Consider the following 57,671-nt stretch of genomic DNA (forward strand, 5'->3'; position numbering starts at 1 on the left):
CAAGATTTAGGCGTAGTCAAAGCCCTACGAAAACCAGTCTTCAAGCTGGATCTATCCCCTTTTCCTGCACCCTCTTGACAAATGTGCAATTACTTTAACCTCTCACGGATGGAAGTTGTCTAGCTTTCTCAAGCTTTTCTTTGATGCGTTCAATCTGAATTGTAATGTTTGTACCTGGAGACCACTGCCAATTGTGCTTACACTGGGGACATGCCAGCCTGAATTCACCTCGATCAATTGGAGTACGTAGTTTTTGAGAGCAGTTTGGACATATAACTATAACCTTTTCTGTATGTGATAACTGTTGTTCACCGGATGATCCTATATTCATCAAGCTCTTACCTAATATCGGAGAACCATAACGTACAGCAGTTTGGCAAGTTGCAACTTTCTGTTATACACCAAGTTTAGCGTGTCAGAAGTATAGGGAAGCGATCGCCAAGGCGCAAGTGAATTGCTTCGGTTCTTGTCAGATTTTGGTGATGATGAAAGCTTACGCACTTTAAGGCAGTCCCAACTGTCTAAGTAATAAGGGGTGGACAAAATGCCCCACCCCACAAAATGAATCATTTAATTTTTGATAACGGAATATCAAGTCAACCATTAAAAGAACAACAATACAAAAACTTTCGAAGCACCTGATGATTAAAAAGCTGAAACTCTGGTAAAAGATTCAACGTTATTGGCGTTTGATATTACCACTTGATGAGAATGATCTGATTGCTGGCTGTCAGCAAAATGCTTATTCATCAGATGAGGAACCTGGTGTGCTTGAATACGGGTATAACGAGTTTTATCTGGCATCACTAAATTAGGCCCGGCCTTGCAGTTTTTCATACAGCCAGTACCTTTAATGGTAACTTGGTCTTCTAAACCGCGATCGCTTAAAGTTGCTTCTAGTGCTTGACAAAGTGCCTTACCGCCGCGTTTCATGCAATCGGACTTCTGACATACCAAAATCGTAGCTTTAGCTTTATCTGGTTTTGGCTTTGTGTTTTCCATTATTGGGAGTTGTTTAACGGCTGGTGATGTCTCTGTTCTAGCCGCCATCACAGCTTCAGCTTTGAGAGTCACCTTGCCAGTTTTAGCATCATACTTTTTTTCACCAACTACTTGTAACAAAGTACCAGTAGGTAAACGCCAGTCAAAAGTAAATCTTAATTGCTTGGATAACTTAACATAACATTCACCATCAGCAGTTAGCAGTAATAAACCTTTAAGCTTATAGCCATCTTTAATAACAAATTCCATAAATCTGCCTTCAAGGCAAAACTCTGATACATCTTTACTGTGGCATACACCCATATTGTTCCACCTTTGTTTAACTAAAGCGAGTTTGAGTAATTAAGTAAAAAAAAATTGTAGCCAGCCATTAGGAATACGGATAACGGCTTTGCCAATTAATTTCAAGAGAGTAAATTAAATCTCGGCGAGAAGATGTGAATTGTCGCATCACACTCCAAAGCTGAACAACTGTCATAGGGGTGACAAGTTCAACCTTCAATGGCTGGTTAGCTTCACACCAACAAGGAATTTCCAATTCCTGTAAGCGCTGATATACCTGCCAACGATCTGCCCAATCTACTTCTACAACGGACTTTTCTTCCACTTCGGAACTGAACGGTTTCAAGCGACTAGCCCTCAATGTGCAACTAACTTGCAGTAATCATCAAACTTTTACTCCCCAATATTGAGAATTTTTAGGAGTACAGTTTCTTTTATTAGCATATCTTAAGTGCAAACAATTCTCAGTTAGTTTAGCAAAAAATTCTCAACAATTTTTTTGATCCCCAAACTCAGGTTAATTCGTCGATATCGAAGATGGGACACCTGACTTAGTAAAAATGCGTCACCATAGTTAAGAATCAACCCCCTGAGGGGGAATTCAAAATTAGAGAATAACTTACTCAGCACTCAGTATTAAAAACTGCATCGAAGCAAATTATGATGGTAAGAACTATGCGCCCTTTACTTAGTACCCTTTCATTAGTACTACTACTCCAGGGCTTCCCAGTGATTGTTCAAGCCCAAGGAAGCGAAAATACTGGAGATGTGGCATCCGCAGCGATTCAACAAGTAATTGCTGCCAATTTGATGACTAATTCAGCAGATGGGAACTTTTATCCAGAAAGGTTAATGAATCGGGCCGAACTAGCCTCGATTTTGGTAAAAGCATTCCGTCTCAATAAACAAGAAGCCGCTAAACAACCAAAATCAATCACAGTTGCCGATGTACCTCGTTCTCACTGGGCGTATCAAGATATTCAAACAGTTTTGAAGACGGATGTGATGAAAGGCTATCGGGGGAATTTGTTTTTTCCTAATCAACGAGTAACAAGGGCAGAAGCCTTAGCAATTTTTGCCCAAGCTTATGGAGTATTTCAGTTCTCTGATGATGTTGTCAACGAAATACTCGCACCCTACCCAGATGCAAATTCTATACCAACTTGGGCAAGACGAGCGATCGCCACAGTCATCACAGAAGGATTTATTAATACCGACGCTCAGAATAACATAACCCCATTAAGACCTATGACCCGTGGAGACATGGCTTACTTGCTGAGTAAATATTTGCAAAGACAGCAAAAGCAACCAGACACGCCAGTAGTTCCCACGACTACAGACAGTCCACAACTGCCGTAATACTCAAGCTGAGTAAAAACCAGCAGACAACAGTAAAATTACAACATATTTATACGGTGATAATTTTGCTTAAGACTAGTATGTCTATTTTTGCTGCACCGTATCATAGTACATTTGGATAGAATACACTAAATATAGGCTCTATTTCCTAGCCTCTAGCCTCTTATCACCCTTGCACAGTGTGTTGTTAACAACCTATCAGCAAGATATTCTTCTACTTTGATAATTTTGCCAAAATGAATCTAATTACACTCTTTCAAGTAATTTTGCAGTGTAGGTTATAAAGCATGATTACTAGTAAATAATGCTGAAAGCCTAGTGCTTAATTACCCATCCTTAGTGAACACTTTTTAGGCTGCTACTGAGTAACAGTCTAATTCTCCGGGCTACCCGACCGTGGGAAAATCAGAATACCAAAAGTAGAGATTAGAGAGGAAAACCCTATAATATGCATCTGAGTGAAATCACCCATCCCAATCAGCTGCACGGTCTATCCATCCGGCAACTGCAACAAATTGCCCGTCAGATTCGAGATAAACACCTGCAAACAGTAGCCGAATTTGGTGGACATCTGGGGCCTGGCTTGGGTGTTGTAGAGTTAACACTAGGGCTATACCAGACTCTAGATTTAGACCGGGATAAAGTTATATGGGATGTAGGACACCAAGCTTATCCCCACAAATTGATTACAGGACGCTACAGCGACTTTCATACCCTCAGGCAAAAAGATGGAATTGCTGGTTATCTCAAGCGTGGTGAAAATAAATTTGATCATTTTGGTGCAGGCCACGCTTCAACCAGCATCTCCGCAGCCTTGGGTATGGCTTTAGCACGAGATATGAATGGGGAAAAGTTTAAAGCCGTGGCCGTGATTGGCGATGGTGCATTAACAGGTGGTATGGCGTTGGAAGCTATCAACCATGCTGGACACTTGCCGAAAACCAACTTATTGGTTGTTCTCAACGACAATGAGATGTCTATTTCTCCCAACGTCGGCGCGATTCCTCGCTACCTCAACAAAATGCGCCTCAGTCCCCCGGTGCAGTTCATCAAGGATAATTTTGAAGAACAGTTCAAACACATTCCCTTTGTCGGCGAATCCCTATCTCCCGAATTAGGAAGAATTAAAGAAGGGATGAAACGTTTAGCTGTTCCCAAGGTAGGTGCAGTATTTGAAGAACTGGGCTTCACCTACATGGGGCCAGTTGATGGGCATAACTTAGAGGAATTGATTGCTACCTTCCAACAAGCACACCAAATAGCTGGGCCAGTGTTAGTTCATGTAGCCACCATCAAAGGTAAAGGCTACGAACTCGCGGAAAAAGACCAAGTAGGCTACCACGCCCAAACGCCTTTTAACCTGACAACTGGTAAAGCAATTCCCTCCAACAAACCCAAACCTCCTGCTTATGCCAAAGTCTTCTCCCATACCTTAGTTAAATTAGCAGAACAAAACCCGAAAATTATCGGGATTACTGCGGCTATGGCAACAGGAACAGGTTTAGATAAGCTACAAGCAAAACTGCCCAATCAATATATTGATGTGGGCATTGCCGAACAACACGCAGTCACCCTTGCAGCTGGGTTGGCTTGTGAAGGAATGCGTCCTGTAGCCGCCATCTACTCTACTTTCTTACAACGGGCATACGACCAAATTATCCATGATGTCTGTATCCAAAATTTACCAGTATTCTTCTGTTTGGATCGGGCAGGAATTGTCGGTTCTGATGGCCCTACCCACCAAGGTATGTATGACATTGCCTATCTACGGTGCATTCCCAACATTGTAATGATGGCACCGAAAGATGAAGCAGAAATGCAACGGATGGTAGTTACTGGTATTGAACATACCACTGGGCCGATCGCTATGCGTTTCCCTCGTGGCAATGGCTACGGCGTACCCCTGATGGAAGAAGGCTGGGAACCTTTGGAAATCGGTAAAGGTGAAATTCTCCGCAACGGTGATGATGTGTTAATCATCGGTTACGGCACAATGGTTTACCCCAGTATGCAGGCGGCGGAAATTCTCAGCGAACACGGGATTGAAGCGACTGTAATTAATGCCCGGTTTGTGAAACCCTTGGATACTGAGTTGATTGTGCCTTTAGCTCAGAAAATTGGGCGGGTTGTCACCCTGGAAGAAGGCTGTGTGATGGGTGGCTTTGGTTCAGCCGTAGCAGAAGCATTGTTAGATGCTGATGTTGTGGTTCCTGTCAAGCGCATTGGTATTCCCGATGTGTTGGTAGAACACGCTACCCCAGAGGAATCCAAAGCAGAATTAGGCTTAACTAGTCGTCAAATCGCCGAAAGAGTTTTGCAAGCCTACTTTCAAAAGCAAGTATCTGCGGTGATTTAGCTTTGGTTAGTAGTTAGTTTTGCGAAATACCAATTGAACATCAGGTGGGTATTACCCACCTTTTTTATGCTTCAAGATCCAAAGGAATTTAATAACCGCATGACGGTATCAAGAAATTTTTCACCCCAAATACTTGATAGTAGACCACATGATATAACCAATATGGATGCAATACCGATTTGAAGTAGATTTAAATCTATGGATGCTCCATAAGAAATAGGAATGATGACGATAAAAGTACCAAGTGCAGCGCCCCCAAAAAATCGGTAGATAAGCTTACCAGGAGAATGTTGCTTGGAGTGAGTGTCTTCTGAGTTCATAAAACTAAGTTAAATTGTTCAAATTGAGAGTATAACGTTCGGGGAATCAATCTATTGAAAGAGCGAATTTATCTAACTACTAACGATTATAGAAGCTCTGCCCAGAGAACGATATGGCTGATGAGCTAGATCAAGTAAAACTAGAATGCTTAATCTCAAGCAGACTTTCTTCTATGAAACTGAACTATTTTATGAACAAGTTTTCACTTTTAGGACGTTGGATAGCTACAACTGTATTTTGTTTATCAGCGATCGCTTTCGTTTGGCAAGGTGCATTTTTCGCCAACACCTCAGCAATGGCTGATACCTCTACACATTTAATCGCCACTGCCGACGCAACCGATAGTCTACGTAACAAATCCAAAGAATTCATCCGCGACACTAAAGATAATGTTAAAGAGGCAGCCAGAACAAATGCTAGCCGTGTCGATGATGCAACCGATAGTGGCAGCACAGCCGAGCGCAAAGCTAACAAAGATGCGTCTCGGATTCAGAAAAGAGCAGAAGAAGATGCTGCCCGTACAGAAAAAGCAGTAGACAACAATCTAAATGCGGTTGAGCGTACTATTGATAATATCAAAGGCGCTTTCACTAATAATTAGACAAGAAACATCTAGTGCAGATACCCGATTTCAAGAAAATCGGGTATCTGTCTTTTTTAATGTAGTTTTATGACTCAACTTGCATAAACCTGTAGCAGATCATTGATAGCTAGAATATCCACTAAATTAAACAGTTAATTTTTAAAAAGGCTCATGCTGAAATTGCTATTGAGTGATTAATTGCATGAAATAAAAAATAGTTTTTTATCTGCTGATTTAATTTATATCTTGCTACCACTGAAAAACATGACGACTACTACAATAAGTGCTGACAATATTCTGCAAATAGGAATGAGTTTCTGGAGCGCAAAGACTCTTCTGGTAGCAGTTGAACTCGGTTTGTTTACTGAGCTTGCATCATCGCCCCTTGATAGTCAAACACTTACTCGGCGGTTAGGACTACATCCACGGGCTGCAAGAGACTTTTTCGATGCACTTGTCGCTTTAGGTTTGTTAGAACGGCATGGTGAACAATACAGTAATACTCCTGAAACTGCTAAATTCCTGGTTCGCGGTCAGATGGAGTATGTAGGTGGCATTCTAGAAATGGCTAATGCACGGCTATATTCATTCTGGGGTTCTCTCACGGAAGCCTTGCAAACTGGTCAACCACAGAACGAAGTCAAGCATGGGGAAAACTTTTTTACCGAACTCTATGCTGATAAGGAGCGTCTAGAAGGCTTTCTCAAGAGCATGACTGGCTTGAGTCTAGGAACAGGAAAAGCGATCGCCCAAAAATTTCCTTGGCAAGATTATAAAACTTTTATTGATGTTGGCACAGCCCAAGGTGCTTTGCCTGTACAGATAGCGTTAGCACATCCTCATCTTACAGGTGGTGGTTTTGATTTACCTGTGGTACGTCCAGTCTTTGAAGAATATGTTAATTCAAATTGTCTGAGCGATCGCTTGCAGTTCTTCCCAGGAGACTTTTTCCGTCAGCCATTACCCCAAGCTGATGTCCTAGTCATGGGGCATATTTTGCATGACTGGAATCTTGAGGAAAAACTCATGCTACTGACTAAAGCCTATGAAGCCTTATCTCCCGGCGGTGCATTAATTATTTATGATGCCATTATTGATGATGATCGACGAGAAAACGCTTTGGGGTTGTTGATGAGTCTCAATATGTTAATCGAGACTTCAGGCGGTTTTGATTATACTGGTGCTGAATGTATTGAATAGATGCGATCGGTGGGATTTAGTGGGGTGCAACAGCAGCATTTAGTTGGTGCTGATTCTATGATTTTTGGATTTAAGTCATAGATAGTAGATTTTCTGAAAGTGAATTAACCACCTGAATCAGTTCTTGCAATTTTGCCGCTACTACCCCACTATTTAATAATTCTTCTGCCTTCGCAATACCCGATCGCATATCCGCACAAATTCCACTCCGCCAGAGGTAAAACCCACCATTCCATAAAGCTGTTTGTTGTAATTCACTAGATTTACCAGCAAGTACATCCTGTATCTGGGTTAACAATTCTTCTGTACTACCCAAAGGTACATTTTTGGTGGTAAAACCATAGTCATGGGGTGAAAGGAAGAGTCTTTCTAGGTCGGGTGATGCTGAAGATAAGCTAATAATGGCTGTGCGATCGCGCGGTAAATCACAACTCCCTTCTAATCCTTTTACCAAAGTAAATTTACGTACTCCCCGCAGTTGTAATGCTACTTGGAACATCCCTTCTGTTGGTGGATGAACATACCCAGCAATTACATGAGCATCCCCAGCATATGGACACCAAATTAATTCCATTGTTGCTAAGGGTGGGCGCTTACCTAATTGGTCGCGGTATTCCCAAATACTATTAGTTAAAGGGAAATGCTTCGGGGTATAAACAAAGCCAATTCCTGTTTGTGCAAATACCTCTTGGGTTTTTTCTAGTGATAGGGTAGTCCAATTTACGCCTAATCCCTGCCAAATCTCGGTTAAAGGTAATCCATATTTCGTAGGTAGGCGATCGCCTCCGTGTATCACCACTGGTTGTCCGACTGCGGCCAGGAGTAACGCTGTTACCGGACTGATTGGTGCCGTGCGTGTTCTGCCATCATAAGGTATGCCAAATACCATGACTGGGCGTTGAGACGAGATTGGTTGCAGTTTTGGCCCCAGTTCATCGAAAGCATCTAACATTCCCGCTAATTCTTCTCCCGTTGGGCGCTTAATCCGGTGGGCGATCAAAAATGCGCCTATCTGGGCTGGTGTGGCTTCACCCAAAAACATCATCTTAGTAGCGGTGGCGGCTTCAACACGGTTTAAACTTTCTCCCGTGTGGTTCCCACTTCCTACTTTTTTCAGCAGATCCCTGAATAAAATACTCATAAAAGTCATTAGTCAACGGTCAACAGTCAACAGTCAACAGTCAACAGTCAACAGTGGAAAGCTAAATATTCAGGTTTTGGACTTTTGACTATGGACTTTTGACTATGGACTAATCCTAACTTTAAGATGCCGATCGCTGACGCTCAAGTATGGGAGGAATATTTTCTCTAACTAGTTGCCAAAAATGTTGGATGGGAGGAATTTGCAGACGGTCTTGAGTTGTCACCATGACTACTCGACGCGTTAAACCGGAATTTTCAGGTAATGCACTATTAGCTAAGGGACGCACTGCTAAGGTGGGATCAAGGCGCGCTTCTACTAATGCGGAGGAAGGAAGCAAAGCGATTAATTCCCCTTGGCGTACAACTCCCCGGAAGGCATCTAGGGTATTGACTTCTAAAGCCGCTTGTAGCGTGGCTTCCAATCGCTCAAATTTCTCCTGCACCAAGCGTTGCATCCCATAGCCATCTTTAAAAACCACCTGGGGATAACGTACCAATTCCGACCAAGGAACGCGCTCATATTCCGCTAGGGGATGATTGGCTGCGGTTAAGAGTTCTATCGGCTCATCATAAAGGACTTCCACCACCATATCTCTACCAGTGGTGAGAAAGCGATTGTTCATGACAATGGCCAAATCTACCAAACCATCTTTGAGGACTTTGAGTGCGCGATCGCTACCTAAGGATGTTACCCGTAATTGTACTTCTGGATAATCACGGCAAAACTTTTGTAACACTGGTGGCAAGTATGAGCCACATAGGGAATGAATCGCCGCAATACACAATTCTGGCTGCTTACCGGCGATTAAATCTCCTAGCTCTTGTGTAGCAGTTTCCCACTCCAGACAAATTTTGCGGGCGCGTGGTAACAAACGTTCACCACCCAAGGTCAGCTTGGCATGATTTGTTCTGTGAAACAGTTCTAAACCCAAATCAGCTTCTAAAGACTGGATTTGACGACTGATTGTAGATTGGGTAACACCACATTTACCAGCAGCTTTTTGAAAGCTGCCGGTTTCCGCGATCGCCAGAAAAGCTTGCAACTGCTCTAGTCGCATTTGTATGTAGCCTGAATGACATTTATGGCACTCAATTAAGTTAGCTGATTTTGTTCCCTAATTTGGTAGATTTTGTTACAGATTCATCATTAGTCAACAGTTTCCAAAATTTTTGTAATTCTGAATTTTGTAAACGCTACCATCAGCTATTTTGAATTGATATGTCCCTAATGCCTTTAAAACGTAAACGTAGTTCGCAGTACCCCTACAGTTGTCGTTTCATTTCTGCTGTCACCTTCTGGGTTAAATAAAATAAATGCACCAGGAGTAATACTGATGTTATCGCTGACTCTGACGCGATAATATGCTTCTAAATGGTAAGGTGTGGCACGATTTGAACCAAGTACAGCCGCACCGCCAGCATCAGTACGGTAAAGCGGCTGACCAAAAATAATCCCTCCATTATTTCCAGATTTGAATAAATCTTTGAAGTGAACTCCTGCCATCCAACTTGTAAAGGTGGTGGAAGCATCAACATTATTAGAAGAATCATCAACAAACAGTGCTGCACCATAGCCAGATAAGGATACTTTGGGAGAAAATCGCCATGTCACAGTACCCCCAAAAGAGTTGAGTTTCACTGGTGTGCCAGCCGAAACACCAGATAAAGCACCGATGTCACCGCTAATTAATCCTGTACCTAAAATATTGATTTCGTGGTAGCTGTTGGCATAGTTTAGACCAATATCAAGGTCACGGCCAGGTTTGAAGGTTAACTGTGCAGCAATAACGCTACTACCACTAAAGAAACCTGCTCCTAAAGGTGTAGTAGATACTCCTGGTAGCACTTCAGTTGGAGATTTTTGAGGAAGGTTGGCATTAACACTGCCGTATAAAGCCCGGAAATCCAAATTTGGAGAAATGCTATAAATAAATCCCGCCGCCGATGCTAAACCAGAACCAGAAGTTCCACCAGAAACTCGTACTACAGGATTCAAACCTGCAAAACGAGAAATTGATTCTTGTCCCTCGCCGTAAAAAGGTGTAATTGCCGGGAAAGCGTCTGATGTTTCCGCCGCAGTTCCCGCAAATAAAGTCAATTTATCAGCGACGGGAAAAATATACAACAATTTGTAAAGCTCTAAACTATTCGCTCCAACGCTGGTCAAATTCTTGACATTAAGACCAGGAAATTGTGGTTCAAAACTGGTACGAGCGCTACTAGAACTTAGTATAGGCGAAGCTAGTCCTAAGCTATTTTGCACGCTACCTTCGCCCGTAGCTCCACCTAAAAAGTTATAAGCTTGCAAACCCGTAATTAATAAATCTTTACCTGTAAAGCTAGTAGTCAGATTTAACCGCACTCTATTGACAAGGATGATATTAGAATCATTGCTTCCAGGAGCGCCGCCTGTCGCACCAATAGCGGCAATAATTGCTTCACCATTGAGTTTGGTAGTAGTAGAAAACTGATTTGCTTCTAGTTCTGCGGTACGCGCTTCTACAGCATCTACTCGACCCCGCAATGTTGCCAATTCTGCCGCAAATTGTTCTTGCAATTTTTGTAGGGTTGCTAAATCTTCTTTTTTGACTAAATCAGTAGTTGCCGTAGCAATTAGTTCGTTGATTCTATCAAGACACGCATTTAAGCCAGCCGCAAATTCATAGCGAGTCATCGCCCGATTACCACGGTAGGTAAGATTGGGATAACCCGCGATACAACCATAGCGCTCAACCAAGGATTGTAATGCGCCAAATGCCCAATCAGTAGGTTGTACATCAGACAATTGGGATACAGATGTGACTTGGGACAATTGGTCTGATGATGGAGATGAATTTGTAGATTCTTGTATGATTAGTGGTAAAGCATTAATAGTGTTATCTGAGTCTAAATTTTCACTTTTTTGTGGTTGATTATTTGAGGTTAAATCTTTTTGGGTTAATTCCTGAGATACAAGATAATCAATATTTTTATGGTTGATATTATTTTGAGCAATTTCGAGATTTTTATCTGAATTATTTAAATTGGTAATGGCTTGTACAGGGAATAATCCACAAAATAACCATAATAAACCTGCTCCACCAGCAGAGGCTAGTAGATATTTTGCCATGATAACTCCTAAGATATTATGAATTGGAAAAACCTTAATTGTGATGTTTAAATATGATTGATAAGTAAATATAAAGTGTATTTAATCAGCTAACACTGCTTAACTTTAAATTTCAGGAAATTAATTCACTGAAATGGCTTATCAATCTATAAATTTCATCGCAAGTAGTAAATTCTAGTAAATACTATTTTCGAGAATAAATTACCATCAAGACTATTGGGTAATTCTATAATTACTATTGACTAATACCCACCATAATGATGACTATTTATGGTATTTAACGGGAGAGAAAAATCCCGTTAAGTCTGTATTTGCTTATTGTGGTTTCAACTTATACCGCAGGAGGGGCTAGTTTATTGAGTGCAGCGATCGCATGGACTCGGACAAGTTCATCTGTATCTGTTGACAGAACAACTAAGCTTTCAGCCGCTTCTGGACTACCTAGCTGACCCAAAGATAAGGCGATCGCACTTTTCACACTATTAATTTTTGTAGCGGGATGTGGGGAGTTCAGTATCTCTAACAGAATGGCTGTGGCTGGTGTTTTTAACTCAGGCTTTTGTATTCTTCCTAGAACTGTGACAATTTCTTGGTCGAGAGTGATGGAAGTGACTTGATTTAAAGCTTGTCGTAAATAATCCAGGGCAGTTAATGACTCTAGCCAACTCAAAGCCCGAATAATTTCCAGTTGTAAGGTAATAGGTGTATGGGGTGATATTAAACCTGTGAATAGGTGCTTGGCTGCATCGTCGCCACCCATACGCGCCAGGGCGTTGGCAGCTGCACAGCACACCTCTACACTGAAGTCGTACAATTTGGGTTGTAATGTGGCGACTAAATTTAATTCTGAAGATAAATCAGAGCGAAAACTTAAACCCTGAATTGCTGTACGCCGTACTATGGCAGATAAATCATTTAAAGCGTTTAACAGCACAGGTGGTACACGTTCATCATGAAAACTGCTGAGGGCTTCGAGTGCGGCAGCGCGGACTGAGGCTTGAGCATCTTGTACTACACTCAATAAAGGCGCAATAGTTTCTGTACGCCGAATATAAGCAAGCGATCGCACTGCTAATAGCCTTGTATTTTCTTGTGTTAGCAGTTCAACAATTATAGGAATCGCAGTATTACCCATTTGCGCTAGTGCAGATGAGGCGATCGCCTTCAGTTCTTCATCATTACTAGTTTTTAGTAGCTCCACCAGAGGCATAATCACATCTGGGTGCTGCAATTCCCCTAAAATTCGGGCAGCAAACCAGCGCAATTCATCCTCTGTATCTTCATCTTCTAGGATGTCAATTAATGGGTTTATGGTCACAGTTCCCAAATTAACTAACACCTTGGCAATATCCCAACGTTGCTGAAAATCTCCCGTCTCAAAAATAGAGAGTGCTAATTTCAGCAGTTGTTCTGAATGACTTATTTCATTTCTATCCGCTAAAATCAGTTGTTGCAGATCATTAATCACCAATGACAAATCATCTGCACTATGCGCCGCCTGCGCTTGCACTAAAAGTTTCCCAATATTATTCACAATACCTTTCAAATCGGGTAGTGGGGGAGATGAGGGAGGCAAGAAAAAGGGGAGCGCTGAGGGGGAAAATTGTTTTTCTTATACCTCCAGTCCCCTACATCCTGCCTACATTAAATTTGCTTGACTACAACTGAATCACCCTCAATCTTGGCGGCGTAAGTTTTGAGTGGTTTTGTTGCTGGGTCTTTCTGCACTTTACCATCAACTCCATATTCTGCGCCATGACATGGGCAGACAAATTTTTTAGCTTGGGCTTGCCATGCTACGGTACAACCTTTGTGGCTACAAGTAGGATTAACAGCAATCAGATTTGCGTCCTTCGATGTACCCACGACCAATACCGGGCCAATAGGTGAATTTTCGTTCAGTAATTGACCCGTTTTATCTAATTCGGCAACAGTCCCGATCGCTTGCGCTTCTGTAGATGTTACAGGCTGGGAAGAACAAGCAGCGATCGCTACAGGTAAGCTACTTGCTATCCAACCCAAACCTACCCAATTGATGAAATCCCGACGTTTCATAGCCACTGAAGTTATGTATTAGTTGCAAACAAAAGTCTAGCCTTGTTTTACCAATATTTTTAGCTACTCACTGGTTAAGTGTAATGCAGAAAACGCATATTCTCTATTAAATTTACGCATTAATACGAGAATTTTGTAGCTACTTATACTATTTTACATGAGATCCCAACATAACCTTAGAAGTATCGAAATCGTTACATAAACATTCACACAAACAACTTGACAAATTTAGCCAATGTAAAAGATTACAACTTCTCCCTGGTTTAGTTCTAGAGTTACCTTCAGTGAAACATCGGCGGCGTGTCAGTCATTGAAGTAGCAAACAAATCACCTGAGAACATTCTTGAGTACCAGTAATCAGACATAAATAAATATTTCGTTTTTCATTACTAGACCTCGTAGAACCAGCAAGACTACGGGCGGATTGATCTTGAGCAAATAAAAATTTATGAGAACCAGCTCATGACAGATACAGTAACTACCCCCAAAGCCAGCCTCAATAAGTTTGAGAAATTCAAAGCCGAAAAAGATGGCCTTGCCATCAAGTCAGAGATTGAAAAAATTGCCTCTTTGGGATGGGAAGCAATGGACGAAACAGATCGGGATCATCGACTCAAATGGGTGGGTGTATTTTTTCGTCCAGTCACCCCTGGCAAATTCATGATGCGGATGCGGATGCCTAATGGTATTCTCACCAGCGACCAAATGCGTGTTTTAGCCGAAGTGGTGCAACGTTACGGAGATGACGGCAACGCTGATATTACAACTAGGCAGAATATCCAACTACGAGGCATCAGAATAGAAGACTTACCGCACATATTCAATAAATTTCATGCAGTAGGTTTAACCAGTGTGCAGTCGGGGATGGACAACATCCGCAATATTACAGGCGACCCGATCGCCGGGTTGGATGCAGATGAGTTGTATGATACCCGCGAGTTAGTGCAGCAAATTCAGGATATGCTCACCAAAAAAGGAGAAGGTAATCGAGAGTTTAGTAATTTACCACGGAAATTTAATATTGCGATCGCTGGTGGACGGGATAATTCAGTCCATGCAGAAATCAACGATTTAGCCTTCGTTCCAGCATTCAAAGAAGGGATTGGAGATTGGGTATTGGGAGGTGGGGAAGAGTCTTCTATTCACCAAAAAGTATTTGGATTTAACGTGTTAGTTGGTGGCTTCTTTTCTGCCAAACGTTGTGAGGCGGCGATTCCTTTAAATGCTTGGGTAACACCTGAAGAAGTCGTAGCCTTATGTAGAGCAGTTTTAGAGGTCTATCGTGACAACGGACTTAGAGCTAATCGCCTCAAGTCTCGTCTGATGTGGCTGATTGATGAATGGGGTGTAGAAAAGTTCCGTGCAGAAGTCGAACAGCGTTTGGGTAAATCCTTACTACCCGCAGCCCCCAAAGACGAAATCGATTGGGAAAAACGCGACCACATCGGAGTCTATAAACAAAAGCAAGAGGGATTGAACTATGTAGGCTTACACATCCCTGTAGGTAGATTGTATGCCGAGGATATGTTTGAACTGGCTCGGATAGCAGATGTTTACGGTAGCGGTGAAATCCGTATGACTGTTGAACAAAACATTATTATTCCCAACATTACCGACTCGCGGTTAAGGACTTTGTTGACAGATCCTTTGCTAGAAAGATTTTCCATTGATCCGGGAGCATTGACGCGATCGCTAGTTTCCTGCACAGGCGCACAATTTTGCAACTTTGCCCTCATCGAAACCAAAAACCGCGCCCTAGAAATGATTAAAGACTTAGAAGCAGAGTTAACATTCACCCGTCCAGTCCGCATCCATTGGACAGGTTGCCCCAACTCCTGCGGACAGCCCCAAGTTGCAGACATCGGCTTAATGGGAACAAAAGCTCGTAAAAATGGCAAAGCCGTCGAAGGTGTTGACATCTATATGGGTGGCAAAGTCGGTAAAGATGCACACTTAGGTAGCTGTGTGCAAAAAGGTATCCCCTGCGAAGACTTGCACCCAGTATTAAGAGATTTACTTATTAATAATTTTGGAGCCAAACTCAGGCAGGAAGCTTTAGTTAGTAGCCAGTAGAGGCGCAGGGGGAGCAGGGGATGCAGGGGGAGCAAAGAAGAATAACTATGGACTAATGACTGTTGACTAATGACAACTGACAACTGACAACTGACAACTAACGAATTAACAACATACAAAACATGACACAAGTTTCCCGAAGAAAATTTCTTTTCTCCACAGGCGCGGCGGCTGCGGCTTCTATTTTGGCTCATGGTTGCACCTCCAATGGTTCTCAATCAGCTACCACAGGAGAGCAAGCACCTTCAGCAGCACCAGCCGCTAATGTCTCAGCAGCTAACGCACCCAAGGTAGAAACGACCAAAGCCAAGCTAGGATTTATCCCGCTTACTGATGCTGCACCCCTGATCATTGCTAAAGAGAAGGGCTTCTTTGCTAAATATGGCATGACCGATGTTGAAGTCGTCAAGCAAAAATCTTGGCCTGTCACCCGCGATAACTTAAAAATTGGCTCATCTGGTGGTGGTATTGATGGCGCACATATCCTTAGTCCCATGCCTTACCTCATGACCATCAAAGATAAAGTGCCAATGTACATTTTGGCTAGGTTAAATACTAACGGTCAGGCTATTTCTGTAGCTGAGAAATTTAAAGAACTTAATGTCAACCTAGAAAGTAAATCCCTGAAAGACGCAGCAATTAAAGCCAAAGCTGACAAGCAAGCATTGAAAATGGGTATTACCTTTCCTGGTGGTACACACGATTTGTGGATGCGCTATTGGTTAGCGGCTGGTGGTATTAATCCTGATCAAGATGTGGTTTTGGAAGCTGTACCACCACCGCAAATGGTGGCAAATATGAAAGTCAATACTGTTGATGGTTTCTGTGTAGGAGAACCTTGGAATGCTCAGTTGGTCAACCAAAAAATAGGTTATTCTGCTCTAGTTACAGGCGAATTGTGGAAAGATCATCCAGAAAAAGCCTTTAGTATGCGGCAAGATTGGGTTGAGCAAAATCCCAATGCAGCCCAGGCAATTTTGATGGCAATCTTGGAAGCACAACAATGGTGTGACAAGGCAGAAAACAAAGAAGAAATGTGTAAAATCTGCTCTGACCGCAAATACTTTAATGTTGCGGCCGCAGATATTGTCGAGAGAGCTAAAGGCAATATCGATTATGGTGATGGTCGTAAGGAGCAAAACTTTGCCTATCGGATGAAATTCTGGGCAGATAATGCTTCTTATCCCTACAAGAGTCACGATATTTGGTTTTTAACTGAAGATATTCGCTGGGGTTATTTACCAAAAGATACTAAGGTTCAAGACATAGTTAATCAAGTTAATAAAGAAGACTTGTGGAAGAAAGCAGCGAAAGCAATTGGTGTGGCTGATGCCGAAATTCCTGCTAGCAGTTCCCGTGGTGTGGAAACTTTCTTTGATGGCGTGAAATTCGACCCAGAAAAGCCAGAAGAATATTTAAATAGCTTGAAAATCAAAAAAGTTTAATTGGGCTGTCATGGCTTCTTAAAAAAATAACTAAAATGCCACGGGAGAAAGGAAAGAATGACTGCTATTTTAGGGAATCGCGCTAGGGTAAGAAAGTCTCAAAAAGCCATTAATAATTTCTTTTGGAAAAAAGTTGTACCACCATTAGTAGCATTAGGAATCTTTCTAGTTATTTGGCAACTGCTTTGTTTAAACCCTAATTTTAAATTACCAGGGCCTATAGAAACATTTTCGGAAACTTGGGATCCCTTTATTATCAATCCATTTTTTGATAATGGTGAAAGTGATAAAGGCTTAGGCTGGCAAATTCTGAGTAGTTTGGGACGAGTTGGTTTAGGTTTTTCTTTGGCAGCGATCGCTGGAATTATACTAGGCATTTTAATCGGTGTAAATCCTTTGGTTTACAACGCTGTAGACCCCATCTTTCAAGTGTTGCGGACTGTACCACCTCTAGCATGGCTACCAATTTCACTGGCAGCATTTCAGCAAGCTAATCCCTCAGCAATTTTCGTTATTTTTATCACCTCAATTTGGCCAATTTTGATTAACACTACAGTTGGTGTACAACAAATTCCCCAGGATTACATCAATGTAGCTAAGGTGTTACGGCTGAAGGGGGTAAAGTACTTTTTTAAAATTGTCTTTCCTGCCACTGTTCCCTATATATTTACGGGTTTGCGAATTGGTATTGGCTTATCTTGGTTAGCAATTGTGGCGGCGGAAATGTTGGTTGGTGGTGTGGGGATTGGTTCGTTTATTTGGGATGCTTACAACACAACTACTGAAACTAATTTGAGTGAGATTATTTTGGCACTTATCTATGTTGGTTTGGTTGGTTTGTTTTTAGATAGATTGGTGGGTTTTGTTGCTAGTAAAGTTGTGGCGGATCAGAAGTAGTTAATTGTTGACCGTTGACCGTTGACTGTTGACTGTTGACCGTTGACTAATGACCAATGACTAAGGACTAATCACTAATGCCTACTTTTGTTGAAATTGATCACGTTGATCGGATATTTGATTTACCTAATGGTGGTAGATATATCGCTCTGAAAAATATTGAGTTGAAAATTAAGCAGGGGGAGTTTGTTTCTTTAATTGGACATTCTGGTTGTGGTAAGTCTACTTTGCTCAATATTATTGCTGGGTTGGATCAAGCTAGTATTGGCGGTGTGACTTTGGAAGGGCGGGAAATTAGAGAACCTAGTCCAGATAGGATGGTAGTTTTTCAAAATTATTCCCTGCTTCCTTGGTTAACGGTGCGGGAAAATGTTGCTCTGGCTGTGGATGAGGTTTATCAAGGTAAGTCTAAGGGTACGCGTCGGGCAATTGTTGAAGAACATATTGATATGGTGGGGCTGCGCCTAGCAGCGAATAAACGTCCTAGTGAGTTATCGGGGGGGATGAAACAACGGGTAGCGATCGCCCGCGCTTTAGCTACTCGTCCCAAGTTGTTGCTGTTAGACGAACCTTTTGGGGCTTTGGATGCTTTGACAAGGGGGAGTTTGCAGGAACAGTTGATGAAAATCTGCAATGAACATCAAATTACTTGTGTGATGGTGACACATGATGTAGATGAGGCGCTGTTGTTGAGCGATCGCGTCGTTATGCTTACCAACGGCCCAGAAGCCCATATTGGACAGATTCTCGAAGTTCCTATCCCCCGTCCCCGTCAACGTTTGGAGGTTGTCAAACATCCCAGTTATTACAATCTGCGGAATGAGATCATTTACTTCCTCAACCAACAAAAGCTAGCTAAGAAACGTCAGACTCAGCAGGCTTCCGCACCACTGGGAACAGCCAAAGCCGTGGTCGAAATCGGTTTTATGCCTTTGACTGACTCTGCACCTTTAATTGTCGCCAAAGAAAAAGGCTTCTTTGCCAAATACGGCTTAGATAATGTTATCCTCAACCGAGAAACCAACTGGCAGGCGATCGCTACTGGTGTGGTAACTGGCAAATTAGATGCAGCCCAAATGGTTGCAGGAATGCCGATTGCGTTAACTTTAGGTGCTGGGAGTCAAACACCTACTCCTGTGATCAACGCCTTAAATCTTTCTCGCAACGCTAACGCCATCACCTTTAGCAAAAGACTATACAGCCAAGGCGTGAGAAGCCTAGCTGACTTAAAAGCAGTAATTGATAGTTCCCCAGACCAAATCCTTACCTTGGGAGTAGTTCATCCCGCCTCCATGCAAAACCTAATTCTGCGTTACTGGTTAGCGGCTGGCGGTATAGATCCTGATAGAGATGTTAGCTTGACGGTCATTCCTCCAACCCAAATGGTATCTCAACTCAAAGCCGGCAACATTGACGGTTACTGTGCAGGAGAACCTTGGAACTACCAAGCAGTCCACGATGATTTAGGCTTCGTTGCAGCTACAGCTTTAGAAATTTGGTCAGGACAGCCGAAAAAAGTCTTGGGAGTCAGGGAAGATTGGGCGCAAAAATACCCAGAAACTTACCTTAACCTCGTCAAAGCACTAATAGAAGCCTGCAAATATTGTGACGACCTCCGCAACCGCGAAGAAATTCTCGAAATACTCTGTCGTCCCGAATATCTAGATGTGAATCCCGCCTACGTCCGCCCTGGCTTCATCGACCCCTACGATCGCGGCGACGGTACACCACCCCAACAACTCACAGCCTACAACCAGTTTTACCTCAACAAAACCAACTATCCCAACCGCACTGAAATCCTGTGGATGATCACACAAATGGCACGTTGGGGCTTAACACCATTCCCCAAAAACTGGGTAGAAATCACCGAAAGAGTTTGCCGCACAGACATATTCGGCGCAGCAGCCCGCGACCTCGGCTTACTAGATATCGGTGAAGACGACCCCATCCACCTATTCGACGGTAAACTTTTTAACCCATCAGAACCAATCGAATACCTCAAAAGCTTAGAAATTAGACGACAAATACGTATTGAAGAAGTATTTATTTAGTCATTAGTCATTGGTCATTGGTCATTAGTCCATAGTCAACAGTCAACAGTCATCGCCCATCTCTCCTCCTTTGCGCCTTTGCGCCTACCCTGCGGGTTCCGCTTGCGGTATGCGTGAGCCAATCATAAATCAATACAACAAAGCGAAAAAATAATATGCAAATAATCAATAGAAATAATCAAACCAACCTAAAACCTCAAAAAACAGATAACTTCCTAGTCGTTGAAGGCGTAAGCAAAATTTACCCCACCCCTGAAGGCCCCTACACCGTCCTAGATGGAATTGACCTAAAAGTTCGTGAAGGTGAATTTGTTTGCTTAATCGGTCATTCCGGCTGCGGTAAATCAACCTTACTCAACATGATTTCCGGCTTCAACACCCCCAGCGAAGGCGTAGTTCTCCTACAAGACAAACCCATCACCGAACCAGGCCCAGACCGGATGATGGTCTTCCAAAATTATTGCTTACTTCCTTGGCTGAGTGTTTTTGAAAACGTTTACCTAGCCGTAGATGCAGTATTTCCCAACAAACCCCAAGCCGAAAAACGCGCCATTGTCAGAGAACATTTGGCAATGGTGGGATTGACAGAAGCCGCCGAGAAGAAGCCTAGCCAGATTTCCGGCGGGATGAAACAACGAGTAGCGATCGCTCGCGCTTTATCCATCCGCCCCCAAGTATTGATTCTCGATGAACCTTTCGGCGCATTAGACGCAATCACTAAAGAAGAATTACAAGAAGAACTACTACAAATTTGGAGTGATCATCAAGTCACCGTCCTGATGATTACCCATGATATTGATGAAGCTTTATTCCTAGCTGACAGAGTTGTGATGATGACCAACGGCCCAGCCGCCCAAATCGGCGAAATCCTCGATATCCCCTTTGATCGTCCCCGCAACCGTCGCCGCATCATGGAAGACCCCGAATATTACAACCTCAGAAATTACGCCCTAGATTTCTTATACAACCGCTTTGCTCATGAGGAGTAGTCATTGGTCATTAGTCATTAGTCATTAGTCATCAGTCATCAGTCATCAGTCAACAAACATCTTCTCCCCATCCTTCCCCAATCATGACAGAATCTACCAAAACCCTATGTCCTTATTGTGGTGTCGGCTGTGGACTAGAAGTAACACCACCCGCCCAACTCAACAAAGCCACAAATCGAGATAGCCAAGGAAATCCAATTTGGCGGGTGCGGGGTGATAAAGCCCATCCATCGAGCCAGGGGATGGTTTGTGTCAAAGGTGCAACGATCGCCGAATCTTTGGATAAAAATAGATTACATTACCCAATGGTGCGGGACTCACTCGATCAAGAGTTCCGCCGTGTCAGTTGGGATGAAGCTTTTGACCTCATCACCAAGCGTATTCAAACTGTGCGCTTTACCCAGGGGCCAGAAGCTATATGTATGTATGGTTCCGGTCAATTCCAAACTGAGGATTACTACATAGCCCAAAAACTGATGAAAGGTTGTTTGGGTAGCAATAATTTTGATGCTAACTCCCGCTTATGTATGTCCAGTGCAGTATCTGGATACATTCAAAGTTTTGGGGCTGATGGGCCTCCCTGTTGCTATGAAGATTTGGAGTTAACTGACTGTGCATTTTTAATTGGGACAAATACCGCCGAATGTCACCCAATTGTTTTTAACCGATTGGAGAAGTACCACAGAAAAAACCATCAGGTAAAAATGGTTGTGGTTGATCCTCGACGCACACCCACCGCCGAAGCTGCTGATTTACATTTAGCGATTAAACCGGGTACAGATATTGATTTGTTAAATGGGATTGCTCATTTATTGATGCGTTGGAACATGATAGATGTCGGTTTCATCGATGACTGTACCAGCAACTTTTCAGCCTACGCTGAGGTAATTCGCCACTATCCACCGGAGGTAGTAGCCCGTCAATGTGGGATCACCGTTGAAGATTTAGAAATAGCCGCCCGTTATTGGGGTGAATCGCAACGAGTGTTGTCTTTGTGGTCGATGGGTGTGAATCAATCGAGTGAAGGTACAGCCAAAGTTAGAACGATTATCAACCTACATTTAATGACCGGACAAGTCGGTAAACCAGGGGCTGGGCCTTTTTCTCTCACTGGTCAACCGAATGCAATGGGAGGACGGGAAGCAGGCGGTTTAGCTCATTTATTACCGGGTTATCGCTCGGTGAAAAATCCTCAACACCGCACAGAATTAGAAGAATTTTGGGGATTTCCACCAGGACAGATTTCACCCCATCCCGGTTTGACTGCATGGGATATGATTACTGGTTTGGAAGACTGTAACGTGGGTTTACTGTGGATTGCAGCTACTAATCCAGCTGTAAGTATGCCAGATTTGGAACGGACAAAAAAGGCGTTATTGCGATCGCCTTTCACCATCTACCAAGATGCTTACTACCCCACAGAAACTACAGCATACGCCCATGTTCTGTTACCAGCAGCCCAATGGGGTGAGAAAACTGGTATCATGACAAACTCAGAACGCCGAGTCACCCTATGTCAAGCCTTCCGCCAACCACCAAGAGAAGCCAAGCCAGATTGGGAAATTTTCGCGGAAGTAGGACGCAGATTAGGTTTTGAGGACAAGTTCGCCTTTACTAACTCAGCCCAAGTCTACGCCGAGTTTGCCCAACTGACCAAGGGTCGCCCTTGTGATATGTCTGGTATTAGCCATCAACAATTACAAGCCCAAGGCCCCACCCAATGGCCTCACTCCTCTATAAATATCGAAACACAAAAATTAACTCAACAGTCAACAGTCAACAGTCAACAGTCAAAAAGACTCTACACTGATTTACGTTTTCATACCCCTGATGGTCGCGCTCGATTTGGCGCATATTATTCTAAGGGATTAGCAGAACCACCAGACCCCGCTTATCCTTTTGTATTGACTACTGGACGATTATACGGACATTGGCACACCCAAACCCGTACTGGTCGGATAGAAAAAATTCGCTCCATGCACCCCGAACCATTTATCGAAATTCACCCTCGTGATGCGGCAAAGTTAGGTGTTACTGATAATCTGGTGGTAGAAGTGCGATCGCGTCGAGGTAGTGCTAAGTTTCCCGCTAAGGTGACAAAGGCTATTTCCCCAGGTACAGTTTTCGTCCCCATGCACTGGGGTACACTCTGGGCAGAGGAAGCGGAAGCTAACACCCTCACCCATTCAGAATCTTGCCCTGATTCACTGCAACCAGAATTAAAAGCCTGTGCAGTCCAATTAATACCAATCTCTGTAGAAATTACAGCCGAAAATTATCAACTCCAGTCATCTCAGTGGTAAGCTTCTAGATATCGGTCATCAATAATATTCTATGAATTTATCGATAGAATAAAATCAATAGTCACCATTAGTATTTACCATGTAACAACTATTTGGCTATAGACTTTATTTGGTTACTGTTACTAAAAGATAAAAGCTCTAGAACAATCAATCTTTCTCCTTCAATTATTTTTGATTGAAGAGATAACTTTTAATCCTCTAGATTAATCTAAGGGATTTTTGTTTTGGCTGATAAAAGTTTACTAAAAACTGGGGTGCAGGAAATGAAGAGATTAATTAAAAGAATTTTTGGAGTTACTAGCGATGAGAACTTCATGCACGCTATTGAAAATGTAGAAGTGCTTGTTTCTAAGGTTCTATCTATTTTTATGGTCTTAGTTATTTTAGTAGCGATCGCTGATTTAGGAATCTTTATTGTTAAAGAAGTTTTTACCGTTCCATACGGCAAAATTAATACTACGCTATTCAAAGTTTTTGGTTTATTCCTTAATATACTCATTGCTTTAGAAATTTTAGAAAATATTACAGCTTATCTAAAAAAACACGTTTTTCAGGTTGAATTAGTTATTGTTACTTCTTTAATTGCTGTTGCAAGGAAAATTATTATTCTTGATTTAGAAAAAGTTAATGGTATTGATATTATTGGCTTAGGTATAGCTGTATTAGCGCTTTCAATTAGCTATCTAATTATTCGTTCCAGTAATTCTGGTAATAGAAATTAAATATTTAATTGTATTATTATGCTGATATAGTTATAGTCTGGCGAGATTGATATATTTTGGTATTAAAATTATAGTTTCAATCGCTAATCATGACAGATTTCTTTAAATTTGAAGCAGAATTTGTTGATTCTCTACGTTGCATACCCATGCAGGTGCGCTACAAACTTGATACCTGCGGCATTAAGCTGAAATTATCTGATTGGAACCAAATGACTCAAGCCGAAAAAGAAGCTTTAGTCGCATTACCTTGCACTACAGCCGCAGAAATTCAATCTTATCAAGAATATATCCACCAGCTAATTGTAAATCGAACGGGTACACCACCAGGAAAATTACCCATTGAGTCTGAACCTGCATGGCTCGATGCTAACTTGATACCAGAAAGTATTCAGAATAAAGCTCAAGAAATAGGTGTGAAGATAACTTTAACACAATGGGTAAGTTTAACACCATTACAGCGTTTTGCTTTGATTAAACTTAGTCGTTCAGGACACGAAAACAGAAATTTTCCCAAGGCGATCGCAGAGTTTAACATAGCTTAATTAGTTATTGGTAAGCTAATGCACATCTAAATTACATAACAATTCATAAGGGCTGTTAACTGTTGACTCTGCTGCGTAAAAATTTACGAATTAAGTTGGTGTTACCGAGCCTATTTGAATAACATTTAGTTGAGTTGATGATTACTTAAATACTGATTATTTGCGACTGAAGAAAGGACATAAATATATGGCTGCTAAAAAGATTTTGCTGCTTGTTGGGGACTATGTGGAAGATTATGAAGTGATGGTTCCCTTCCAGGCTTTGCAAATGGTAGGACATACAGTCCATGCAGTTTGTCCAGATAAGCAAGCGGGTGACAAAGTGCGGACAGCAGTTCACGATTTTGAAGGAGACCAAACTTATAGTGAAAAGCCTGGTCATAACTTCACTTTAAACGCTACCTTCGCAGAAGTAAAACCAGAAGATTATGATGCTTTAGTTGTTCCTGGTGGACGCGCACCGGAATATATCCGTCTCAATCAAAAAGTGCTAGAAATAACCCGTCACTTTGCCCAAGCTAATAAGCCTATAGCTGCTATTTGTCATGGTTTACAGCTTCTAGCGGCTGCGGATGTGTTACACGGTAAGAGTTGTACTGCTTACCCTGCCTGTAGTCCAGATGTGCGGGCTGCTGGTGGTATCTACGTACAAATACCCGTGGATGAAGCAATAGTTGATGGCAATTTGGTAACAGCACCAGCTTGGCCTGCTCATCCTCGTTGGTTAGCCGAGTTTCTTAAGGTATTGGGTACTAAAGTTGAACATCCCGAAGTAGCTACGGTCTAGTCAATCCTAGATATAGGTTGTGAAAAATAAAACCCCGTTTATTCAACGGGGTAATATCTGCGGCAAGTTTGTAGTGCTGCCACTGTATGAAATTTTTAAAGCACAGCAATTATCTAAATCCATAAAGAATCATACCTTATTTGTACAAGGTATCTTTTCTATCTTTATAAAGATATAAATATCTATCAATCAGCTGAGTTTTGGGATTTGATCAAGGGAAGAAGATGTTGTAAGTATCTTTTCCCCTTGCTTTTACCTTAGTTTACTTTTGGCGATCGCACTAGCGAGACTTACTAGTCTTGGAACCGCCTGCTGACTGGGCTTCTTGAATTAACTGCGGCAGATGTTGCTCTATTTTTTGAGCTGTTTGTTCCTCTTGCTGTAAGTTTTGTCGTAACAGTTGTACGACTTGGTCTTGTCCCATCTGTTCGGCGGCTCTAATCAAACCACGGTAGCAGGCAATTTCTAACTGTTCTACCTTAGCTTGACCACCAGCCAATCCCAAGTTGAGAATTTGTTGATTCTCTGAAGCTAGGAGCATTAACTTTTGACCGTCACTGACAAGACCAGCCGCAGCATCACAAGTAACCCGCCTTGGTTGCTGTCCCAAAGCGTTGAACACCTGTTCTAGATTCCGAATTTGCTGTTCTGTTTCGCGGATGTGAGTTTCAATCAAAGACCTGAGTTGATTATTTTGGCAACACTGCAACATTGTCTGTTGGGCTTCCCAAAAGCGATGTTCCGCGTCATACATAGCACCAACTTCGTAGATGAACTTTTCTTGGAAGTTGTTGATTCTGGCAGTCCCTGGACGTTCGCTTAGTTGAACCATTGTTCTTCTCCTGAACTTCGGTTGACCCCTCTAAACTACGTTTGTCACTCAAGGCTTCTCGTCTTACCTAAGACACAACAGACGTTAAATACTGTTAATTCTCAATGCTAAGACAGATACAAAAAACTCTACGGAGGCGGAAAACACTCTACGCTTATTCATGAACCCCCGACCAAGCCACATGAGACATCAGGTAAAGTAAAGTAAAGATACATTAAGAATGCGCTGAGAATTAAATGACTGTTTCACAATTGCAGGAAATTTCTGCTCAGTTAGAAAGTCCAGATTTGCGCGATCGCATGGTAGCTCTTGCTAATTTGCGAAACATAGCTGCTGAGGATGCTGTACCTTTAATTAAAAAGGTATTGGATGACGAATCTTTGCAGCTGCGATCAATGGCAATCTTTGCTCTAGGCATCAAACAAACAGCAGAGTGTTACCCAATTTTGGTAAAGATTCTCCAAAATGACCCAGATTATGGCATTCGTGCTGATGCGGCTGGCGCATTGGGATACTTGGGTGATATTAGAGCCTTTGAAGTGCTGTCACGAGCATTTTATGAAGACACCGATTGGTTAGTCCGTTTTAGTGCAGCAGTTTCTCTTGGTAATCTCAAAGATCCACGCGCCCATCAAGTCTTGATGCAGGCGTTAGATAGCAAAGAAGGAGTCATCCAACAAGCTGCTATCTCTGCCTTAGGTGAAATACAAGACATTGAATCTGTTGATAGTATCCTGCGCTTTGCTCAATCAGATGATTGGTTAGTTAGGCAACGTTTAGCAGAATCCTTGGGTAATCTTCCCACTCCCAAAAGTGTATCAGCTTTAAAATACTTAGAAAAAGACAGCCATCCTAATGTTGCCGAAGCTGCGAGGATTGGTCTGAAAAGACTTGAGGAAATGGGTAATCAAGCTTAATATCACGTCCCATACTAGCTTTTAATAATAATAAGTGGGATTTTTAAATTAAGACTCAGGGAATTTAATTCATGAATATTGAAGAATTTTTTGAATTGAGTGCAGGTAAATGGTTTTCTCATCGCACTAGCCATCATTTAGCTTTTAAGCAATCGGAAGATGGCAAGTCTGATCTGGTAATTGAGTCACTAGCCGCAGATCATCCAGAAGTAATCAAACTGTGTGAAATGTACGAAATTCCTGCTAGTGCTGCTTCATGCGGTGCGAGGGTTAGCTGGAACGGCACAATGGAATGGGATGAAGAAAAACATACTGGATCTACAGTGTTAGCTACCGTACCAGACACAGACAATCCCAACGAAGGCAGATTACTGCGGGAAATGGGTTATGCCGAGAAAGCCCCTGTAGCTGGACGTTACAAGATGGGTGATGATGGTGCTTTAACTCTAACGACAGAGTACGAAACCATGTGGTCTGAAGAACGCTTATGGTTTGCTAGCCCTAATTTACGGATGCGCGTCAGTGTCTTAAAGCGTTTTGGTGGCTTTAGTATGGCTTCCTTTACTTCTGAGATTCGCATGGGCGGAAGTCAGGCTACAGCAAAAGCTGAGGAAACGGCTAAGTCTGCATCAAGTTAAGAATAGGCAGGGAATGGGGAGGGGTGAGGCTTGTGAAACTTCCTTCATCATGACTCCTTCTGCACCCTGCCTCACCTTTGAAAGAGCAGGGGAGGTTCTTGAGACAGAGGAAGAGGTAAACACCAAGCCAAATTGCGATGCACAAGCTCCCCGGCTCTGCTACTTTTTTAATTAACCTAGAGAATCATATAATACAAGTCAAGATAAAATAGAGTAACCTCATCAAAAAACTCGCAGAATTATAAATGGACTGGATTACGCTACTGCGATCGCTACAGTCTGATTTTATTAAAAGGTTATCATCTGGTTGTCTGCTACATTGCGAAATCGAAGGTCAATATAGTGAGTTAACAGTTATCTCTGGCGAAAGATTAAAAACTCTACGAGACTTTTGCTGGCTGATGGCTGAAAAATACAAGCGGGTTTCGCCAGTCCGCGACGTTTTTATTAGCTACCTCAAGGGGAAATTAGGTGAGGAAGTTGTTAAAGAACGTTTAGCTGATTTGATTACCGAAGTAGATTATGAAAAGCGACTTGGTGGCGATGGCAAGATAGATTTTACTTTAACTGCTAACCCTGCAATTGGCATTGAAGTTAAATCTCGTCATGGCAACATTGATAGAGTGAGATGGTCAGTTAGTGCCGAAGAAGTAGAAAAAAATGCAGTGGTAGTTTGCATTTTTATTAAAGAAGATGTTAATGAAGCACAATCTTCTTATCATCTATTATTAGCTGGCTTTTTGCCTACTCAAATGATTAAATTAAAGACAGGTAATATCTCATTTGGAATAGAGCAATTACTTTACGGTGGTGGCTTATGGTGTTATTTGGAACAGTTGCAAGCTTCCAGCAATTATCATCAGTTCCAGCAATCTCCGCCAATCTATCAATACAAACCCCAGCCAGAATTATTATCTAAGATCAATCAAACTCAATCAATCAAACCAGCTTTATTTGCAGGTATCAAAAATATTCTACCCTATAGACGAGAAGAAGCGATAAATATAGATTATATCAAACTTGGTGATGAGTGTTTTGCTCAAGGAGAATATACTGCATCTATTAAAAATTATAGCCAAGCTTTACAAGCAAGTAGTAATGATGCTGAATTATATTATAAACGAGGTTTAACTTATTATCAATTGGGTGATTATGAGGCGGCGATCGCCGATTATTCTCAAGCCATAAATTTCAATCTTCACGATGCTAAATCCTATCATAAACGTGGGTTGGCTTTATCGCAACTAGCAGCTTATGAAGCGGCAATCGATGATTATAATCAAGCAATTAGAATTAATCCTCATGCTGCTTCTGTTTATAAAAACCGAGCAGAAGCACGCTCTCATTTAGGAGATAATCAAGGAGCAATTGAAGATTATACCCAAGCAATCAAGATTAATCCCCAATATGCAGATACATATAAAAATAGAGGTATATCTCGTTATTTCTTAGCAACACAATTAGGATTTACGCAAGCAATTAAGATTAATCCCAATGATGCTAATGCTTACAAAAATCGTGGTAATGCCCGTGCTGATATTGGTGATTATGCAGGAGCGATTGAAGATTATAATCAGGCAGTGCAAATTAATCCCAAGGCGGCTGATGCTTATTATAACCGTGGTAACGCCCGTTATGATTTAGGGGATGAAGAAGGAGCGATCGCTGATTATACTCAAGCAATCCAAATTAATCCCAGCTATGCTGATGCTTATTATAACCGTGGTAATGTGCGTGCAGGCATAAAAGATAAACAAGGAGCGATCGCCGACTTTCAAAAAGCGGCAGATATATATCGTAAAGAAGGTAAATTAGCAGAACTCAAAGATACAACAGAAAGAATTGTGGAATTGGAAATAGAAGAATCCATTGATATTTTAAATTTTTAAATTCAAAATCTCAGCCAGTAAAATGAGTGATAAGCTAATGCGCGTCTAAATTGCATAACTACTAACAAGCTGTTAACTGTTAACAGTCAACGGTTAACAGTCAACAGCTATATCAGTTACCCATTAAATTACGTTAACTTAATTCCCCTGATTGAATAATCTAACAATTCCATTGGGTGCATAACACCCATTTTCTTACCTTGCAATTCTAAATGTTTAGTAATTTGCAAAGCACAGCCAGGATTAGGAGAAGCAATCAATTCAGCACCAGTATTCAATAAATTTGTGACTTTTTGCTTGCCTAATTCTTCAGCAACTTCCGGTTGCAACATATTATAAACACCAGCACTACCACAACATAAAGCTGCATCTAATGGTTCTTTAATCTGCACCCCTGGTATTTGTTTCAATATCTGACGAGGTTGCACACTAATTTTTTGTCCATGTAATAAATGACAAGCATCTTGATAAACCAAATTCAAAGGTTTATCTTTCAATGGTGAAAGTTTAGCGGTTAATCCCACAGTGGCTAAAAACTCTTGTGCATCTTTAACTTTAGCAGCGAAATTTTTGGCTTTCTCTCGATATTCTGGGTCATCTTCCAATATATGACCATATTCTTTTAAAGTATGACCGCACCCAGCCGCATTGATAATCACATAATCAACATCAGTATCAGCAAAGCTATCAATCATCTGTTTAGCTAAAGCTTTAGCTTGTTCTGTTTGTCCTTGGTGTTCGGGAAGTGCTGCACAACAACCTTGAGATTTAGGAATCACCACTTCACAGCCATTCGCTGTTAAAACGCGTACTGTCGCCTCATTAACTGGAGAGAAAAATAACCTTTGTACGCATCCTAAAATTACGCCGACCCGATAGCGTTTCTTACCCTGTGCAGGAATGATCGTAGGTAGATTATCTTGAAAAGTTTTGATAGTAATTTTTGGCAGAATTGATTCCATTGCTGCCAATCTTGGAGAGATTTTTTTGAGTAATCCTGTAGCACGAATAACTTGGGAAATTCCCGTCTTTTGATAAAAGAATAGAGGTATTAATAAAATGCGTAAAATATCTGGGTTAGGAAATAAAGAAAATATTAATTGACGTACTAATTGATCAGATAAAGTCCGAGGATAATTGCGTTCTACTTGATGGCGAGTTGCAGAAATTAACTTGTCATACTGTACACCAGAGGGACAGGTTGACACACAAGCAAGACAACCTAAACAAGAGTCGAAATGCTCTACTGTAGCTGTATTCAGAGCAATTTCCCCCTCATTGATGGCATCCATTAAATAGATGCGTCCTCTAGGAGAATCCATTTCCTTCCCAATCACCCGATAACTAGGACAAGTGGAAAGGCAAAAACCACAATGTACACAACTATCAATTAATTTTGGATCTGGTGGATGGCTAGCATCAAATCCTTTTAAATTCTTTATACTGGCGGTATTATTGGTAGAATCTTCTGAAACCTGCATCTTCTTCTGTTCCCCTGTATATCTTTGGTGAGTAGCTTAAATCCCACCTACAAACCGACCTGGACTTAAGATATTCTTACTATCAAACTGTTCTTTAATGCGTCGCATCAATGGTAAAGCATTGCCAGTGTATCCCCATACATCTATTTGTTGTTTTACTGGTACAGGCGCTTGTAGAACTGTTAAAAAACCCTGGTGAGATTGGCAAAGCGATCGCACTGGCAAAACTTGATTTTTATCCTCAACTTGTAACACACCTAAACCGCTACCAATGTGAATTAAACCAATTTTTACTTGATGTAAAATATCCACAGCAGCATTGGGCAATACTCCTATTTTGCAGGTAATTGCAGATTCTGTGACAGGAGAATGTATTTGTTCTTGCAATCTCTCCCATAGATGACTTTCATTTGCACCAGAAACAACTACTCCTGTTAAACCTAATTTTTCCCCTACTTCTAACAACCGATTTGATTGTTCCTGCACACTTTCACTAATACTTTGAAAACGGGCAATTAATCCTAGACCCTGTCCTAATTCTAGACTAGATACTAATTGAGTAGAAATTAAATCAGCTTGGGTTGGAGTTAATGCTGAACCGCGCAAGGTTGTAGCTGCTTGAGATATTGCTTCTGCTGCACCAGTCAATACTACCGTTCCCGATGTTTCCTGAATTGGATACACGCGAAAAGTGACTTGAGTAATAATTCCTAATGTACCGTATGAGCCAGTAAATAACTTCATCAAGTCATAACCAGCGACGTTTTTGACCACCCGTCCCCCAGCTTTGGCAATTTGACCATCAGCACGTACAAAGGTGATACCTAAAAGCTGGTCACGCACACTACCATAACGTTGTCGGAGAGAGTTGGTATCAGCTGTGGCGACAATACCCCCAATAGTGGCTGATGCTGGTGTGGAGGGGTCAAGGGCGAGAAATTGCCTAGCATCTGCCAAAATCTTCTGGAGATGGGAAAATTTCATTCCCGCTTCGACGGTGACAGTCAAATCACCAACGGCGTGTTCAATGAGTTGATTGAGGCGTTCTGTACTCACTACCACATCAACATCTTTTGCTAAACCACCCCAACGAAGTTTACTCCCACAACCACAGGGGAGAACGCGCCAGTTATGAGTGTAAGCTGTGGCGATAACTGCGGCTAGTTGCTCTTGGTTTTGTGGATAGACAACACAACTGGGGAGATTTCCACCAGCTATTGCTTGACTAAGTTGGAGATTGTTTTCCTGGTAAACGGTGTTTTCTTCACCTACGATAGATGCAAAAGTCGTAGCGTAGATGCTTGGTGGCTTGTCGTTAGACATCACGGTCATTCAGTTTATTTTTGAGTCCCTACATCCCATTCTCTGTGATGATGACACAAAATAGCCCACAGCAGTTACCAAAGGCGCGGCTGATGTGTGCTGTTGGATAAAACTAATTTGCAATTCGCAATTCGCAATTGCCTGCGGTAAGGCTAACGCCAATGCAATTCGCAATAAAGATACATAAGCATATTGCTAAGACTGCATATGACATCTGCGATATTCAATTCGCACTTGCTTAACGTCAACTTGTTCAGACTCTAAAAATACAAGTTGTTCTATTGGTTGTAATCCCAAATTTTCCAATTGTTTGAGTTCCGATTCAGATAATGGCCAAGGCGGGCCGGAGGGTTCAGCTTCCGTTTCCCGCACACGATTAATTAATAAAAGTGTCCCATCAGGAGCAACGACGGAGGCAACTGAGGTGATAACTTCAGCACGGACATTTAATGGTAAAGCTTGAATATTACGACATTCAAAAACAAAGTCAAAGGCAAGATGCCATTGTGGTGGGATCGCTAATAAATCGGCAACTATGTAGTTAACATTTGAGTTGGGGAATCTTTCACCACACCAAGCGATCGCTGTAGGCGAAATATCAAAGGCAGTTACCGCAAATCCCAGCTTGGCTAAAGCTTCTGCATCATCTCCCAAACCACAACCAATTACAAGGGCTTTTTGTCCAGATGGGAATGGTTGATGATTTGTCAACCAATCTTGTAGATAAGGGTGAGGGGTTAATTTCGCCCAAGGAATTTGTGTTGTATCTCCTTGTGCTTCAGCATATACAACTTCAAACCATGCTAATGGTTCTGATTTTTGTATGGCTTCGTTAGCTAAATGTTGAATATGAAACCGTAAATTTTCTTTTTGTTGTTCTAGCATAAAAACTGACGCGGTTTTCTATTATTTTCCAGATAAAAAGCGATCGCTCTCTATTCACTAGTAACAGATCAGAGCGATCGCCCTTAAACTTATCTTGGCAGAAACGCTACCCCAGTCCGCCGACATCTGGGTGAAAGTAAAAAGCGAATCCTAGTACTGTATAGGCGGCTAAAAGTAATGTGCCTTCTAACCAATTGGACTTACCATCAGAACTGATGCTGTTGGCAATGAGTACAGATACGACTACAGCCACTAGTTCAAAGGGTTGGAAATCCAAGTCCATTGGCTGACCTAGTATCCAGCCAGCAATGACTAACACCGGGGCTACAAATAAGGCAATCTGCATACTGGAACCCACCGCCACGGAAACGGAAAGATCCATTTTATCTTTCATGGCGACGGTGACGGCTGTGGCGTGTTCGGCGGCGTTACCCACGATGGGAACGAGTATCACCCCGGTAAATAATGCTGTTAAACCTAGTTGGGAAGTGGCGACTTCCAACGCATCAACTAGCAATTCCGATTCCACCGCTACCAGTAGAGTACAGACTAGCAGCACACCAGACCATAAGAAAATATTTGGCTTCGGGTGAGGATTTTCCTCTGTTTCTATTTCCGCAACACCCACATCATATAAATAGGCGTGGGTTTTCATGGAAAATATCAGCGTCAGGATGTAAACCAAAATTAGCACTACAGCCACCGCTACAGATAAATATTGTAGGGTTTCTTCCCCAATTCCCTGGGCGGTATAGTTCATTGCTGTGGGGAGCAAAATGGCAATGACTGCTAAATTCATCGCGGAGGCGTTGACCCTGGCCACAATCGGCTGAAAGGTTTGTTCTTTGTGGCGTAGTCCACCCAACAGCATGGAAAGACCCATTACCAGCAATAAGTTACCGATAATTGAGCCAGTGATGCTGGCTTTGACAACATTCACTAGCCCAGCGTTTAAGGCCACTAGGGCGATGATTAATTCTGTGGCGTTACCAAAGGTGGCATTTAACAAGCCTCCTAAGGTCGGCCCGACAACTACAGCGATTTCTTCAGTTGCTGCACCCATCCAGGCAGCTAAGGGCAGAATTGCCAAGCCTGCTGTGACGAAAACAATCAGGTCTCCCCACTCTAAATAGTGTGCTGCCAAGGACACCGGGATAAATAGCAATAGGACGAGAAAAACAATATTTTTGACTGACATTTGTTACTTTTAGTTGAGTGATTACTCACAGTTGTCTGTGATAAATCAAAATGTATAAAGAGTTGACAATCAGACTCTAGGATACTCTCAACCGTGAAAAAAATAGCTCAGAAATTATACTGTTCATGCCTGAGAATGAGATTTGTAACTAATAATTGCAATTTATAAAGCATTCGCAATCTTTCGTTGCAAAACTATTAGATGGAGGCGCAATTTTACACCCGAAATTCGGTTTAATATATTAAAAGACAATTAAATTTTTCGATTGGCATTGCCAAGGAAAAAATTCTGAACGAAATACCCAGTTGCACAAACAATCCGACAGGTTGATCCCACAACCCAGATATAGGAACTAATTACCAATCAAAATCTAAAATTCAAAATCTAAAATGGTACAAGGCGTTGTTAAATTGCTGATATTTTTGTTACCTTGATCAAACAGCTTGACGATAACGCAGATTTATTACCATAGTGAGACAGTTTTTTTCAGAATTAAGCTGTATCCTGTATCCATTAGTTTTCTCTGTGCCGGATTTTGGGTGCAAATCGTTGTAGAAGGATTTGACTCAAGCATCTCCGGCATACGTATAAGTTTTTTGAGTTGGAATAAATATACATGACCTCTGCTGAAATGCCGGCTAACCCTGGCTCAATATCAACATCTCATATAACCAACAAAGATACGCACCACAGCGATCCCCGGAATCAAGCTGTAGGCGTGTATGTGACGGTGCATGGTCACTTTTACCAGCCACCGCGCGAAAACCCTTATCTAGACGCGATTGAACGCCAACCCAGCGCTGCGCCCTTCCACGATTGGAATGAGCGCATCCACTGGGAATGTTACCGTCCTAATGCTTTTGCTAGGGTGTTGAATGACCAAGGCGAAGTGACGGGGATCGTCAATAATTACGAATATATGAGCTTTAACATCGGCCCGACGCTGATGTCATGGCTGGAACGGTATGATGTCGAGGTTTATCAACGGATTTTGGAGGCGGACGCAAAAAGTTGCCAACGTCTGCAAGGTCATGGGAATGCGATCGCGCAAGTATATAATCACATCATCATGCCTTTGGCGAACGAACGGGATAAACGCACCCAAATTCGCTGGGGTAAAGAAGACTTCCGCACCCGCTTTGGCCGTGATCCCGAAGGAATGTGGTTGGCAGAAACAGCCGTAGATTACGCAACCTTAGAAGCTTTAGTGGCTGAAGGCATTCGGTTTATTGTCTTAGCACCATCCCAAGCGCAAAGATGTCGTCCTTTCCCCACAGTCAATGATCCCCAACCAGAATGGCATGAAGTGGGCGGGAGTCAGATTGATCCCACCCGTCCTTATCGTTGCTATTTGAAATCTAGACTCACCACTAAATCCTCTGTTTTAAGTTCCGTTAGGGATAGCGCAATTGCAGACACCAATCCTCAATCTCTGCAAGATTTACCTTATATAGATATCTTCTTCTACGATGGCCCCATATCACGGGACATGGGTTTTAGTGATGTTGTCTATAACTCTCACCACTTTGCCGGACGGATTGGTTCAGCAGTGCGCGGGGATCATCGGCAATCACAACTGATTTCTGTTGGTACAGATGGAGAAACCTTCGGACACCATAAAAAAGGCACAGAAAAAACTCTCGCCTATGCCTTTATCAAAGAGTTTCCCAACCAAGGTTGGACTGTAACCAACTTTGCCCATTACCTGAGCTTATGTTCTCCTACCTGGGAAGTAGAAATCAAGCCAGTAACAGCTTGGAGTTGCGCCCACGGTGTAGATAGATGGCAAGATGATTGTGGTTGCGGTGGAGAAGGTGGTATTTGGCATCAAAAATGGCGGCGGCCGTTGCGGAATGCTTTAAATTGGCTGCGGGATCAGTTAGTTGAGGTGTTTGAGGAATATGGTAATCAATTGTTCCGTGATCCCTGGCAAGCACGAGACGAGTATATTCAAGTTATCCGCGATCGCTCTCCTGCCAATATTAGCCGTTTTCTCTCCCGTCATCAAACCCACAAACTCACCGCCGCCGAACAAGTAGACGCTTTGCGCTTATTAGAAATGCAGCGTCACACTTTATTCATGTTCACCAGTTGCGGTTGGTTTTTTGAAGAACTTTCTCGCCCCGAAGGAACCCAGATTCTGCGTTACGCCGCCCGCGCTTTGGAACTGGGGGGAGATGTGGCTGGTGTGCAGTTGGAAAAAGGCTTCCTCAAACGTTTGGGTTTAGCACCTAGTAATGTAGATTCTTTTAAACACGGTGGAGAAGTTTACCGCCAACTGGTACAAACAGCCCAGATTAGTTTTAAACAAGTAGCCGCCCATTACGCCATTTCTTCCCTGTTCAACAATCACAAACAGGTAGAAACCCTGCATACTAAGCCTCTACCTGGGACAAAACAACCCCATCCTCACCAAAAACGGGTTTATTGCTACACCGTCAATGAGGTAGATTACCAACTGCAACGCATGGGATCATTAACCCTAGCAGTTGGTAACTTAAAACTCGTGTCGGAAATTACCTGGGAAAGCGAAAATTTAGTCTTTGCTGTCCTGCATTTAGGCGGTTGGGATTTCCACTGCTGCATTCAACTATTTACCGGACGACGTGATTACAGCCAATTGAAAGAGAAGCTGTTTACATCACTGCAACAGGCTAGCGCCGCCCAAACTATTTTGGCGATGACCCAAGTATTTGGTGATGAAACCTTCAACTTGCAAAATCTGTTTGCGGAAGAACGTCATCGGATCATGCGCTTATTGAGTCAAGAAACCCTGACAAGGTTAGACCAGTTATATACTCAGGCATACCGAGATAATTATGGTGTGTTGATGGCATTTCACCGTGATGAACTAGCCGTACCGCAAGAATTACAAGTGGCGGCGGAGATTGCCTTGGGTTATCGCTGTATGACAACATTGCGATCGCTAGACCAAGATATTACAGAACCCCAACTGAGTTGGAATCACATAGTAGAATTAGAGGCGATCGTCACTGAAGCTAAACATCTGCGTTGCCAATTGAATATTCCTGAAGGTAAGCAGATGCTAGAACAGCTGATTCTGCGCTTGCTTTGGAGATTACTGCATGATACTAATGGCAGTTTTGCTATAGAAATGCAATGCTTAGAACGGCTAATTAACGTCAGCTATCAGCTAAATATTGGCATTTCATTACATCAATCCCAAGAACTGTACTTTAGTTGTCTGCAAAATCAAATACTACCTTTGTGTTTGACTACTCTTTCTGATAAAGAAGAAACGAGTCAATGTCTACAATTGCTGAAATTGGGACAGAAATTAGCAGTTGATGTTAGTGCAATTCTGAACCAATTCAAGTAGTAAGATGGGTTAACCAAAGATACCCGACTTCTTAAAGAAGTCGGGTATCTTAAGCTGGGTATCTTCAACTAATTCACCTTTGGGCGCTCTTCGCAATGGTAAGGATAAAGCCATTCACACTTAAATAGTCCGCCAGATTTTTGCTCAAAAAATGTCCCAGCGTGACGACTCTTGGATATATTTATGCCTGCCTTTGTTTTAATTTCATATAACCAAGGGAAAGCTGCTACTAAAGCGGCGATAATAGCAAAAGAATAAAAAATTTTGGTTTTAAAGTTGTAGAATTTACGGGAGTTGCTGTTACGGTTTAGAGGCATAATTCTATAACTGACAGTTCATCCAAGCTCCATGTTAGCTCAAATTCCAAAATGTCGCCGGAAGCGTGCATCCAGTTGATCAGTCTTGCGTCGGTTGCACTCAAAACATAAAGTATGTAAGTTACTCATATCATTTTGACCACCACGAGCCAAAGGAATAATATGGTCAATAGTTAAGTCAGTTTCTAAACCCGTTTTACCACAACTTTGACATTGCAATTTATCTCTTTGAAATACATATTGCCTAACTTCTGGTGGTATACGAATCCGGGGAATTTTACTCATAATGTTTCCTCATTTATCATCCGACGTAAATCATCAAGAGGAGATTCTGATTCATGAGTTGGAGGTTCATCAGGCATAGATTCTAGAGTTACTTTGATTCTTAAGCGTCCCTTTTGCCAACCTTTGGTAGCAGGCTTTAACACTTCACAATCTACACCTTCATCAAACCATTTATGAGTATATCTATAAAATTTGTTGCCAACTAAATAACCACCGGGGTCGATGGATATTCCATAGGAATTTAACAAAATATATAATTCTTCTGATAATTTACTGCGGAAGGCTTTTTTGATTGCTTCCTGAATATGAAAAATTTTAAATACCTTATCTTTAACAGATAAAGCATCATCATGACTACAATTACTGAGGTCAAAATTTTCTTCCATCACAGAATTGGTAATAAATTTAGTTAATTTCTTATCATATCAATTTTCTCTGAAGTTGCACCAAATAAATGATGTAGAGACGTTGCACGCAACGTCTCTACAATCCAGATGGTGTATTAGGTGAAAACCATAACATACCAATCCTTTTTAAGGCGAAAAAGTAACAGAGATCGCTAAAAGTGTTACTTCTTTTTACGGTTAGGAATGGTAGGTAAATTAATATTTTTACCGTTAAAGAATCCTTGAATTTTCTTGTTCGGATAGGTTTTGTAATTCCATTGCAAATTGGCGATCGCTGCTTCCCGTTTCCAACCAGGCTCAAATCCCACACGCACCCCATCCCAGAACAACTCGTAACCTATTTTCTGACCATCTAATACGCCTTCAACCCGTTTATTTGGATAGGTTCTTTGATTCCATTGCAAATTAGAGATCGCCGCTTCCCGGTTCCAACCAGGCTCAAATCCTACGCGCATCCCATCCCAGAACAACTCATAACCTATTTTCTGACCGTTGAAATAGCCTTCTATTTTCCGTTTAGGGTAAGTCTTTTTAGTCAATTCTAAATGAGCGATCGCCTCAGCGCGCGTTGCATTTTTTATCTTGCCAAAGAACACACCATCCAAAAATAACTGATATCCCTGAGAAGCAAGTTGAGTTTTATCAAGTAACATTTTGCGACTGGGGAATCTCAAGGTAATAGGTTCTGTTCGACAGGTTCCCGAATTGCAGAGTTTAATCGCCCCTTGCAATTGTATCGGTCTTGAGTTTGAGAGGCAGCCTTCAACCCGAACCCTACCCTTTGGTGTATCGATTGCGCCAAAAACTGGGCAACTTGATTCGGTTGCAGATCCAATGGAGACCTTTTGACTAGTCAACGACCCGGAGCGAGTGTAGAGATGGTAAGAGCTTACATCTGCTTCCACACAGATGTTCACATCCATCGCAGAGATGCAATTTAGGAAATTCGATTTGGCTTTTGCAGGCTGTGTCGATGAGAGAGTTATTAAGGGAAAACTGAGACTAAAGAGTATAAGAACTGACAGCAGGGATTTGCGGCGAGACTGAAAATTTTGTGTAATAAACATATATTAATACTTCGATGTTTTCTGTTGGCTGTTGAGCAAACTGACTACCGACAAAAACTATAGCGGTTTGCAATTGATTCCAATACAGACTTAACTCCCAAGGTGAACTAGGACTAAAAGCCTCTGTTTTTGCAGGAGAAAGTCAAAGTATATTGCATACAAATGAGAAGCGCTATATATCCCTTTATGGGTGGAGTTTTTTGTTTGAAGTAACTTAATCAAGCCTTCACAGAATTACACGTTATACTTTTTAAGTTTACTCACTTCTTGTTTAAAATCTCAGATGGTTGATGCTGTCACTGTTGTTTCTGGCGTAGCGGGAATTATTCCCTGTACTGTCAACACTGAACAGGGAGCGTGATGCAAAACATAATTGCTAACACTACCGAGGAAAAATTCGCTCAAGCCATGTAAACCCCGACGACCTAAAACAATTAAGTCGGCGTTCCAACTACGGGCAATTTCACAAATTAAGCGACTAGGATCACCTAGTTCCTGGGTAAAATCAGCCGTTACACCCTCAGCGATCGCTTGATTAGCTAACAGTGTCAAAAAATCTATTCCCTCTTGCTTGAGAGCGTTCCACTTTCCCACGTAATACTCAACACTATGAACTTGGGAGGTTCCATAAGAACTTTGTGTTTCCATCTCTCCAGCACTCACGTAATCTTCATCGAAAGGTGAGATAACGTGTAGCAACAATAATTCGGCGTTAGTTGATGTTGCTAATGATAAACTTCTCCCAAATACTTGCTTACCCATGTCAGTATTTTCAACAGCAACCAAAATTTTGTTAAACATATTAGTTAGTTGTCAGTTGTCAGTTGTTAGTAGGGGCGGGTTTATGAAGATCATTGTCCAAGAGTGAAGATATCTGTAAACCCGCCCGTACAGTTGTCAGTTGTCAGTTGAGACTGAGTGTAAGGGTTTTAAACATTTACACCCTCACACCTCTATACCCTTACACCCCTACACTTTTTTCCCCTCTGCGGCGGCGATTTCCAGCAGTGTCTTGAGGACTGAATCGGGGTTGAGGCTGATGGAATCAATTTTTTGTTCGACGAGGAAGCGGGCAAAGTCTGGGTAATCGCTTGGCGCTTGACCGCAGATACCAATTTTACGCCCGTATTGTTTGACTGTGGCGATCGCTTTGGCAATCATGCGCTTAACGGCTTCGTCCCGTTCATCAAATAAATGGGCGACTAATTCCGAATCTCTATCTAACCCCAGTGTTAACTGTGTTAAGTCATTGGAACCGATGGAGAAACCATCAAATACTTGACTAAATTCGTCTGCTAGCTGCACGTTACTGGGTAGTTCACACATAACGTAAACTTGTAAGCCGTTTTCACCTTGCACCAAGCCATGTTTTGCCATTTCGTCCAACACGCGCCGTCCTTCATTGGGAGTGCGGCAGAAAGGAACCATTAAAATAACGTTGGTTAAACCCATCTCTTCCCGTACTCGTTTCATCGCCTGACACTCTAAGGCAAAACCTTCACGGTAGCGGGGGTCATAGTAGCGAGAAGCACCACGCCAGCCAATCATCGGGTTTTCTTCTTTGGGTTCAAACTGTTTACCACCTAAAAGATTGGCGTATTCGTTGCTTTTAAAGTCAGAGAGACGGACAATAACGGGTTTGGGATAAAAAGCAGCTGCGATGGTGGCAATTCCTTGAGCTAGTTTATCCACAAAGAATTGGGTTTTATCTTCGTATTGAGCAGTTAACTCCGCAATTTTGTATTTAGCTAGTTCGTCTTCTAACTCATCAAAGTGAATCAATGCTAAGGGGTGCGCTTTGATGTGGTTGTTAATGATAAATTCCATCCTTGCCAATCCCACCCCATCATTAGGAATACTAGTTAAGCCAAAAGCTTCTTCGGGATTGCCCACATTCATCATAATTTTGGTGTGTGTGGAAGGTAGTTTCTCTAAAGGAATTTCTTGGACTTCGTAGGGTATTAAACCAGAATAGACTTTCCCTGTTTCCCCTTCCGCACAACTAACAGTAATTTCTTGTCCAGTTTTTAAAACAGTAGTTGCATTACCACAACCGACGATCGCCGGTATTCCCATTTCCCTAGCAATAATCGCCGCATGACAAGTTCTACCACCAGAGTTAGTCACAATGGCGCTAGCACGTTTCATAATTGGTTCCCAATCAGGGTCAGTACGATTAGTTACCAGCACTTCCCCCGCTTGAAACTGGCTAATTTGATGCACATCCAAAATCACTCTGGCTTTACCTTGTCCAATCATTTCCCCGACACTGCGACCGGTAATAAGAGGAATTAGGGGTTGGGGATTAGGGATTAGGGATGGGGATAACCTGTAATTCCGCAAGACATTGTTCACCTTTTGCGACTGCACGGTTTCCGGCCGTGCTTGGACGATGAACAATTCATTAGTCAAGCCATCTTTAGCCCATTCAATATCCATTGGTGTGTAAACACCACGCACTTGGGAATAGTGTTCTTCAATGATGCAGCCCCAATGTGCTAGTTGCAGAATATCTTCATCCTTGAGGGCGAAGACGCTGCGTTCTGATGGTGTCACAGAGATGTTTTTAGTCAATTTTGAGCCACCTAAGTCATAAATCATCTTAATTTCTTTAGTACCCAGGCGTTTTTCAATAATTGAACGGTAACCCTGTTTCAGGGTTGGTTTAAATACTAAATATTCATCGGGGTTAACTGCACCTTGGACAACGTTTTCCCCTAAACCATAGGCGGCGGTAATCAAAACTGCATCTTTGAAACCTGTTTCGGTATCAATAGAGAACATGACACCAGAAGTAGCCAAATCAGAACGTACCATTTTCTGCACGCCGACTGATAAGGCTATGTTGAAGTGATCAAAGCCTTTGATTTGGCGATAAGAGATGGCGCGGTCAGTGAAAATTGAGGCAAAACATTTATGGCAAGATTCCAGAACAGCTTGCAAACCGTGGACATTTAAATAGGTTTCTTGTTGACCGGCAAAGCTAGCATCCGGTAAGTCTTCAGCTGTGGCGCTAGAACGGACAGCAACATCAGTATCATCACCATACTCTTGACAGAGAGTGGCATAAGCTTGGGCGATCGCTGTTTGTAATTCCTGTGGAAAAGGAGTTTGCAGCATCAACAACCTTGCTTGTTTACCACACTGCCGCAAATTCTGCATATCCTCTACATCTAAATCAGCAAAAATTCCTCTTAATTTTGCTTCCAAACCAGCTGAAGTAATGAAATATCTATAAGCATTAGCAGTTGTCGCAAAACCAGTGGGAACTTTTACACCTTGGCGCTGCAACTGTTGAATCATTTCACCTAAAGAAGCGTTCTTTCCTCCTACTAAAGGGATATCTGCAATTCCCACTTGTTTCAAAGGTAAAACTAGAGCTTGTTCTTTAAAGACTGAATTAGATGTTTGTGGATCTATTATTGTTTCTACCATGATTGATTTTCCTATAACTCAAAGAGGTACTTAATAGATGTGTATTCAAGTTATCTGTCTTTAAGCTTCACACTTATGTTTATAGGGAGTTATTTTGAGGAAGTTGTGAGGATTTACGCTCTAACCAGCAACATATAGACCTCATTGACCCAACAGTAATTACTGCAACTTTAATGTAGAAATATTACAACATATTTATAGTTATAATTTTCCTCACAAATTCCTCATGTTCAATAACTATTCTTAAGATAGATACAAAATATTTGAGTATTAGTACGGTTGTAAATTGACCATACTGATATGTAATCAACACATTTTTAAAAAAGGATTTGATATTATGATTAACTGCCCTTGCTGTTCTGGGTTACTTTTGCCCCACATACGTGGTGATTCGCAAATCCACTGGTTTTGTCGCCACTGTTGGCAAGATATGCCAGTATTTTCGTTTATAACTCCTGCTTCCCTCTCAGAAATCATTGTCGAAAGGTTTTCTCACAGTTTCCCGAAAAGAGAACAAGCGAGTACTGCCGACTACATCAGCCAACGTCAAACTATTAATGGATGGGTAGAGTTACGGGATGTTCCAGCTTAAGGCGATCGCCCGTGGAATTTATATTCTCCATCAATGAGAATATGTTTCTAAGCTGTTCTGCTTTTATAGCAGTTGACAGTTAACCGTCCTTATTAGTAGTTATACAATTTAGCCGCGCATTAGCTTACTAGTTTTTATCTATATTTTCAAACCCTCGATCCCTACGAGGGTTTTTCATGAATATTGGTAATTTTGAATTCAGTATTTATCAGAGATGATGTGAACTTAGAAAGCCTGTAAAAGGAAGTAATGGCTATGTTACACTGCGCTCACAAAAATCAAAGCGGAAGATTATGGCTTTAGTCTTCTTCCCATTCTTCTTGGCTCAACAAGTCAATAATTCTATCTCTGAGCAAAAATTCATTTTTTTCCAACTCTAGTTCAAAAAATGGCCAGTCGCGGTCTGGAATATATTTACACAAAGTATAAATTGGCTGTTGACGATTCACCAGACCCTTGGCAATGAGGAGGCGAGTTTCATCCTTGATCACCTCAATATCATATTTGACAGCAGTATCCATAGCTTTTTCCTTTGCTCTTAATCAAGGAATAGAGAGTCCCAGGAATAAATACCTTCGACTCCAATTTAAATTTATCAAAAAAATGTGAGGAAATTTTGAATATTTATAATATTAAAATACATAGACTTTATTCATTTTTATTCCCTAAGATAGAAGCTTTTAAAAAAGATATCCTCAAGAATTACAGCTTAAGATAAAGCTTAAATATAGGACTCATATTTGATTTCTGAAAAACCAAATTGTCTAGAAGCTTGCCATACAAATGTTTGTTTCTCAGTATACTTAGCAAGATTCAAGTATGGTTCCTATATAAGTTAGGTAAAGAAACGGAACCCAACATTTATAGTGGGATGGGTAGAGCGATAGGCAACCCATCCGGGAAATAATGTCTCTTATGAAAATTGCTGAGTGTAAAACCTGGCATAACGATTTTCCAGGGCTAACAGTTCTTCGTGAGTGCCTGATTCGACAATTTGTCCTTTTTCTAAAACTAAAATGCGATCGCACCTTCTCACTGTACTTAAACGGTGAGCAATAATAAATACTGTGCGATTCTGCATCAATCTTTCCAAGGCTTCCTGTACTAACGCCTCCGACTCAGAATCTAAGGCTGATGTCGCCTCATCTAAAATCAAAATTTGTGGGTTCAGCAACACAGCACGGGCAATAGCTATTCTTTGGCGTTGTCCACCAGATAAATTCACACCCCTTTCGCCTACCCAAGTATTGTAACTTTCTGGCAGTTGGCTAATAAATTGATGAGCGTTAGCAATTTTAGCGGCGGCGGCGACTGCTTCTAAATCAAATATGTCCTGTCCAAAGGCGATATTTTGAGCAACTGTCCCAGAAAACATAATAGTTTCTTGGGGTACGATGCCAATTTGTCGCCGCAAACTTTGTAGTCTGACATCCCGAATATCTACACCGTCAATCAAGATGTGTCCGCCTGAGGGGTCATAAAAGCGGGGGAGGAGATTAACAAAGGTAGTTTTACCAGCCCCAGAAGCACCTACAAGGGCGATCGCTTCCCCTGGCATAGCTAATAAATTAATATCCTTTAAGACGGGTTCCCCTGGTTTATAGGCAAAGGTGACACCACTGTATTCTACTTTCCCCTTAACTGGAGGTAAGGTAACGGCGTTAGGCTTTTCTAAAACTGTGGGTTGTATCGCTATTAATTCAAAAATTCGGTCAACAGAGGCTTCCCCTTGCTTAAATTCGTTGTAATTATTTGTCACATGACCGATGGGGTCAATTAACAACCCGGCTGCGGCTAGATAACTGAAAAACTCTCCCACCGTTAAATTGTTTTGCTGAATTTGCCACGCACCCACCAAAAGCAAGGATAAGGCACTCAACGCTTCCAAAAAGCCCACAATGGGAATTTGCACCGCTTTCAAGCGTTCAGCAGAGTATTTGGCTTGAAAACTGCGTTCAGCTTCTCGGCTAAATCTAGTCACCTCGTAATTCTCTGCGGCAAATGCCCTAATTAAACGAATCCCACTGAAAACTTCTGTGAGGATTGCCGACAAATCAGACACACGATTTTGGCTCCTCAGGGAGTATTTACGCAAACGTTCCCCAAACCAACCAATTAAAATCCCCATGAATGGGGCAACAATCACCGTTGCTAAGGTGAGTTGCCAATTCAGGTAAATCATGTAGATGGGGATGGCTAGCAACTGCAACACGCAGGGAATAAAGTCGTGAAACAGTTTATTGACAACTTCACCAATGCGGTCAATATCCTCTGTGAGGCGGTAAGATAAATCACCTGCTTTGGCTGTTTCAAAATAGCTTAAATCTAGCTTTTGCAAATGCCCATATACCTGTTTGCGGAGGTAAAAAGCCACTCGCAAAGCAGCCTTAGACATATAAATATCTTGCACAGACTGAAAAAAGCCCCGGACAAGAAACACCAAGCCCAAGATAGCGGCTAATTGAGCGATCGCTACTACATTACCCTGTCCAAAAGGATTAGCTAACTTGCCTGCAAAATTAATTAAGGTTAAGGTCGCTAGGACATACCCCACAATGCCGACAAGTCCTTTCGTGATATTCTGCCACTGGGGTCTAATATAGGGCAGCAGTTGCCAGTAATTAGAACGGGTTTTCAAGCTCTCACATCCACAAAAATATTGTTCTTTGTTTGACGCTACCAGCTTTTGTGTAGTTTCAGTTTATGAAAAATCCTGATTCCCTATGTTTAGGCTGGGATTTATCTGACTGCTAACCACTGACCCTCCGGGTTCGCCAGTTACTCATGGGGGAAACCCCCAAGACCGTACTGGCTCACAACTGACCACTAACAAAACTATTTGACAGAGACAGCATCGACATCAACAGTTTTTTCTGTATTGGGAGAATCTGTTGCGGCGTTAGAATCACCCTTCCGCGCTTTCCAACCTTCAAGCACCAGCCCGGATACCTCAGTAACTAAGATTGACAAAACTAAAAAATCATCAATCTGTCCCACAACAGGAAGGAAATCTGGAGCAATATCAATTGGGCTGACAATATAAACAATTGTTCCTAGAATTACCCACCAACGGTATTTAGGATTTTGTAGTAACCCGCGATACCAGTTATACAGTGATTGGATTGAGAAATTCATTATTTTAACCCTCTATTTACTTTTAATTTTGGCAAATTGACCCAAGAAATTCCGGTAGAAATAACCGCCCTCGTTAGTCTGGAAGACTCTACTCCGAAATAAGATCAAGCTGAGATCAAAAGTCAAAATACCTACCGCAAAAATTCCGAAACTCTCTCGTGATGAAGCATCAATGTTGATGTGATTTGTGACGTGGGAATACTAGCTATGTAAGACCAAGCTTTGCTCATGGTTGCTAATTACCTGTACTTACAAAGGCAGACATTGATGCGGGATAAAAATAAATATGAAAGGGCGTAACTTCAGCAAAGTGCAAGCTTTTCCATTACAGATGGTTTTAATTGTTCCGTTTGTACTGCAAATTTTTGGAGCTGTGGGTTTGGTTGGCTACTTGTCCTTTAAAAACGGACAAAAAACAGTGCAAGAGTTGGCAGAACGATTAATGGATCAAACTAACAATAAAGTAGAGCAACATCTAGATGCTTATCTATCTATTCCCCACAGAGTTAACCAAATTAATGCTGCTGCAATTGAAATGGGATTATTGGATGTGCGCGATCGCCAAACCATCAGCAAGTATTTTTGGCACCTTATGCAGGCTTATGACGTTAGTTACATCGCTATTGGGCTGATAACAGGCGAAGGAACTGGGGCAGCTCGTTATGATGGGAAAACAGTCACAATTGATGATTGGAGCGCTAAGTTACCAAACAACGGCAAAAATTACGCCACGGATAACCAAGGTAATCGTATTCGTGTAAATAATACATTTAGTTACAACAATTTTAATCAAAGTTGGTATACAGAACCAATCAAAGCAGGCAAACCCATCTGGTCACGGATCTACAGTTGGAATAAGGATAATGATTTATATATCACAGCTGCTACTGGTCGTCCTATCTATGACGCTCAAAAGCGATTACTAGGGATGGTGGGTGCAGATATTCATCTTTTAAAACTCAGCCAATTTTTACGACGATTGGAAGTTAGTCGTTCGGGACAGGTTTTTATTGTAGAACGCAACGGAATGTTAATTGCTAACTCCAGTAATCAGACACCTTTCTCTGTACTTAATCATCAAATTCATCGCCTGAAAGCAACCCACAGCCCAGATCCGGTAGTCAAAGAAATCGCCAAACAGATTCAGCAAAATTTACAAGGATTTGAGTCAATTACTGAAGCAAAAAAATTACAACTCGAATGGCAAGGAGAACGTAATTATGTTTATGTCAACCCTTGGCGTGACCAATATGGACTAGATTGGCTAGTAGTGGTAAGTGTGCCAGAAAAAGTTTTCATGTCTAAAATTAAGGCTCATACCCAAATTACTATAGCCCTTTGTTTAGGAGCATTAGCAATAGCAGTTTTGATCGGTTATTTCACCTCAGTCTGGATTACTCTCCCAATTTTGCGAATGAATTTAGCAAGTCAGGCGATCGCTTCAGGTAAACTAGACCAAAAAATAAATTTCAGTCATATTCAGGAACTCAACATCCTGACTCAATCGTTTAATTATATGGCGGGAAAGTTAAGTGAATTTTTTACCGCTTTAGAAGCTAGTAAAGCAGAATTAGAAGACCGGGTAGAACAACGTACTGCTGACCTCACAACCGCTTTAACAGAGTTGCAACGTACCCAAGCCCAGGTCATTCAAGGTGAAAAAATGTCGAGTTTGGGTCAACTAGTTGCAGGTGTTGCCCATGAAATAAATAATCCGGTAAATTTTATTTACGGCAATATTACCCATCTCAACGCATATACTCAAGATTTGCTGAGGATGATTCACCTCTACCAAGAACGTCATCCCAGCGATGACCCTGAGGTGCAAGCCCTAGCAACAGAAATTGATTTAGACTTTTTGGTCGAAGATTTGCAGAAAATTTTATCCTCGATGAACATGGGGACTGAACGTATTCGCAGCATTGTATTATCGCTGCGGAACTTTTCCCGGATAGACGAAGCGGAATTTAAAGCAGTGGACATTCATGAAGGAATCGAAAGTACACTGTTAATTTTGCAACATCGCCTCAAAGATCAGCCCGAAAGACCTGCTATTGAAGTCATCCGCGACTATGGCAACCTACCACTTATAGAGTGCTATGCTGGACAACTCAATCAAGTTTTGATGAATATTCTAGTCAACGCTATTGATGCCTTAGATGAACTCAACATCAAGCGTACTTATGAAGAAATCAAGGCAAATCCTAGTCGAATTACTATCCGCACTTCGGTTAACGATACTCAGTGGATGGAAATTGCGATCGCTGATAATGGCCCAGGAATACCGGAACAATCGAAAAACCGCATCTTTGACCCCTTTTTTACTACCAAACCCGTAGGCAAAGGCACAGGTATGGGTATGGCCATCAGCTATCAAATCATTACACAAAAGCATAGTGGCAAATTAGAATGCTTCTCAACTGTTGGCCAGGGATCTGAATTTAGAATTCAAGTACCTATTCGACAAAAAAATTCTGTATTAGTTTAGGTAGGTTTCCCAAGCAGAAAGTTTTTTCGTTATACTCCCGCGTTAAGCTAATTCTCAAGTTGTAAAATTCGAGTGTTCAATTCAAGAACCCTAACTTTACATTCCAGATCATCTCTAATTATTCTGGAAATTTATTTTTGTCAGTTCTGAGTTGTCCATTAATCTTTAAAATTAAAATGCTTTGGGATAGTTGCTTGAGTGACGGAGGGAGGAAAGTCAAATAGTGGATATTATAGATTTGTTTTACAAGGGTGGGCCGGCAATGTGGCCTTTGTTGGCTCTGTCGATTTTATCCTTAAGTGTGATTTTTGAGCGCCTTTGGTTCTGGTTGCGACTTTTCTCACAAGAAAAAGCGATCGTTGACCGAGTTCTAGATGCAGCTCATGATAACTGGGAAATAGCGGCGGATATTGCTAGACAGGCTACAGACCAACCAATTGGTCGATTTCTCTATGCTCCCTTACATTTACAAAAAACCGACGCGGAAACCTTTCGATTAGCGCTGGAGTCCACAGCAGAGGACGAACTAGCCGGAATGCGTCGGGGCGAAAAGTTATTAGAAGCTGTTATTGCTCTCGCTCCCTTACTGGGATTGTTGGGTACAGTTTTAGGTTTAATCCAGTCTCTACGCTCAATTCGCATTGGTGATTTGGGAACTGAATCGGCGGCTGGAGTAACTACAGGTATTGGTGAATCCTTAATTAGTACGGCAGCAGGGCTAATAGTTGCCATTGTTAGTTTGGTATTTTACCGATTATTTCAAAGTTTTGTAGTCAATCAACTCAAAGTTTTCCGTAAAGCGGGGAATGAAATGGAATTGTTATATCGCCAGTCTCCGCCTGATTTGAGCAACCCCACACCAGCAATTGTCCGTGATGCTTTACCGAGCAAAACTGGTAGGGGTAAGTTTCCGCAACCACCTGAACCGCCAAATTTACCTTAGTCAGGACTTGCGCCACAAGACTCTTCATTTTGTAAGGATGGGGATAGGGGTATGAATCAATTCAAAATTCGTCATTTAATTATTAGTTCCCTTACACCCTTACACCCCTTCCTAATAGCCAAGAAAGCAAACTCAATATTAGGCATAAGAATGAAACGATGAAAGTTAATTTACATACCCCAGTTGAAGACGTACAGATCCAAATTATTCCTTTAATTGACGTTGTTTTTTGTATTCTCACCTTCTTTTTATTGGCAGCTTTGCAATTTACTCGACAACAGGCTATCAATGTTGATTTACCAAAAGCCAGTACAAGTACAGCCGCCGGGATAAATTCCACAGGAGGTAGCCAAATTGTTAGTGTAGATGCTGTTGGTAATACTTATATAGAAAAAGAATTGGTAAGAAGAGATGAGTTAGCACAAAGGTTGAGACAATACGTGCAAGCCAACCCTAGTGGTGTTTTAGTACTCAACGCTTCACGCACAGCTACCTATAACGATGTTGTGGAGGTCTTAGATTTGTTGCGGCAAGTGGGAGGCGATCGCGTATCCTTAGGAATTATCCCTACTTCTGCCCAAACCCAACCCAATTTTTCCAATTTTCCCATTAATCCTGGCGTAGCACCCATACCCAACACCGCACCAATCCCAGGAATTAATCCCCCACCTAGTGAACTTAGCCCCCAATTACCTACAGACCCTAATCAACCTCCAAGCGGACAAGGTAATGTTCCTCTAAATCCTGACTTTTCTCCAGACGTTCCCCAGGCTCCCGTAGCACCAGGTACTAATCCTGCACCGCAACAATGAGATGTGGTAATTGGTAATTGTTAATTGGTAATGGGGAATACAGTCAACATTCTCTTTTCCCCCTACTCCCTCATCTCCCCTGAAACCTAAAGATATGTAGAATATTTTTTCTTTGGAGAAAATATTTCTGGTAACTTACAAATAATTGGTTAAGCTTCAAATTCAAATACAGCAGTTTGCAATTCAGGGAAGTTATGGAATCCATAACACGCCTTAGATGTTTAGAGTTTTTCACTTCTGACCTCTGACTTCTGGCTTCTGCTGTATTTTTCCATCGATAGACTGGGTTATTTATCGCCAAGCACCATACACGTTTCAGGGGTTGAGGCAATGAACGAAATTGTGACGCTGCTAATTGTTTGGGTAGTTACATCTGTGAGCTTATTGATTATCAGTAAGTTGCCTTTGGGTGTTGAAGTTGACTCTCCACAAAAAGCATTTCTTTCTGCTGCTATTCTGGGTATTGTGACGGCAATAATCAGACCCATTTTGCGGCTAATATTTGTAGTTCCCGATATCCTCACATTTAACTTGTTATCGGGTTTTTTCACCTTTATGATTGCCGTTGTTTGTTTTAGTATTGCGGCTTGGTTAGTCGAGGGCTTCCGTTTGCGCTTCGGCATCTGGAGTGCTGTTTTAGGGGCGTTTGCTCTGACTATTATTAACAGCTTAATCTACAAATTGTTGGGATTTTAAGAATACATTTGCCAGTTGTCAGTTGTTGGTTGTTAGTTGCTGGCTTTTACTACTGACAACTGACTACTAGCTACTGACAACTGACTAATGACTACTCATTTGGCGGAGCTACTGGGGTACTGGCTTGTTGTTGACGCTGTTCGCGTTTTTTGCGGTCTGCTGTCAACATATCAGCCATTACCGCCAGTGCTTGCGTCATTTTGTCCAGATTAGAGCGATATAACTCTAAATCCTTGCTGAATTTATCGTCAGAGAGATGTAAGCCTGCGGCAATGGTTTTTAGTGCCTCGGTGCGTTGCTTTTCGTCTTTGACTAAATCCGGGTTGGACTGTTCAAGCAACGTAAACAAACCGATCGCAAATAAACGACTGTATTTAAAGTTAGGATTATTAGCGATCGCTTGTAGTTGCGCTTGTAAGTCAGCATCCTGCTGTAAATGATTAGCTTGACTAAGCCACGCTACTAAATCATTTACAGGTAAGCTTTGAGCCACAGCTTGTAACCGTTCAGCATCTTGCCTATAGCGCTGCGGTTCTTGTTCTACAGCCTGACATATAGCACTAAAAATAGATTCCTTATCCCGTTCTGGTTGATAGCCTTGCATGAAGCGGTCAAAGGTAGTGACAACACCCAAGGCATAAATGGGATTGTAGCTAAAATCGACATTTACGGACAGCAGGTGCATTTCCACCATCAACTCTTCTACCACGCGACGATAAATTGTGTTAATCGGTCGGGTGTGGAGGGCGTAGAAAGTTCGCTTTGTATCAGAGACAGTACGGACGTTATTCACAAAGAAAATGTTAAGGGCGAGTTTACTTTATTTTCTCCCCTAAAGGCTACTTTGCCAAGTTGGGGTTTCCGTCTAGTAATCTTTAATTATATTCTGTGAGCATATTTACTATTGTGCCTCACATTTATGAGCTTTTCGCCCCAATTAGTTAACTTAGGTAATTACCTAGCTGGAGAATTTGACAACAGAGAACAAGCCTTAGGCGAGCCGATTTGGTTTGTTCACTTACGTCTATGGCAAAGACCTGTTGATTTATTTTCAGACGATAGCATTACCCTGTTTGCTGAACAAGCCAACATTGTCAATCTAGACCGTCCTTATCGTCAACGTATTCTGCGGTTGATGCCCTCTCCTGACTCGGAAACTGGGCTATATGTACAGTACTATATGCCTAAAAATCCCAGTGCTTTAATTGGCGCAGGTCGTCACCCTGAATTGCTCAAGACTTTAACTGTGCAGCAACTAGAACTACTTCCTGGTTGTGTTCTCTCAGTTAGCCAGCAAACAGTCGCACCTAACAGCTATCAGTTTACTGCGTCCCCACTGCCAAATACTTGCTGTACTTTCAGTTATTTGGGGAACACTGTACAAGTTTCTTTAGGGTTTGCAGTCACAGAGACAGAACTGCACACCTATGATAAAGGAATTGACCAAGAGACAGGCAAGGCAACTTGGGGAGCAATTGTCGGCCCCTATCGCTACACTAAGCGAGAACAGTATTGAGTACAGAGTGCTGAGTTAAGAGAAATGACTTGTGTTAAATAGTTTTCAGCTTGAACAGTGACCTCAGTTGTTTCTATACCAATTGATAAAAAGAACGAGACGGATACAAGCTGGGAAACTTAGCTAGAATATGACTTTCTTAATTACGAATGACAAATTCGTATCATTCAGCACTCATAACTTTCTAGCTAGCCATGCTACGAGGTACACCTTCTAAAGCTTCCTCCTCAGTCTCAAAGATTTCAAAGACTGTATCCATCATTGTCACTTCAAACACGAGTTTAGCTTCTGGGTGAACATTACAGATACGAAAACTGCCATTTACCTTATCAGCATCACGCATTCCCGCGACTAAAGACGTAAGTCCAGAACTATCTATAAAATTTACCTGACCAAGATTTACCACTACGTGATGACTGAGTTTAGAAATACACTCTTGTAATTTCAAGCGAAATTGCCAAGCTGTGGTGATGTCTAAGCGGCCTGTTGGTTTTAAGACAATAACTGTATTACCGTCTTGGGTTGTATATGAATGTTGTTCTATTTGAATCACTAGGCCTCCCCTTGGCGCTGATCTCAAGATTGACTGTAGCTGGGTTAGTCCTGAATATTGATGAGCCAAAGCCTGAACCTTTGGCAACAATTTTTACTGATTCTCAACCAAAAAGAGTTGGAAAAAGCAGTAATTTATTTAACCCACCAATCACAGGACTGTGTTTAAGTGCTGAAACTTAATATTAACAAGCTCCAGCTAAATTCATCACCTTTTTTACTAGGTGCTTACATTTAGTAGTTTAACCCACCAAAACAGAGGTGAGTACCCAGCCACAGGTGCCGAAATAGAGAAAGCAAAATTTTTTTGACCCTGTATCGATGAGTTAGTTATCCTTGAGCAAAGCCAGTTTGTATCCTAGACGAGGGGATAATACTGACTCTGGCACAGACATGAATTACACTACATTTACAGAATTACTGTTTTGCTGTCCAGTTGCTCCAATCTTGGGGCTTGAGGAATGTATCATATAACTCTGCTTCTGGAGAGTTGGGTTCGGGTTGATAACCGTATTCCCAACGAACCAAAGGTGGTAAAGACATCAAAATAGATTCAGTACGTCCGTTGGTTTGCAAGCCAAAAATTGTGCCTCTGTCATAAACCAAGTTAAATTCGACATACCGACCACGACGATAAAGTTGGAAGTTCCGTTGGCGATCGCCATACTCTATTCCATGACGGCGCTCTACAATGGGGACGTAGGCGGGTAAAAAAGCCTTACCAGAACCTTTGACAAAACTAAACAAATCTTCCCAGTCCCGTGGTGCTGGTTCTCCTACTTGGTTACTGTAATTGGCTGCTTCGCCTTTGGGGTTGGGGCCGCGATATAAAACACCTTGTCCATCTTGATAATCGAAAAATAGACCACCTACACCCCTAGTTTCATCGCGGTGTTTAAGATAGAAGTATTCATCACACCAGCGTTTAAAGACTGGGTAATACTCTGGGTGATGTTCGTCACAAGCTCCCTTCAGGGTCTGATGGAAATGAGCCGCATCTTCTGCAAAGGGGTAATAAGGTGTGAGGTCAGCACCGCCACCAAACCACCAAACTGGGCCAGCTTCAAAATAACGGTAATTTAGGTGAACTGTGGGAACGTAGGGGTTGCGTGGATGTAAAACCAACGATGTACCTGTGGCATAAAAGCCATGTCCTTCCGCTTCAGGACGCTGGGCTAAAATTGAAGGAGGGAGATGAGAACCCCAAACTTCAGAAAAATTTACCCCAGCTTGCTCAAATATTGCACCATCACGTAGCACACGCGATCGCCCGCCACCCCCCTCAGGACGTTCCCAACTATCTTCGTGAAACTCACCCACACCGTCAAGTTTTGTTAAGGCTTGTGTAATTTCATCTTGCAACTGTTTCATAAAATTACTGACTCTAGCTTTAGCGTCAGTTGCTGGTAGAGACGGGGATATTTTTGCCTTTACCGTTGGGGTTTGCGAGTTTGTCACCATAGATTCCCGAACCTAAATTACAATTTCCTAAAAAAGCCACAAATCTTTAGTTTAAAAACTTGTGGGTCAAACGAGCCAAAAATTAGGCTCAATTTTGCCCAAGCAACTTTTTTGCTTGTTAAACGTTTACACGATTAATAGACATGACTAGAGTTATTTTCCCTCAAATGCGTATAGGCTTGTATATTGACTAAGTTTTTGTTGTACTTCTTGATGGAAACATTCTGGTGTTAACACCAGACTCTGGTGAACTAGTCTACAAATACCTTGGCCGTGAGGTCACGTTTTCAAGTTCTCAACGAACTGTGTACAAATTCTCTAGTGTACGGATGATGGTGATACCCCACGAGTTTGAGTTTCAACCCCAGAGCAATCTTGTTGTTCTTTATGCCTAATCAAGGTTTATCATGCTGAGGGCAATTGCGAGCAAATATGTTTTAGGGTTGAATCACAGTAGCCAACTATTCCAGAGTTACCAGCAAGTGTGTAGGTAGGAGGATTAGGCAAATGGGAACGTGGTTATCCAAATTCGTCCACCGCAAACGCCGTCGGTTTTGCGTTTCTCTGGCACAGACATACCGAGAAATTAGTTCTGCTTCCGTAGATGAACTGTGGCAGAAAGTAGTTGATTTAACAGATGTTTCTTGGCATCCGTTGCTTAAAAGTACCAATGTTCCATATGGATTAGTACCCAAACCAGGGTTGATTTACCAAGCAGTGACGCGCTTTTCGCCAATTCCCATTCAGATTTTTGTAGAGCGTGTTAATCCCAGGGAACTACTGTGTATCCGGGTCATGGCCATCCCTGGTGTCGAAGAAAGAATTACTTACCAAGTAGAGTCCACAGTTTGCGGCACTTGTTTATCTTATTCAGTGACACTACGGGGGTGGCTATCGCCCCTAATTTGGTCGTTTTCTCGCCCTTATGTAGATCGTGTGGCACGTTCTTTGGTGGAATCTGTGGAAAACGCCACATTACAGGCAGTATCAGGGAAGGCAAAAAGTCTTAACAATAATTGTTTTGATTTTTAGGTCGGGGATAGGGGAATAGGGTCTGCTGTTGACTGTTGACCGTTGACAGTCAACATCTCTGACGATGGGTGGCACAACTTAAAAGCAAAATAGCTTATAGAATCTCCATCTCTCAGTCCTTAATTTTTAACACCTAAAGAAAGTTAAGATTTTATTAGGTGATAATAAAAAAATTTTAAATTTTATTACGCCGATCCATGAGGAAATACTCAGCAACTTTTGCTGATTGATTTTGCAGCTGGTCAAAAACCAGGTCGCATCTATCTCTAGCTTGCATTTTGAATTTTTAATTTTGAGTTTTGAATTGTATATGTACGATGTTCTCGATTCACAATCTGTCTTAGAAGTGTTGCGACCAGTGCAAGACCCAGAACTGCGTAAGAGTCTGGTAGAACTGAATATGATTCGCAACGTCAAAATTGATGGTGGTCAAGTAAGCTTCACCTTGGTTTTGACTACCCCGGCTTGTCCATTACGGGAATTTATTGTTGAAGATTGCCAAAGAGCTGTAAAAAAGCTACCTGGGGTAACAAACGTCAGTGTAGAAGTCACCGCAGAAACACCCCAACAAAAAAGCTTGCCAGACCGCAACGGTGTTCCTGGTGTGAAAAATATTATTGCCATCTCTAGTGGTAAAGGTGGTGTCGGTAAAAGTACTGTGGCGGTAAATGTTGCTGTGGCTTTAGCGCAAACAGGGGCAAAAGTTGGTTTACTGGATGCGGATATTTACGGCCCTAATGATCCCACCATGTTGGGGCTGGGTGATGCCCAAATTGTCGTGCGTTCCACAGAAAAAGGCGAAGTATTGGAACCCGCTTTTAATCATGGTGTCAAATTGGTGTCGATGGGCTTTTTGATTGACCGGGATCAGCCTGTAATTTGGCGTGGGCCGATGCTGAATGGGGTAATTCGCCAGTTTCTCTATCAAGTAGAGTGGGGCGAGTTGGACTATTTGATTGTGGATATGCCCCCAGGAACAGGAGATGCCCAGTTAACTTTAACTCAGGCTGTACCAATGTCGGGAGCAGTAATTGTGACTACACCCCAAAACGTAGCTTTGTTAGATTCTCGTAAAGGTTTACGTATGTTCCAGCAAATGAACGTGGCTGTTTTGGGAATAGTAGAAAACATGAGCTACTTCATTCCCCCTGATATGCCAGATAAGCATTACGATATTTTTGGTTCCGGTGGCGGCTCCAAAACAGCAGCAG

At 41.9% G+C, this 57,671-nt stretch carries 51 protein-coding genes (1 of these 51 running past the window's edge); 26 read left to right on the plus strand and 25 right to left on the minus strand.

Translation table 11 applies throughout. The features are described from left to right. Window positions 1-645: 645 nt before the first annotated feature. A complete protein-coding gene (locus tag H6G14_RS20645) occupies window positions 646-1,305 on the minus strand; it encodes a (2Fe-2S) ferredoxin domain-containing protein (RefSeq protein ID WP_190569179.1) in 660 nt (219 codons plus the stop codon). 67 nt (window positions 1,306-1,372) lie between these two features. Continuing rightward, the gene (locus H6G14_RS20650) at window positions 1,373-1,630 is read right to left on the minus strand and encodes an Asr1405/Asl0597 family protein (protein WP_190569180.1); all 258 of its coding nucleotides are present in this window, start codon (window positions 1,628-1,630) and stop codon (window positions 1,373-1,375) included. A 317-nt stretch (window positions 1,631-1,947) separates the two neighbouring features. Here H6G14_RS20650 and H6G14_RS20655 point away from each other — a divergent pair, with 317 nt between their 5' ends. Together H6G14_RS20655 and dxs are read left to right on the plus strand one after the other, a co-directional pair. Next, window positions 1,948-2,643 (plus strand): S-layer homology domain-containing protein, encoded by a 696-nt coding sequence (locus tag H6G14_RS20655; RefSeq protein ID WP_190569234.1) that lies wholly within the window; start codon window positions 1,948-1,950, stop codon window positions 2,641-2,643. A gap of 448 nt (window positions 2,644-3,091) precedes the next feature. Then, entirely contained in the window at window positions 3,092-4,999 is a 1,908-nt protein-coding gene (gene dxs / locus H6G14_RS20660) for a 1-deoxy-D-xylulose-5-phosphate synthase (RefSeq protein WP_190569181.1), read from the plus strand. 71 nt (window positions 5,000-5,070) lie between these two features. On the opposite strand, the gene H6G14_RS20665 is transcribed toward dxs, so the two are convergent. Further along, a complete protein-coding gene (locus H6G14_RS20665) occupies window positions 5,071-5,319 on the minus strand; it encodes a hypothetical protein (protein ID WP_190569182.1) in 249 nt (82 codons plus the stop codon). 113 nt (window positions 5,320-5,432) lie between these two features. Here H6G14_RS20665 and H6G14_RS20670 point away from each other — a divergent pair, with 113 nt between their 5' ends. Beyond that, window positions 5,433-5,921: a hypothetical protein gene (locus H6G14_RS20670; RefSeq protein WP_190569183.1), complete on the plus strand. Its 489-nt coding sequence runs from the start codon at window positions 5,433-5,435 to the stop codon at window positions 5,919-5,921. 246 nt (window positions 5,922-6,167) lie between these two features. After that, window positions 6,168-7,103 carry an acetylserotonin O-methyltransferase gene (locus H6G14_RS20675; RefSeq protein ID WP_242053498.1) on the plus strand — a complete coding sequence of 312 codons (936 nt, stop codon included), beginning with the start codon at window positions 6,168-6,170 and terminating at the stop codon, window positions 7,101-7,103. A 70-nt stretch (window positions 7,104-7,173) separates the two neighbouring features. On the opposite strand, the gene H6G14_RS20680 is transcribed toward H6G14_RS20675, so the two are convergent. The 5 genes from H6G14_RS20680 to H6G14_RS20700 form a co-directional block, all read right to left on the minus strand. Beyond that, window positions 7,174-8,244, minus strand: a complete 1,071-nt coding sequence (locus H6G14_RS20680) for an anthranilate phosphoribosyltransferase family protein (protein ID WP_190569236.1) — start codon at window positions 8,242-8,244, stop codon at window positions 7,174-7,176. 121 nt (window positions 8,245-8,365) lie between these two features. Beyond that, a complete protein-coding gene (locus H6G14_RS20685) occupies window positions 8,366-9,304 on the minus strand; it encodes a LysR family transcriptional regulator (RefSeq protein ID WP_190569184.1) in 939 nt (312 codons plus the stop codon). A 176-nt stretch (window positions 9,305-9,480) separates the two neighbouring features. Further along, on the minus strand, window positions 9,481-11,355 hold the full coding sequence (locus tag H6G14_RS20690) for an iron uptake porin (protein WP_190569185.1): 1,875 nt from the start codon (window positions 11,353-11,355) through the stop codon (window positions 9,481-9,483). 331 nt (window positions 11,356-11,686) lie between these two features. Further along, complete coding sequence (locus tag H6G14_RS20695; protein WP_190569186.1) at window positions 11,687-12,889, minus strand: HEAT repeat domain-containing protein; 1,203 nt, start codon at window positions 12,887-12,889, stop codon at window positions 11,687-11,689. Window positions 12,890-12,999: 110 nt separating this feature from the next. Continuing rightward, window positions 13,000-13,410: a QcrA and Rieske domain-containing protein gene (locus H6G14_RS20700; protein WP_190569237.1), complete on the minus strand. Its 411-nt coding sequence runs from the start codon at window positions 13,408-13,410 to the stop codon at window positions 13,000-13,002. Window positions 13,411-13,872: 462 nt separating this feature from the next. Between H6G14_RS20700 and H6G14_RS20705 the strand changes: the two genes are divergently transcribed. The 9 genes from H6G14_RS20705 to H6G14_RS20745 all read left to right on the plus strand — a co-directional run bounded on the left by H6G14_RS20705 (window position 13,873) and on the right by H6G14_RS20745 (window position 25,219). Continuing rightward, on the plus strand, window positions 13,873-15,483 hold the full coding sequence (locus H6G14_RS20705) for a ferredoxin--nitrite reductase (RefSeq protein WP_190569187.1): 1,611 nt from the start codon (window positions 13,873-13,875) through the stop codon (window positions 15,481-15,483). 122 nt (window positions 15,484-15,605) lie between these two features. Continuing rightward, on the plus strand, window positions 15,606-16,928 hold the full coding sequence (locus H6G14_RS20710) for a CmpA/NrtA family ABC transporter substrate-binding protein (protein WP_190569188.1): 1,323 nt from the start codon (window positions 15,606-15,608) through the stop codon (window positions 16,926-16,928). A 57-nt stretch (window positions 16,929-16,985) separates the two neighbouring features. Beyond that, window positions 16,986-17,825 carry a nitrate ABC transporter permease gene (ntrB, locus tag H6G14_RS20715; RefSeq protein WP_190569189.1) on the plus strand — a complete coding sequence of 280 codons (840 nt, stop codon included), beginning with the start codon at window positions 16,986-16,988 and terminating at the stop codon, window positions 17,823-17,825. A gap of 77 nt (window positions 17,826-17,902) precedes the next feature. Continuing rightward, window positions 17,903-19,876, plus strand: coding sequence for an ABC transporter ATP-binding/substrate-binding protein (locus tag H6G14_RS20720; protein ID WP_190569190.1), 1,974 nt, complete (start codon window positions 17,903-17,905; stop codon window positions 19,874-19,876). Between the two features lie 155 nt (window positions 19,877-20,031). Continuing rightward, complete coding sequence (locus H6G14_RS20725) at window positions 20,032-20,865, plus strand: nitrate ABC transporter ATP-binding protein (RefSeq protein ID WP_190569191.1); 834 nt, start codon at window positions 20,032-20,034, stop codon at window positions 20,863-20,865. 83 nt (window positions 20,866-20,948) lie between these two features. After that, a complete protein-coding gene (locus tag H6G14_RS20730; protein ID WP_190569192.1) occupies window positions 20,949-23,168 on the plus strand; it encodes a molybdopterin oxidoreductase family protein in 2,220 nt (739 codons plus the stop codon). 263 nt (window positions 23,169-23,431) lie between these two features. Continuing rightward, the gene (locus H6G14_RS20735) at window positions 23,432-23,890 is read left to right on the plus strand and encodes a phosphate-starvation-inducible PsiE family protein (protein ID WP_190569240.1); all 459 of its coding nucleotides are present in this window, start codon (window positions 23,432-23,434) and stop codon (window positions 23,888-23,890) included. A gap of 89 nt (window positions 23,891-23,979) precedes the next feature. Beyond that, a complete protein-coding gene (locus tag H6G14_RS20740; protein ID WP_190569193.1) occupies window positions 23,980-24,432 on the plus strand; it encodes a nitrate reductase associated protein in 453 nt (150 codons plus the stop codon). A 187-nt stretch (window positions 24,433-24,619) separates the two neighbouring features. Then, complete coding sequence (locus H6G14_RS20745; protein WP_190569194.1) at window positions 24,620-25,219, plus strand: DJ-1/PfpI family protein; 600 nt, start codon at window positions 24,620-24,622, stop codon at window positions 25,217-25,219. Window positions 25,220-25,499: 280 nt separating this feature from the next. Here the strand turns inward: H6G14_RS20745 and H6G14_RS20750 are convergent, their stop codons facing one another. After that, a complete protein-coding gene (locus H6G14_RS20750) occupies window positions 25,500-26,051 on the minus strand; it encodes a ferritin-like domain-containing protein (RefSeq protein WP_190569195.1) in 552 nt (183 codons plus the stop codon). A 236-nt stretch (window positions 26,052-26,287) separates the two neighbouring features. On the opposite strand from H6G14_RS20750, the gene H6G14_RS20755 reads away from it, so the two are divergent. The 3 genes from H6G14_RS20755 to H6G14_RS20765 all read left to right on the plus strand — a co-directional run bounded on the left by H6G14_RS20755 (window position 26,288) and on the right by H6G14_RS20765 (window position 29,495). Further along, a complete protein-coding gene (locus H6G14_RS20755; RefSeq protein ID WP_011321217.1) occupies window positions 26,288-26,968 on the plus strand; it encodes a HEAT repeat domain-containing protein in 681 nt (226 codons plus the stop codon). 71 nt (window positions 26,969-27,039) lie between these two features. Next, entirely contained in the window at window positions 27,040-27,606 is a 567-nt protein-coding gene (locus H6G14_RS20760) for a phycobiliprotein lyase (RefSeq protein WP_190569196.1), read from the plus strand. A 245-nt stretch (window positions 27,607-27,851) separates the two neighbouring features. Continuing rightward, a complete protein-coding gene (locus tag H6G14_RS20765) occupies window positions 27,852-29,495 on the plus strand; it encodes a tetratricopeptide repeat protein (RefSeq protein WP_190569197.1) in 1,644 nt (547 codons plus the stop codon). A 128-nt stretch (window positions 29,496-29,623) separates the two neighbouring features. Here H6G14_RS20765 and H6G14_RS20770 read toward each other — a convergent pair whose 3' ends face one another. The 4 genes from H6G14_RS20770 to cax all read right to left on the minus strand — a co-directional run bounded on the left by H6G14_RS20770 (window position 29,624) and on the right by cax (window position 34,382). Next, a complete protein-coding gene (locus H6G14_RS20770; RefSeq protein ID WP_190569198.1) occupies window positions 29,624-30,976 on the minus strand; it encodes a (Fe-S)-binding protein in 1,353 nt (450 codons plus the stop codon). Between the two features lie 36 nt (window positions 30,977-31,012). Next, window positions 31,013-32,308, minus strand: coding sequence for an FAD-binding oxidoreductase (locus tag H6G14_RS20775; protein ID WP_190569199.1), 1,296 nt, complete (start codon window positions 32,306-32,308; stop codon window positions 31,013-31,015). Window positions 32,309-32,494: 186 nt separating this feature from the next. Next, window positions 32,495-33,184, minus strand: a complete 690-nt coding sequence (locus tag H6G14_RS20780; RefSeq protein WP_190569200.1) for a class I SAM-dependent methyltransferase — start codon at window positions 33,182-33,184, stop codon at window positions 32,495-32,497. Window positions 33,185-33,290: 106 nt separating this feature from the next. Further along, window positions 33,291-34,382, minus strand: a complete 1,092-nt coding sequence (gene cax / locus H6G14_RS20785; RefSeq protein ID WP_190569201.1) for a calcium/proton exchanger — start codon at window positions 34,380-34,382, stop codon at window positions 33,291-33,293. A 616-nt stretch (window positions 34,383-34,998) separates the two neighbouring features. Between cax and H6G14_RS20790 the strand changes: the two genes are divergently transcribed. Then, window positions 34,999-37,722 carry a DUF3536 domain-containing protein gene (locus tag H6G14_RS20790; RefSeq protein ID WP_190569202.1) on the plus strand — a complete coding sequence of 908 codons (2,724 nt, stop codon included), beginning with the start codon at window positions 34,999-35,001 and terminating at the stop codon, window positions 37,720-37,722. 68 nt (window positions 37,723-37,790) lie between these two features. Here H6G14_RS20790 and H6G14_RS20795 read toward each other — a convergent pair whose 3' ends face one another. The 6 genes from H6G14_RS20795 to ppsA form a co-directional block, all read right to left on the minus strand. Beyond that, the gene (locus H6G14_RS20795; protein WP_190569203.1) at window positions 37,791-38,039 is read right to left on the minus strand and encodes a hypothetical protein; all 249 of its coding nucleotides are present in this window, start codon (window positions 38,037-38,039) and stop codon (window positions 37,791-37,793) included. Between the two features lie 39 nt (window positions 38,040-38,078). Continuing rightward, window positions 38,079-38,324: an HNH endonuclease gene (locus H6G14_RS20800; RefSeq protein ID WP_190569204.1), complete on the minus strand. Its 246-nt coding sequence runs from the start codon at window positions 38,322-38,324 to the stop codon at window positions 38,079-38,081. Then, window positions 38,321-38,710 (minus strand): KGK domain-containing protein, encoded by a 390-nt coding sequence (locus tag H6G14_RS20805; protein WP_190569242.1) that lies wholly within the window; start codon window positions 38,708-38,710, stop codon window positions 38,321-38,323. Before H6G14_RS20805 ends, H6G14_RS20800 begins: the two co-directional genes overlap by 4 nt. 182 nt (window positions 38,711-38,892) lie before the next feature. Beyond that, complete coding sequence (locus tag H6G14_RS33675) at window positions 38,893-39,384, minus strand: hypothetical protein (RefSeq protein ID WP_242053499.1); 492 nt, start codon at window positions 39,382-39,384, stop codon at window positions 38,893-38,895. A gap of 693 nt (window positions 39,385-40,077) precedes the next feature. Next, entirely contained in the window at window positions 40,078-40,599 is a 522-nt protein-coding gene (locus H6G14_RS20815; protein WP_190569206.1) for a universal stress protein, read from the minus strand. A 168-nt stretch (window positions 40,600-40,767) separates the two neighbouring features. Further along, entirely contained in the window at window positions 40,768-43,233 is a 2,466-nt protein-coding gene (gene ppsA / locus H6G14_RS20820; RefSeq protein WP_190569207.1) for a phosphoenolpyruvate synthase, read from the minus strand. A gap of 337 nt (window positions 43,234-43,570) precedes the next feature. Between ppsA and H6G14_RS20825 the strand changes: the two genes are divergently transcribed. Next, window positions 43,571-43,825, plus strand: a complete 255-nt coding sequence (locus H6G14_RS20825) for a hypothetical protein (protein ID WP_190569208.1) — start codon at window positions 43,571-43,573, stop codon at window positions 43,823-43,825. Window positions 43,826-44,124: 299 nt separating this feature from the next. On the opposite strand, the gene H6G14_RS20830 is transcribed toward H6G14_RS20825, so the two are convergent. The 3 genes from H6G14_RS20830 to H6G14_RS20840 form a co-directional block, all read right to left on the minus strand. Beyond that, on the minus strand, window positions 44,125-44,346 hold the full coding sequence (locus tag H6G14_RS20830; protein ID WP_010994815.1) for a DUF4327 family protein: 222 nt from the start codon (window positions 44,344-44,346) through the stop codon (window positions 44,125-44,127). Window positions 44,347-44,738: 392 nt separating this feature from the next. Next, entirely contained in the window at window positions 44,739-46,463 is a 1,725-nt protein-coding gene (locus H6G14_RS20835; protein ID WP_190569209.1) for an ABC transporter ATP-binding protein, read from the minus strand. A gap of 197 nt (window positions 46,464-46,660) precedes the next feature. After that, the gene (locus H6G14_RS20840) at window positions 46,661-46,960 is read right to left on the minus strand and encodes a YkvA family protein (RefSeq protein ID WP_190569210.1); all 300 of its coding nucleotides are present in this window, start codon (window positions 46,958-46,960) and stop codon (window positions 46,661-46,663) included. A 286-nt stretch (window positions 46,961-47,246) separates the two neighbouring features. Here H6G14_RS20840 and H6G14_RS20845 point away from each other — a divergent pair, with 286 nt between their 5' ends. The 4 genes from H6G14_RS20845 (at window position 47,247) to H6G14_RS20860 (ending at window position 51,899) form a co-directional block, all read left to right on the plus strand. Then, entirely contained in the window at window positions 47,247-49,448 is a 2,202-nt protein-coding gene (locus tag H6G14_RS20845) for a sensor histidine kinase (RefSeq protein WP_190569211.1), read from the plus strand. A gap of 223 nt (window positions 49,449-49,671) precedes the next feature. Beyond that, window positions 49,672-50,391 carry a MotA/TolQ/ExbB proton channel family protein gene (locus tag H6G14_RS20850; protein ID WP_190569212.1) on the plus strand — a complete coding sequence of 240 codons (720 nt, stop codon included), beginning with the start codon at window positions 49,672-49,674 and terminating at the stop codon, window positions 50,389-50,391. A 158-nt stretch (window positions 50,392-50,549) separates the two neighbouring features. Beyond that, complete coding sequence (locus H6G14_RS20855; RefSeq protein WP_190569213.1) at window positions 50,550-51,203, plus strand: ExbD/TolR family protein; 654 nt, start codon at window positions 50,550-50,552, stop codon at window positions 51,201-51,203. Between the two features lie 330 nt (window positions 51,204-51,533). Further along, window positions 51,534-51,899: a phage holin family protein gene (locus tag H6G14_RS20860; protein WP_190569214.1), complete on the plus strand. Its 366-nt coding sequence runs from the start codon at window positions 51,534-51,536 to the stop codon at window positions 51,897-51,899. Between the two features lie 91 nt (window positions 51,900-51,990). Here the strand turns inward: H6G14_RS20860 and psb29 are convergent, their stop codons facing one another. Next, entirely contained in the window at window positions 51,991-52,692 is a 702-nt protein-coding gene (psb29, locus tag H6G14_RS20865) for a photosystem II biogenesis protein Psp29 (RefSeq protein WP_190569215.1), read from the minus strand. A 126-nt stretch (window positions 52,693-52,818) separates the two neighbouring features. On the opposite strand from psb29, the gene H6G14_RS20870 reads away from it, so the two are divergent. Then, complete coding sequence (locus H6G14_RS20870) at window positions 52,819-53,415, plus strand: chromophore lyase CpcT/CpeT (RefSeq protein WP_190569216.1); 597 nt, start codon at window positions 52,819-52,821, stop codon at window positions 53,413-53,415. A gap of 184 nt (window positions 53,416-53,599) precedes the next feature. On the opposite strand, the gene H6G14_RS20875 is transcribed toward H6G14_RS20870, so the two are convergent. Continuing rightward, window positions 53,600-53,968 (minus strand): anti-sigma factor antagonist, encoded by a 369-nt coding sequence (locus tag H6G14_RS20875; RefSeq protein WP_190569217.1) that lies wholly within the window; start codon window positions 53,966-53,968, stop codon window positions 53,600-53,602. A gap of 11 nt (window positions 53,969-53,979) precedes the next feature. Here H6G14_RS20875 and H6G14_RS20880 point away from each other — a divergent pair, with 11 nt between their 5' ends. Further along, window positions 53,980-54,150 carry a hypothetical protein gene (locus H6G14_RS20880; protein ID WP_190569218.1) on the plus strand — a complete coding sequence of 57 codons (171 nt, stop codon included), beginning with the start codon at window positions 53,980-53,982 and terminating at the stop codon, window positions 54,148-54,150. Between the two features lie 234 nt (window positions 54,151-54,384). On the opposite strand, the gene hemF is transcribed toward H6G14_RS20880, so the two are convergent. Continuing rightward, a complete protein-coding gene (gene hemF, locus H6G14_RS20885; protein WP_190569219.1) occupies window positions 54,385-55,428 on the minus strand; it encodes an oxygen-dependent coproporphyrinogen oxidase in 1,044 nt (347 codons plus the stop codon). A 507-nt stretch (window positions 55,429-55,935) separates the two neighbouring features. Between hemF and H6G14_RS20890 the strand changes: the two genes are divergently transcribed. Both H6G14_RS20890 and H6G14_RS20895 read left to right on the plus strand, forming a co-directional pair. Then, the gene (locus H6G14_RS20890; RefSeq protein WP_190569220.1) at window positions 55,936-56,460 is read left to right on the plus strand and encodes an SRPBCC family protein; all 525 of its coding nucleotides are present in this window, start codon (window positions 55,936-55,938) and stop codon (window positions 56,458-56,460) included. A gap of 310 nt (window positions 56,461-56,770) precedes the next feature. Further along, window positions 56,771-57,671, plus strand: the 5' portion of a protein-coding gene (locus H6G14_RS20895) for an Mrp/NBP35 family ATP-binding protein (RefSeq protein ID WP_190569244.1). It continues 170 nt past the right edge of the window; the window shows 901 of its 1,071 coding nt (coding positions 1-901); the start codon lies at window positions 56,771-56,773; the stop codon falls past the right edge of the window.

Source organism: Nostoc parmelioides FACHB-3921, from assembly GCF_014696625.1.
Taxonomy (GTDB): Bacteria; Cyanobacteriota; Cyanobacteriia; order Cyanobacteriales; family Nostocaceae; genus Trichormus; species Trichormus parmelioides.

Bases quoted from the DNA above. Each gene is read 5' to 3' on its own strand.
- H6G14_RS20795 (WP_190569203.1), bottom strand. From the start codon at position 38,039: ATGCCTCTAAACCGTAACAGCAACTCCCGTAAATTCTACAACTTTAAA.
- ntrB (WP_190569189.1), top strand. From the start codon at position 16,986: ATGACTGCTATTTTAGGGAATCGCGCTAGGGTAAGAAAGTCTCAAAAA.
- H6G14_RS20860 (WP_190569214.1), top strand. From the start codon at position 51,534: ATGAACGAAATTGTGACGCTGCTAATTGTTTGGGTAGTTACATCTGTG.
- H6G14_RS20705 (WP_190569187.1), top strand. From the start codon at position 13,873: ATGACAGATACAGTAACTACCCCCAAAGCCAGCCTCAATAAGTTTGAG.
- H6G14_RS20855 (WP_190569213.1), top strand. From the start codon at position 50,550: ATGAAAGTTAATTTACATACCCCAGTTGAAGACGTACAGATCCAAATT.
- H6G14_RS20670 (WP_190569183.1), top strand. From the start codon at position 5,433: ATGGCTGATGAGCTAGATCAAGTAAAACTAGAATGCTTAATCTCAAGC.
- H6G14_RS20840 (WP_190569210.1), bottom strand. From the start codon at position 46,960: ATGAATTTCTCAATCCAATCACTGTATAACTGGTATCGCGGGTTACTA.
- H6G14_RS20830 (WP_010994815.1), bottom strand. From the start codon at position 44,346: ATGGATACTGCTGTCAAATATGATATTGAGGTGATCAAGGATGAAACT.
- H6G14_RS20665 (WP_190569182.1), bottom strand. From the start codon at position 5,319: ATGAACTCAGAAGACACTCACTCCAAGCAACATTCTCCTGGTAAGCTT.
- hemF (WP_190569219.1), bottom strand. From the start codon at position 55,428: ATGGTGACAAACTCGCAAACCCCAACGGTAAAGGCAAAAATATCCCCG.
- H6G14_RS20765 (WP_190569197.1), top strand. From the start codon at position 27,852: ATGGACTGGATTACGCTACTGCGATCGCTACAGTCTGATTTTATTAAA.
- H6G14_RS20750 (WP_190569195.1), bottom strand. From the start codon at position 26,051: ATGGTTCAACTAAGCGAACGTCCAGGGACTGCCAGAATCAACAACTTC.
- H6G14_RS20760 (WP_190569196.1), top strand. From the start codon at position 27,040: ATGAATATTGAAGAATTTTTTGAATTGAGTGCAGGTAAATGGTTTTCT.
- H6G14_RS20730 (WP_190569192.1), top strand. From the start codon at position 20,949: ATGACAGAATCTACCAAAACCCTATGTCCTTATTGTGGTGTCGGCTGT.
- H6G14_RS20805 (WP_190569242.1), bottom strand. From the start codon at position 38,710: ATGGAAGAAAATTTTGACCTCAGTAATTGTAGTCATGATGATGCTTTA.
- H6G14_RS20745 (WP_190569194.1), top strand. From the start codon at position 24,620: ATGGCTGCTAAAAAGATTTTGCTGCTTGTTGGGGACTATGTGGAAGAT.
- H6G14_RS20740 (WP_190569193.1), top strand. From the start codon at position 23,980: ATGACAGATTTCTTTAAATTTGAAGCAGAATTTGTTGATTCTCTACGT.
- H6G14_RS20675 (WP_242053498.1), top strand. From the start codon at position 6,168: ATGACGACTACTACAATAAGTGCTGACAATATTCTGCAAATAGGAATG.
- cax (WP_190569201.1), bottom strand. From the start codon at position 34,382: ATGTCAGTCAAAAATATTGTTTTTCTCGTCCTATTGCTATTTATCCCG.
- H6G14_RS20680 (WP_190569236.1), bottom strand. From the start codon at position 8,244: ATGAGTATTTTATTCAGGGATCTGCTGAAAAAAGTAGGAAGTGGGAAC.
- H6G14_RS20770 (WP_190569198.1), bottom strand. From the start codon at position 30,976: ATGCAGGTTTCAGAAGATTCTACCAATAATACCGCCAGTATAAAGAAT.
- H6G14_RS20815 (WP_190569206.1), bottom strand. From the start codon at position 40,599: ATGTTTAACAAAATTTTGGTTGCTGTTGAAAATACTGACATGGGTAAG.
- H6G14_RS20845 (WP_190569211.1), top strand. From the start codon at position 47,247: ATGAAAGGGCGTAACTTCAGCAAAGTGCAAGCTTTTCCATTACAGATG.
- H6G14_RS20655 (WP_190569234.1), top strand. From the start codon at position 1,948: ATGGTAAGAACTATGCGCCCTTTACTTAGTACCCTTTCATTAGTACTA.
- H6G14_RS20870 (WP_190569216.1), top strand. From the start codon at position 52,819: ATGAGCTTTTCGCCCCAATTAGTTAACTTAGGTAATTACCTAGCTGGA.
- H6G14_RS20790 (WP_190569202.1), top strand. From the start codon at position 34,999: ATGACCTCTGCTGAAATGCCGGCTAACCCTGGCTCAATATCAACATCT.
- H6G14_RS20690 (WP_190569185.1), bottom strand. From the start codon at position 11,355: ATGGCAAAATATCTACTAGCCTCTGCTGGTGGAGCAGGTTTATTATGG.
- ppsA (WP_190569207.1), bottom strand. From the start codon at position 43,233: ATGGTAGAAACAATAATAGATCCACAAACATCTAATTCAGTCTTTAAA.
- H6G14_RS20825 (WP_190569208.1), top strand. From the start codon at position 43,571: ATGATTAACTGCCCTTGCTGTTCTGGGTTACTTTTGCCCCACATACGT.
- H6G14_RS20700 (WP_190569237.1), bottom strand. From the start codon at position 13,410: ATGAAACGTCGGGATTTCATCAATTGGGTAGGTTTGGGTTGGATAGCA.
- H6G14_RS20710 (WP_190569188.1), top strand. From the start codon at position 15,606: ATGACACAAGTTTCCCGAAGAAAATTTCTTTTCTCCACAGGCGCGGCG.
- H6G14_RS33675 (WP_242053499.1), bottom strand. From the start codon at position 39,384: ATGTTACTTGATAAAACTCAACTTGCTTCTCAGGGATATCAGTTATTT.
- H6G14_RS20780 (WP_190569200.1), bottom strand. From the start codon at position 33,184: ATGCTAGAACAACAAAAAGAAAATTTACGGTTTCATATTCAACATTTA.
- H6G14_RS20645 (WP_190569179.1), bottom strand. From the start codon at position 1,305: ATGGGTGTATGCCACAGTAAAGATGTATCAGAGTTTTGCCTTGAAGGC.
- H6G14_RS20755 (WP_011321217.1), top strand. From the start codon at position 26,288: ATGACTGTTTCACAATTGCAGGAAATTTCTGCTCAGTTAGAAAGTCCA.
- H6G14_RS20735 (WP_190569240.1), top strand. From the start codon at position 23,432: ATGAAGAGATTAATTAAAAGAATTTTTGGAGTTACTAGCGATGAGAAC.
- dxs (WP_190569181.1), top strand. From the start codon at position 3,092: ATGCATCTGAGTGAAATCACCCATCCCAATCAGCTGCACGGTCTATCC.
- H6G14_RS20685 (WP_190569184.1), bottom strand. From the start codon at position 9,304: ATGCGACTAGAGCAGTTGCAAGCTTTTCTGGCGATCGCGGAAACCGGC.
- H6G14_RS20800 (WP_190569204.1), bottom strand. From the start codon at position 38,324: ATGAGTAAAATTCCCCGGATTCGTATACCACCAGAAGTTAGGCAATAT.
- H6G14_RS20725 (WP_190569191.1), top strand. From the start codon at position 20,032: ATGCAAATAATCAATAGAAATAATCAAACCAACCTAAAACCTCAAAAA.
- H6G14_RS20890 (WP_190569220.1), top strand. From the start codon at position 55,936: ATGGGAACGTGGTTATCCAAATTCGTCCACCGCAAACGCCGTCGGTTT.
- H6G14_RS20720 (WP_190569190.1), top strand. From the start codon at position 17,903: ATGCCTACTTTTGTTGAAATTGATCACGTTGATCGGATATTTGATTTA.
- H6G14_RS20775 (WP_190569199.1), bottom strand. From the start codon at position 32,308: ATGACCGTGATGTCTAACGACAAGCCACCAAGCATCTACGCTACGACT.